The sequence below is a fragment of the uncultured Shewanella sp. genome (assembly GCF_947491715.1).
GTDB lineage: Bacteria > Pseudomonadota > Gammaproteobacteria > Enterobacterales > Shewanellaceae > Shewanella.
In genome coordinates this window covers 57,672-115,195 of the sequence record NZ_CANLKR010000013.1, presented here as the reverse complement: position 1 = coordinate 115,195, position 57,524 = coordinate 57,672, and the positions used below count along the sequence as shown (strand labels likewise).

Here is a 57,524-nt window from a genome sequence, read left to right as displayed (position 1 = left end):
GAGTTAGATCGAAAAGAGAGAAATTCAGATCAGCTTGGGCTCTTCTAAACTCGGTCGCTTGCGGCCGAGTTTTTAATCCTGAACTTGGAATGACGAGTGTCAGTCAATCGTTCATTAAATTTAATATTAAAATCATTTAGCCGTTACTTGACGATTTCGTTGATATGTTTGATGACTTTTGGATCGACATGCAGTTCAAAGGCATCGGATGCGGTTTTCACTGTAATGGCGACAAGAATGCCGGCAAGCATGATGCCTAAACCCGCAATGAAGACAGATAATATACGCGAGGTTTTTTTTCGTGGCCTTATGTCACCATATCCGACAGTGAGAGCGGTAATAAAAGCCCAGTATAGTGAATCGAATCGACTCCAAGATTCTATTCTGCCGACAATGAGGCCTAAAATAGTGATAGCAATAAACATCATCAGTAAAATGGGGGCTGTTAACACTAATCCCCATAAAAAAATCTGAATGAAACTGAAAGTAAATGCCATGTTTACGATCCTTATGTTGCAGACATCGGAAGTTTAGATATCACTAACTTTAGAATTAAATATAAGCATGTCAAAGTGTAAAAAAGGTCAATTATCAAGAAAAATGAGGGCGTTTAATATGTTGTGTCAAGGATATAATCTAAATATCCTGTATGTTATCTAAACGTCCTTCAAAATAATATTGGGCTATATTGAGCACTAAACTGTTTTTAGTGAGTATCTTTGATACATAGTTTTACATTTTTATTTTGGCTCAAAAAGAGACGGATATGTTTAATGTGGCTTTTTTATGTCATTATATTGAATTATTAGCACTATTCGATTCGATTTGACATTAAATAGTCGGCAAATGTCGCAAGTATTAGTGCTTTTATAATATCTATTTTGTGGTCGAGCGATAAATATTGTTAATACCTATTGTACAGCGGTTGATATGTGTACTAACTTTGATTTCCACCTTACTTTTTGTACGGTTAATTTTTATTGTTCTGGTTTACATTAAATGGAGATTATTATGACTAGAATTAAACTTGTTATATTGGCTTGTACCTCTTTTATGTTATCGACTTTTGCTTTTGCAGATACCGTTAATGTTACAACAAAAGTGGATTTTGTCACTCCTGCTCATTCAACATCGAGCACTGCATCTTACGCATTCACTCCTTCAGCGCCTATTGTGTTCAAAGTAGCAGGTAAAGAGTGTACTTGGGTGAGTTCTTCTTCTCCTTTTGGATCTGGTGGGGGTAAAGGGTGTAATTACAGTATAACTCTCGATTCATCAGGTAAATTGACAAATGCGACAAGTAACGGGAATGGTTGCACCGCTTCTGGTGATGCAATGATTAATGCTTGTAAATAAGACTCTTTTATTATGACTTACTTTTAAGGGCTATATGCCCTTTTTTATTTTAAAAATTAATTTATTTTTAGTTTTTTTGGTAGATAATATAAGGCAGAGTTTTATTATTTATCATTAATTTAGTGGTTGATAATTTACTTATCGCTAAATTTATGTCAATGCGAGTGGGATTATCCACTTTACTCTCTTAAAAATATCGATTAGGATTTTTTACGCCTCAAAGGGTTTACATTTGGTTGATGTTGTATTCACAAGTTGTTTTTAGGGCAAATAAAAACAAATTGCTTACTAACATAAAAAACTGAAGGAAATCCTATGAAATATGCCTCATTTAAACAGGTTACGCTTGGTGTTGCTACGCTGATTTTCTCGTTGACTGCCTACAGTGGTGGTGGAGGTGACGGAGGGAGTGGGGAGGAGCTGCCTTTACCTGATACCTGTCAGTCAAATTGTGGTTATGAAATGGGTCCAATACCCAGTTTAGACTTTTTACAAGCTGGAAGTGGGCCACTTTCTATCTCTTCTACGAGTGTACCGAGTTCCGTTGATGGCTTTGGGGGCGGGACCATCTATTACCCTGATAATGTATCGCGAGCATTGGCTGCTATTTCTATTGCGCCAGGGTTTACAAATACACAATCGGCTATTCAATGGTGGGGACCCCTTCTGGCCTCTCACGGCTTTGTTGTCATCACTATCAATACTAATTCCCGTTATGACCAGCCCGAGAGTCGCAGCCGCCAGCAAGACAGCGCCTTGTCCTATTTAATTTCGGAAGGAGAACGTTCGGGTAGTCCAATTTGGGGATTAATTGATGAAAATCGATTGGCAACCATGGGCTATTCTATGGGCGGAGGGGGGGCGCTTCATAGTGCTTCAAGAAACCGTTTAAGTGCCAGTATTCCTTTGTCACCTTGGAATACTGGTAGTAATGACTTTGCTCTTATTGGTGTTCCTGTGATGATTCTGGCTTGCGAAAATGATGCAACTGCACCAGTGAATAATCATGCGAGTCCTTTTTATAACACTATTCCAGCTAATACTGATAAAGCCTTCATGGAGATCACTGGTGGTTCTCATGACTGTGCTACAGGCGATAATAATAACCATGCCTTGTTATCCACTTATGGCGTGTCTTGGATGAAGCGTTTTTTAGATAAAGATCATCGTTACAGTCAATTTCTATGTGGACCAAACCATGAATTAAACAGCGATATTTCTGAGTATAGAGATACTTGCGATTATTTATAACTCGGCATTGCGTTAAACCTTAATGGAACGGTGGAAGAGTGATGCTCTATTTTAAACATAAAATCATGCTAGTCGCCGTTTCATTGTGTGTACTGATCACTTATTTGTTGTTTTCAATGTTTGTACCATTAGGGCAAACGGAGCGCGATGCAACGGCCTCTGTTAACAAGCCATCTACCGTGGAGGCTAATCAAAATGCGTTAATAAGTTTTGATACAGTGGCATCGAATTGGCATTGGCAAAAGGAAGCAGTGAACACAGAGCAAGTGTTACTCACTCAGCAATATGCTGCCAAATATCCTTTTACTCCTCAATCTGTATTTGATGCCCTGTATGCTGTTAAATTAGATGCCAATGGAAATGTCATTCTTGATCATGATGCGCTTGTTTCCTTAGATGAAACATTAGAGAGGATCCATAATCGGTTGGATGAGGAGAGTGTGGCAGTGCTGGTGGATCTGATATACCGGAGCCTTCCCGGTCAAGCGGGTATGCAACTGGGCGAATTAGTCGAAAATTATTATTACTATTTAGAATCCAAAGCAGTATTTAGTCGAATAAATGAAGATTTATTGGTTGAGCGAGAAATGGATCCATTGATGTCGATTGAGCAAGATCAAGGGCTTTATGCAGAGCTTCAGGCATTGCGGGAAGCACATTTAGGCAGTGATGTGACTGCTGAGCTGTTTAGAGTGAGTGACGCCAACGCCCAATATATGTTTGAGAGCATGAAACTAGAAGCGGATCTGAATTTAACGTCCCAAGAGCGTGAGCAAAAACGTAAAGATATTCAAGCGCAGCATATTGCTCAGTCAGTCAATGTGCTGAATTGGCCTGCTCGTTACCCCGTTTTTTTAAGCGCCAAGCAAGCTATCACCTCTTCTGCGATAGATAACCAAGAAAAGGTTAAGCAAGTGAATGCACTGCTGAGCCAGCATTTTACACCGGAAGAACTGACTCGAATTGATTATCTGAAGTTAAATGAAATTTAATGTTTCAATATTCATTCTTAAATCTCAGCAACAAGCGAGGGTTAAGTGATGCGATTTAATCTTTGTTTATTGCGGGTGACTTTTCTGGCGGCTGCTGTACTTTATTTTGCACTGGAGCTTGGGGACTTGCATCAAGAAGAATCGCTCTATACTGGGTTAAAGCTCAATGAAAGAGAGTCTGCAAATGTGTGGCGACAGCCTGAGAAGGCCAGTGAGTTTTTCCCCGTTCAAATTGGTGAGCAAGACTATCACTTCAATTTTGCTCGTTTTTCTCCCATGCTTGCTCGAGTAAAATGGGGCTCAAATCAATTACTCTTTCTTGATGCGCAAACAAAATATCAATTAGAAAGGATGGCACAAGCGTTACCGCCTGATTTATCGGCTATGGAACGAGCGCGGCTAGATTTTTTAATTCAAAAAAGTATTCCAGGTAAAGCTGGCATGAAATTAACTCAATTATTGCATGCTTATGTTCGATACACTCAGTTATTGAATACTCATTTTAAGCAAGTACAAAGCGGTAAAGGGCGAGGCAAAGAAGGCAGTCTAGCGGTGATAAAGCAACTTCAAGCGACGGTGTTTGGACAAGAGACGGCCAGCGTTTTTTTTAAGCGAGATAATATCAGAATGGGTTACCTCATTCAGCGTAGAATATTGACCTTGGACAATTCACTGAGTGACGCGGATAAGCAAATGAGCCATGAGCAATTACAGCAAGCGTATTTATTGGCTTTAGCACAGCTAAAGGAAAGTTGAGGATGGCTAAAGCCTTACATGTGAAGTGGGGAGTCATTCAGTCACGTTGGCAGCACTCTCTTTTACGGTGGCAGTGGCTGCAATCATTGCTGTTGGCTATCTTATCAGCAGCTATGTTGTCGTTAGCTTTATTGGATAATGAACGTTTCTATTTAGTTTGGTTTGCTTTTGTCCCTATTTTGTATGCGATTGACAAAGCATCATTGGCAATGAGCTATCTACTCGGCGTTATTGCGGGTTGGGTGATGTTTGCCAGTGCGACCTATTGGGTGGCGGATTTTTTAGTGATCGCAAAAGATCAGAGTTTGCTGCTCAGTTATTTGTGGGCCTCACTCTATTGGTTTTATTGTGCGCAGTTGTTGGGTTTATTATGTTGGTTGTTCACGCTGTTGAAACGTTTTACACGATTGCATGAGTTTATTCTTTTTCCATTAATCCTTTCATCTTTGACTGCGGCTTTTCCTCAGTTATTTTCATTTACTTTGGCACAGACCCAAGTGTCGTTTTTAACCGCCTTACAAGGGATCGCGTTTTTTGGCCTGTCAGCGCTGGATGCCATTATGGCGCTGGCTAATATTATGTTGTTTAGACTGCTCTATCAATTAACGACAAAGCCATTTTCCATTAAGAAAAGGGATAAAAGGGCCATGTTTGTTGCTGTCTTGGTGATTGCTTTTTGGTTCGGTTTTGGCCTTCAGCAGCGATATGAATGGACAAAAATAGTCACTCATTCTGACATGATGAAAGTGGGGCTGATCCAGGCCAATGAGTCACCGGATTTGGGGCATGTGCAAATGATGTCAGGCTACAGCCAAGTCTATCCACCCGAAATGGAGATGACGACACGGCTTGGTGCCATTGGCGCTGAGTTAGTCATATGGTCTGAAGCGCGGCCTAAAGGGTATCTAGATGATAGGCAAGTGCAGCGGGTGTATCAGCAGGAAGTCGCGAATATTGGTGCGAATGTGTTGTTTCAAGATTTTCACAGTGTGGTTAGTCCTATTACTGGGGGAGTTGGAAGGCGATACAATAGCGCCGTGATGCTTAATGATGAAGGGGAAGATGTGGGGCATTATCAAAAGATAAAACGTATTCCTTTTGGAGAGTATATTCCCTTTGCTGATAAAGAAACTTGGCTTTACGCTTGGCTTCAGTCCTATTTTGGTGGTTTTTCCAGCAAGCTGACTGCGGGCAGTCGTTTTAACGTGTTTTCTCATTCGAGAGCCGATATTGTGCCGCTGATCTGTTATGAAACCACCTTTTCAACTTTTGTTGCCAATGCGGTTGCTAATACCCTTAATCCTGATGTTGCCAATGATGTTGATAGTGATGTTGATAGTGATGTTGATAGTGATGTTGATAGTGATGTTGGGACTGAATCACCCATCAAAGAGAATGAAAAGCCTTTACTCCTTGTTGCCATGTCCAACGACGCTTGGTTTGGCTCAAAGCATCAATCCAATCAGCATGTTTTTACTTCAGCATTAAGGGCTGTTGAAAACAGAACGCCTCTGGTGCACGTCGTGAATAATGGCCCATCCATTGTGGTGTCACCAGTGGGACAAATACTCTTTACTTCTGACTTCAGGCAGGCTGGTGGCTATGTCGTCGAGGTGCCTTTACATCCTCATAGTCGTGGCAGTTTTTTTAGTCGTCATCCTTCGTTATTCCACACTATTTTACTGCTCTTGTGGGTCGGAGTGTTTTGGGTGTGGATTCGAAGTTTGAAGCAAAGATAGCGACATACTAACGGAGGTTATATCTGTTAGTATGTCGTCACATAAGCGACATGTCTTCAGTAGAGCGCTATTAATTTAATCGCTTTGTCTCTTCAATCACTCAGTCCTTTTAATCGCTATATCTCCTCAATATCTTCAAGAGCAAAGTCACCCTTTAATATACCAATGCAAGTATTTGCAACTTCTTTAAGGAGCTCAGCCTGTGGAGGGTTAGTTGCTGTTCCAATAATTTGTGCTTGTCGAATGATGGCCTCTTGTACTGCAAGGTCTTGAGCTGATTTATCATAACTTGATAAATCTATTGCATTGATTTCAAGTAATAAACTTTCGTGGTATTTTTCCAAAGCCTCTATTAGTAATGGGTTTCTCGCAAGTCCTTCTATTAGCTTTTCGCACAGAGAAGCAATCCCATTGGCTCTTGACTCTATGGTATGGTTTTGATTTGTTGTATCTATTTGCGCAAGAGCATTAGTAGCAATTTCGGTTAACATTACTTCAATTGCAGGGTTCCTTGATAAAGCATACAGTAGTCCACTTCCGATTATCCCTTTAGCAGCTAATGCATGACTAACAATGTCTTCATTGGGATCATGTTGAGGGGAAGATATGATTATTTCATCGATTGAGGTGATACAATTCGTTGCGATTTCATTGAGCAATTCGGACAGTGATGGATTATTAGAAGTGCTAATGAGTTGGGCTTGTTGAACGGTAGCTTTATGGTGAATTAAATCGGAAATCATTTCATTATTACTTGATGATGCTAATGAATTAATTTCTTGTAAGAAATGGTCATAATAGAGGCTCATTTCAGCTGTTAATGAAGGATTTCTTGACACCCCAACTATAAGCCCAGAGCATAGAGCAGAGATACCCGCCGCCTTATGCTCAATGTTATGGTGTTGGTTGGCTAACTCTATTTCCATTAGTGCTTTATTTAAGATGTCAACGAAAAAGGACTCGACTGAGGGGTTTCTGGAGTAAGCAATTAATAGATTTTCACCTAGTATACCAATAGCTTTTGCTCTGCGAGAATCGATGCTCTTTGCTGTATCTTGCATATAGGTTAAGTCGGTCGAAGGCGTGACATCATTGATAAAATCGATGCAGTCATTGGCGATGTCATCTAGATAGTCCCGTAGTGATGGATTACGGGCGGTGTGAATGATTTGAGCACCTCGAATGATGGCTATTTGATGTGTCAAGTCGAGCATAAATTCAACCTCACTGGTTAATGTTAGTGAAGTGATTTTTTGCACAAAATCGTCATAATAGCTTGTGAGTGAAGGTGTCATAGAGGGGTTTCTTGCTGTTCCTTCTAATAATCGAGCGCAAAGATGAGCGATACCACTGGCTTTGGTCTCTGCTGTGTGGCCGAACTCAGTGATGACTAATTGAGCAATTGCTTCGTTTGTAATGTCAAGAGATTGAAGCTCTAGCAAAGGGTTTCTTGATAGGGCATATAAAAAACTTCCTCCTATTCTTCCTATCGCTTCGGCAACGCCACTTTCGCTAACCAAAACCTTGACTGTTTTTTCCATATCATTTTGTGAAACGGTGATTGTCACTTCGCCATCAGATAGGCCAGTTACTAGGCCTGCTTCGCTGACCTTTGCAATGGCATCGTCACTGCTTGCCCAAAGGGCGCCTTCGGTGATATCAGCACTTGTATTATCACTGTAGTTTGCCGTTGCTGCCAATTGAATGGATTCACCAGCAGCAATGAGTAGCTCTTCGTGATTTAGTGTGATTGAATCGAGATTAATAGTGATGACAGTATCATCAGTGCTGGCAGTAGCAGTATCATCAGTGCTGCTAGTTGAGGAAGTAGAGTCACTACTAGTTGAAGTGGTGTCACTAGAAGTTGAGGTGTCGCTATCAGCACTTCCCCCGCACCCCATCAATAATAACATTAATAGGCTGACTGAAATGAAACGAAGTAACCTGAGTTTACATTCCATAGAATTAGACATATTCGACTCCTACTGCATTAATATATTTAGTTATTCCGTTCAACTATTACTACAAGAAGTACTACAAGAAGTATTACAAGAAGCCTGAAGAAAGGGCGAAGAATGCCATGGCGTTTACTTTGATTACCTCTGCATTTATCTTTTTACATTTCTCAAACTTTTAAGGTTATTAATACCTAGATTTATATAATAAGGGCTTTAATCACAAATTGAATGAGGCTTGGGTATGATATTAATCTGATCTTATGAATGTAATTACATCGTTTATTAATACTTTTTTACTACTTCACGTCATAATCTTGGTTATTTGTTGGTGGGGGCGAAAACCACAATAAAATCCGTGACCTTAAATATCGGTTCGGTGTCATTTAATACCGACTGGTTAAAAGCGCTCTAGGCGCTAGAGTATACTTTAAGCCTGTTTTACATTTGTGATAAATAAAAAAGCCAATTCATCGGAATTGACTTTTTTATTATGTGCTTATTTCTTACTTATATACGCCTTGAATTAAGCACTTTTACAGACTCTGAAAACATGCATCTTCAATATAGGTGGTAGCCTAAGGACTAATGGGTGTATATTTTTATTATTCATCTATGTTCAATCAAGTGAGCCGTTATGCCATCGATTCCACATGATTTTGTCAATTATAAATCAACGCCCATTTTCACTCCTGATAATGTCCCTAAAATGTTTCTGCATTTACATAACACTCGTGCAGGTGTGTACGGAAAAATCAAGGTGATGAGCGGTCAGCTAAAATTTTATGGTTTCACCGAAAGGCGTGGGGAAATAGAGCAAGAAATTGTGATTAAACAAGGTGAGATAGCGATTTCACCACCCCAGTATTGGCATAAAGTCGAATTTCTAACGGATGAAACCCGATTCAGAGTCGACTTTTATGCTCAGCAGGATTCAGATATTGTGGCTGAAAACCGCAGTGAGCGGAATGATTAAGGCTGTGGATCACTTTACTCATAGATTAGCGTTCAAATGAAAGCGGATGGCATTCTTTTGTGGGTCTTGGGTGGTGTGTCACAGAGGTATTTGCACATTAAGCTTATTCTCAGCAATAATCTTGTTTAAAACTAATACGGGAAGATTGAAGCCAAAAAAGGTGAACCATTATTGGTCCACCTTTAAGAAAGTCGTGCCTATTTATTTTCGACCCTTATTCGAAAATGTCTAAGCAGCCATAAACTATTCGTAGTCACTGATGGGAATACAAGCACAAAATAAATTTCTATCCCCAAATACATCATCGATGCGATTAACGCTTGGCCAGAATTTATTGGCTTTGACCGCCTCACAGGGGAACACGGCTTGCTCGCGGCTGTAAGGGCGGCTATCGAATGCGGGATCCATAATGTCATCGAGGGTGTGCGGTGCGTTGCACAGTGGGTTGTTGTCCACTGGCCACTCACCGGATTCGACTTTGGCGACCTCAGTACGAATGGCTATCATGGCATCGATAAAGCGGTCCAACTCGACTTTAGATTCTGACTCTGTGGGTTCAATCATTAAGGTACCCGCTACCGGAAAACTCATGGTCGGCGCGTGAAAGCCGTAGTCATTTAAGCGTTTGGCGATGTCCATTTCGGTGACGCCGGAGGCTTCTTTCAGCGGTCGTAAGTCCAAAATACACTCGTGAGCGATACGGTCATGACGACCTCGGTACAAAATGGGGTAATGGCTTGAGAGCTTCTGAGTGACATAGTTGGCATTTAGCATGGCCACTTGGGTGGACTGTGTCACGCCTTGGGTGCCGAGCAGCTTAATGTACATGTATGAAATAGGCAGAATACCTGCGCTGCCAAAAGGTGCGGCAGAGACGGCGCCATTGTTATCGCTCTCAAGGCCTGTTTTGATTTGAGTGTGACCCGCCACAAAGGGGGCCAGATGGGCTTTTACGCCAATGGGGCCCATACCTGGGCCACCACCGCCATGGGGAATAGCGAAGGTTTTGTGTAAGTTTAAATGAGACACATCGGCGCCGATAAAGCCTGGGGAGGTGATCCCCACTTGGGCATTCATGTTCGCGCCGTCTAAATACACTTGGCCGCCATGTTGGTGAATGACATCGCAAATATCTTTCACACTTTCTTCATACACACCGTGAGTGGAGGGGTAAGTGATCATGATGCAAGATAAGTTGTCGCTCATTTCGCTTGCTTTGGCGGTTAAATCGGCCATGTCGATGTTGCCGTCTTTGTCACATAAGGTGACCACGACTTTCATGCCCGCCAGTTGCGCCGAGGCAGGATTTGTCCCGTGGGCTGATTGGGGAATAAGGCAGATATTACGATGAGATTCGCCGCGGGACTCATGGTACTTTTTAATGGCTAACAGGCCGGCATATTCCCCTTGGGCTCCAGAATTGGGCTGCATACAGATGGCATCATATCCGGTGATTTTCACCAGCCAGTCAGAAAGCTCGCTTAATAACTGTGTATAGCCTTGGGCTTGCTCTAGTGGGCAAAAAGGGTGCATGTTGGCAAATTCGGGCCAGCTAATGGGCAGCATTTCGGTGGCCGCATTGAGCTTCATGGTACAAGAGCCCAAGGAGATCATCGAGTGATTGAGCGCTAAATCTTTATTCTCTAATCGCTTGATGTAACGCATCATCTCGGTTTCGCTTTGGTAACGATTAAAAGTAGGGTGCGTTAAAATGGCATCACATCGTTTCATGCTCTCAGGCATGCCCGTTTGCGGCGCGGTTTGATTGGATGTTTGAATGGATTGTTCTTGAACGAGCTGCTCATCAAGCTTGGCCACATCAAGGCCATGGCCACTGCCTAAGATCACATCAAATAAGGTTTGGATATCGGCGCGATCACAGGTTTCATCCAGACTCAGGCCAAGGCGGGTATCACTGTCGAGTCTCAAATTGATTTCGGCTTTTTGCGCGCGGGCATTAATGGCCGCCACATCAAGATTATCCAGTGTGAGGGTATCAAACCAAGTGTGATTGAGTGGCGTAACGCCTTGGCTTTTGAGGCCCAAGGCTAGAATATCGGTGAAGCGTAAAATGCGCTCGGCAATGGTTTTGAGACCATCAGGACCATGAAAGACGGCATAAAAGGAAGCCATATTGGCGAGCAGGACTTGGGCGGTACAGATGTTGGAGTTGGCTTTTTCGCGGCGAATATGTTGCTCGCGGGTTTGCATGGCCATACGCAAAGCACGTTTGCCACGGGTATCTTGTGACACGCCGATGATGCGGCCTGGCATGGAACGTTTATGGGCATCTCGTGCGGTAAAAAAGGCAGCGTGTGGGCCACCATAGCCCATAGGCACACCAAAACGTTGGCTGTTACCAAAGACCACATCTGCGCCCATGCTACCAGGAGATTTAAGCAGTACCAGAGACATGAAGTCCGCGGCCATGGCCACAATGGCTTTTTTGTCGTGTAAAGCTTGAATGAGCGTCGTGCGATCGTCTATTTGGCCGTAACGGTTGGTGTATTGCAATAAGACGCCAAAGAGCTCGTGATTGACGGCGTCTTCAGCGGGGCCGACAACAATGTCAAAACCAAAACATTCCGCGCGGGTTTGAATGACATCCAGTGTGTGAGGAAACACATCATCCGCGACAAAAAAGACATTGGCTTTTTTGGCTTTAGAGACGCGTTTTGCCAGCGCCATGGCTTCGGCGGCGGCGGTGGCTTCATCTAATAGAGAGGCTGAGGCTAAGTCTAGGCCTGTTAAGTCCATAGAGAGTTGTTGAAAATTCAAAATGGCTTCTAAGCGGCCTTGGGCAATTTCAGGTTGATAAGGCGTGTAAGCGGTATACCAACCAGGATTTTCTAATACATTGCGTAAAATGACGCTGGGCACTTGGGTGCCATAGTAACCCGCGCCAATATAACTTTTGAATAGTTTGTTTTTGTTGGCAACTTGACGTAAATAACTTAACCCTTCGGCTTCACTGCAAGGCTCACCTGTGTTCAAAGCTTGGGGCAAGCGAATGGCTTCTGGCACAATTTGCGTGGTTAAATCTTCAAGTGAGGCGGCGCCAATGGCATCTAACATGGCCGCTTGTTGGGCATTATCGGGGCCAATATGACGGCGAATAAACCGATCGTGTTGCTCTAATTGTGTCAAGGTAGCAGTCATGGGTTACCAAAATATCCTGTTGTTATGAATGCATGCAGGTTAACGTCAGCAGGGCTTTACCTTTGTTAGCAAACAAGAATGCATTTTTGGGGGCAAGGTGATGTCAATGAAGCAAGTGATTGCGCTAAGGCTAACCCTCACTCACCTTAGGGTGAATGAGGATCGCGCCATAAGCATCACATTATTCATCATCGATGACGGCTTGATAATCGTCAGCATCGAGAAGATTATCTAGCTCAGTTTCATCCGATGGCATGATGCGGAAAAACCAGCCATCACCAAAGGCATCGCTGTTTACTAATTCTGGCGAGTCTTCTAATGTATCATTAACCGCTAAGACTTCACCGGATAAAGGCGCGTAGATATCAGAGGCGGCTTTGACCGATTCTGCCACGGCACAATCATCGCCAGCGCTGAGGATATCACCGACCTCAGGGAGTTCAACAAAGACCATATCACCTAATAACTCTTGTGCATGCTCACTGATCCCGACGGTATAGCTGCCATCTTCTTCTCTACGGATCCATTCGTGTGACGCGGTATAGCGAAGTTCAGTTGGGATGTTACTCATTGCGTTTGTTCCTTGTTCGATTAATTTAAAATGCTTGTTTACCATTACGGACAAAGCTTGGAGAGACGACGCTAACAGGGATGCGCTTTTTACGCATTTCGACTTGCGCCGTTTTTCCTATATGGCTTGGGACTCTTGCCATGGCAATAGAATAGCCTAAGGTGGGGGAAAATGTCCCACTGGTTATCAGACCTTCTTCTTCTATGCCTTGATCATTGGTAAAAAAGACTTTCATACCGTGGCGAATAACGCCTTTATCTGTCATCACCAAACCCACTAATTTCTCGTGGCCGTTTGCTTTGATGGTTTCCAGTGCTGAGCGGCCATTAAATTGTCTGTCCTTTGGCTCCCACGCGATGGTCCAGCCCATGTTGGCAGCAAGCGGATTAATGCTTTCATCCATGTCTAAACCATAGAGGTTCATGCCAGCTTCTAGACGTAATGTATCGCGAGCGCCTAAACCACAAGGCCTCACGCCCACATCGATTAAGGCTTGCCAAAGGGCTGGGGCTTGCTCTTGGGGTAAAATAATTTCAAAACCGGCTTCGCCTGTATAGCCTGTAGTAGCGATAAACAAAGGCCCTGTTTGCGCGGCGAAAAACATTTTCATGTCTGCAATGTCGCTATTTTGCTCATCAGTCAGCACTTGTGCGGTTTTGGCTTTAGCATTGGGACCTTGTACGGCGATCATGGCAAGCTCTGGACGTTCTTGAATGCTTACATCAAAGGGTTCTGCTTGGGCATTGATCCAATTGAGATCGTTTTCGCGGGTGGCTGAGTTGACGACAATACGATAATGGGTGTCAGATAAAAAATAAGTAATGAGGTCATCAATAACACCCCCTTCGTGATTGAGCATCCCGCCATAAAGGGCTTTACCGGGCTGGGTAAGTTTGGCGACATCATTTGCCAGTAATTGTCTTAAAAAGGGCTTGGCTTGCGTACCTGTGATGTCTACGACTGTCATATGTGACACATCAAACATACCCGCATTTTGACGGACTGCGTGATGTTCTTCTATTTGAGAGCCATAATTGAGCGGCATATCCCAGCCATGAAAATCCACCATTTTAGCTTTTGCCTCAAGGTGTTTTTGAAATAATACCGTTTTATTCGCCATGTTGACTCCCTTGTTGGGGTGGTGCTGTGGTCGTTGATACAATCCGCTCTTGAGCATCAAGGTTTTGATAAACCTTTGATCACCCAATGAGTGAGCCTGATATGACTGGGGCCTTGTTATTGATTGTTTTACTCGGCTTCAGTTATGCATCGATTTAAAAGAACAATATTTGAAAATAAAATTGAATTTCACAATAGTCAGTCAAAAATTGTTACTCAAACAGCGTGAATATTGAAATACGACAAAAGTATACCTTGAGGTTGGAAGGGAGATCACAAGGGTTTTTCTAATCTATGGTGAGTTCAGATTACTTTTTCTCATGTCAAAGGGAAAAATATTTGAGCATGAGAAAAAATAAAAGAGAGTGACTTTTTTATAACTAATTAATATTAAACTATTTAGTTTCTTTGTCGCTATGGGGTTGGCAATATCGAGGGAGATCGGGTTTATTTCCTAAGGCTTGTTGAATAAACAGTGTTTTTAATGGCGAAAAATGATCAACAAGGTTTAATCCAAAGGCACTAATGGCTTTTTTAATGGGGTTTTGTCCATTAAACAATCGCTTGAAGCCTTCCATTGCGGCGATCATCTCCATGGCATCGGCCTTACGCCAACGCTCTAAAGCGCGTAAGTTTTTATATTGACCAATATCTTTATGGTTTCGATGCAGCTTGCCAATTTCTTGGGCAATACTGGCGGCATCGAGAAACCCTAAATTAACGCCTTGTCCTGCTAGGGGGTGAATGGTGTGAGCGGCATCACCGGCAAGAATAAGGCGGTGACGAGCAAAATGACGGGCATAGCGCATACGAAGTGGAAAGGCTTGGCGTTCGCTTTCGAGCTGACACAAACCCAGTTTGGCATTAAATTGGGCCGTTAATGTGTGTTCAAACTCTTCTTTGTCACAACTCAGCAAATGGGAAGATTGTTCAGGGGGCAATGACCAGACAATCGAGCACAGATGTGGATCGCTTAAGGGTAAGAAGGCAAGTGGCCCTTTTGCGGTAAAAATTTGTCTGGCAGTTTTATCATTTGGCAGCTCGGTACGTATGGTCGCCACCAGACCATGGTGGCCATAATCCCAAAAACTCATGGGAATTTGGCAATGAGTCCGAACCCAAGAGTTAGCGCCATCGGCTGCAACCACGAGAGCCGCGCTTAAGTTCTCTCCATTATTCAAGCTTAACCAAGCTTCTCTTTCGCCAAACGCAATATTGTTCACTTGGGTGTTTTCCAAGTGATTCAGTGTGCTTAATTCTGCTGCGCTTTGACTCAGGGCATAGCTGATAGCATCGTTTTCGATAATGCTGCCCAAGTGGGGGATCCCTAAACTATGGGCATCGAAGTCGATTTTGCCTAAGCTGTTTTCACACCAGACATGCATTTTTTGATAATCACTCACACGAGAGAGCTGCGGCCAGGCGCCTAAATGCGTGAGTAAACGTTCACTGGCTTGGTTGATGGCGCTGACTCTTAGTTTAGGTGCACCTGTTACAGCCTGCACTTCACTGTTATCGATGAGCACGACTTTGAGTGATTCTTTGGCTAAACCAATGGCGGTGGCGAGTCCCACCATTCCTCCGCCAACAACAGCGACATCAAAGGTTTGGGTGCTTAACATGTAAAATCCTTAACAAAGTGACGACGAGATATTGGTACTGGCATACTAGTGCTTCCATCCCATGGCCGCTTTAGCGATGGGAAATTTGAGTGGAGGACACCAAGAAAGGAGTCTCAAGCCGAGATCTCGTCCCAGTACCAATGGCCAGTGTTGATTAGAAAAACTGCGCACCAATAATTCGATATAGCCTAATGTACTGTTTCTGTCTTGAATTCGACTGGCTAAATAGTCATGGGTGACTTGACTGATCCCTAAATCTTGTGTGGTCTGACAGGCCTTTTTAATAACCTTAACCACGGAGGCTACATCTCTTAGGCCTAAGTTAAATCCTTGTCCTGCGATAGGATGTAAGGTTTGTGCCGCATTGCCAATAAACAGGGTGCGATGAAAGATGGGCCGGGCCATACTCGATAGCATTAAGGGGTAGCTGCTGCGCTGGCCTACATCGATTAACTCTCCTGCGCGAAAGCCAAATGCGTTTTGTAATTCGGCAATAAAAACGGATTTCGGTGCCGTTAATAATCGGCTTGCTTCCTTATCGGATAAGGCCCAGACCAAGGATAATCTGTGTTGTCCCTGATGGGGGCTAAGGGGAAGCAAAGCTAAGGGGCCATGCTCGGTAAAGCGTTCATAAGCCCAATGTTGGTGAGGCTTGCGTGTATGAATGTTTGCCACAATGGCGGTTTGTTTAAAATCCACCTGTTTAAGGGGCAAGTTCATACTTTGACGCACTTTAGAATGAATGCCATCTGCGGCGATCACCAGTTGTGCCGTGATTCGACGACCATCATTTAAATGCAGCAATTGTTTGTCAGTATCAGTATCAATATGTTCAAGTGTAGCCGGACAAAAGAGGTTTACTTGGCTATTATCCAGTAATTCAAATAGTTTATGACCCACAAGATCCAATTCGACAACTTGCCCAAGATAGGGAACATGAAATTGGTTGCGATTAAGCTCAGTCATACCAAAATGGCCACGATCAGAGACATGGATATGATGAATGTCAGTCCCCAGGTGAGCAAGTTTTGGCCAAATACCCAGTTGGGTTAATTCAAAAATGGAGTGATGCGCAACGGCGATAGAACGGGCATCGAAACCGGGATGATCATTATTGGGACGTTGGGCTTCAATGAGGGCGATGTTAAGTGATTGCCCACTTTTAAATGATAATTGTGACAGCGCTAAGGCTAAAATGGCACCTGTCATGGCGCCACCCACAATGGCAATATCGACCTTGATGTTTTCAGGTAACGAAGGGTTTGTTTGGGTCATAGCATGCAAATTTAGTGTAAGGCTGGCTTTTCTTGTTCCGGATCGACTAAATCTGGCCCAAATTCGGAATAACACAGTAATGCGGCAATACGGGTAAATTCGAGTAATTCCACATAGGCAGCTTCAGATTCATCATCGTCAATGACATCTATCTCAACTTGTGCGATGTTAGCTAAATCTTGAATGACTTCTTGTACATCTTTAGAGGCTTTATTGAGCTTAGGCTGTATGATAGCCAAACCTGTTAAAAAGCTTTGTACCCATAACGATAAGGCTTCGACTCGCTCTGAAAGCGGCTCTTCTTCTTCAGGAAGAATGGGGCTAAAACCAAAGTCGGGATCTGACAGTCGTGTGACACTGTCTTGATACAGCTCGCTAATTAATTGCTGTAGATCTTGCGGTAAAGGTTGGCCGTCATTGATGAGTTCAAGGAGAGGCTGAACCCAGGCATCATTTTTTTGATTGATGCCACCACAAATGAGCCCAACTAAGGCACCGTGTACCTCAACGGCTTGCTGACCGATTTCGGCCGCTTGAAGTGCAGCATGTAAATTATCTATCTGAAAGAAAGGGGAGGTTGCCATATGGGGGGTCCTGTCGCTATATTTACTTAATATACCTAGTTTATGCTAGCAGAAGTGGGTGATTCGACCAAGGGGTGGTATCACAAACTTAAGCAAAACCATGACAAAATGCGTTTATTTATTCCATTGTTCAGGGGCTGTTGTTCTTTCGTGGTTAAATTATGTTCGAACTAAACGTGCTTTACTCGAGGCGTAGTGAGTGCAGCTTAGTCTTCTAAGCCCCTTTCTTTAATCAAGGAGGGCTACAACAAAGGGCTAAACACGTTTAGTGAATCCTATGGACAGCGTTTATGGTGCCTTTATACTGCGTTATCGCTTATTTATGTAGAATAACTACACAGCATAAGCTTAGCCTTGTCTAAAGACACCATAAATAGCTGCAGAAATAATCACCAAAGATCCACAGCCCCTAGACACAAGTGGTTATGTAAACAACAATTAATACAATACATGTGCTTTTAGTGTCGGTCTCGTGTTGCACTTTATGGATGAGACCGATATAGTCCGCACAAGTGATGATAAAAGGATCCTTCGCGACATGAGTAGCAAGGCTATCGACATTACCCTAATGGGGCGCACCTACTCTATTGCTTGTCCAGTTGGTCAAGAGGCAGCACTTAGACAGGTTTCGCAACATTTAGAAGCACAATTATCGACATTAAAAGCGAAAACCAATAGCCTTAGTCGTGAAGAAATTGCTATTATGGCAGCCTTAAATATCGGTTATGAATTGCTGGAAGAGCAGCAAAAAAGCCAAGATTACAATCAGCAAATTGATGAGAAAATCGGTTTGTTGCAATCAACAATAGAAGATGCGCTTGTTGAACGCTCTGCTAAACTTGATTAACCCTGCCTCGCAGGATGAAAGATAAGTTTATTTGCTGGTGCGATGCCGACAAATAAACGTAAAAATTTGCTCCCTGGGATACGCGCTAGCTGGTTATGTCCCTGTGCCGATACTTTTAAACCCAGGGTGAATGTTATACTGACATTGAGCAAGCTCGGCTCGTATCGAGAAGCCTTAGGAGGTATTCATTTACCCGCCTTGAACCTACGGTTCAAGGGCTACGCCGGTAACGGTATTCTGGGGAGCATCTTAATTTCTGCCAAGAACATTTTTAACTGACTATCTTCATTATTTTTCTCTGATTTTACCTTGGATTGGAGGTCAAATGGCTAAGTCTTTCCCTCCTGCTGAATGTGCCAGTGAGCTGCCTCATTTACTGCAAAAGCCTTATTCTTCCAGCGACATCAGAAAAGCCGTTCGATATAAACGCCGAGCAATACCTTCTGATCTTCAACACGCAATGAGTCTTAAGGCGAGTCAACTTATCTTATCGCAAGCTCCCATGCTAAAGGCGAAACATGTTGCACTTTATTTAAGTCAAGATGGTGAGTTGGACACGCAGCCCTTGATTGAAGCCTTGTGGAAAAAAGGCATTCAAACGTATTTACCGCGGCTACATCCTTTTTGTTCGGGGCATTTATTATTTTTGCATTTTCATGCTAACACCTCACTCGTGCCAAATCATTTTGGTATTTTAGAGCCACAGTTGCACGTCTTTGATGTGATGCCGATAGAAGCGATCGATGTGATGGTGACGCCATTGGTGGCCTTTGATGTTAACGGTCAACGGATAGGAATGGGGGGAGGCTATTATGATCGCACCTTAGCCAATTGGCGTGATGTTGGTAGCCCAGTGCCTATGGGCTACGCTCATGACTGTCAACAAGTTCATCCCATAGAAAGTCAACCTTGGGATATTCCTCTGCCTTATATCATCACGCCGACACAAGTGATGCTGAATCGTTAACTTAACTTCCACTCAATAGTGTGAAAGATTGGGTCGCGAGCACACCAATTGTCCAATCAACGCCTGTGCCGTTAATGACGACAACGGGATCAAAGGTTTGATAAGCATCGCTTAAATAGTAACTATCTTCCAATAATGCGCCCTGATAGGCAGCGCCCATACAATAATAGGGTAAATAACTGGTACTGACATCAGGGTAGTCGGCTTGGGCTTGGGTCCAAGTTAATTCGCAAAATATTTCAGCAGCATTTTGTAATGCTGCTAATGAATAGTCATTGGTTATTCCAAAAAATGCAGCCGAATTATAATAATTCGACAGTAAATCATAATCGGCAATATTCACTGCATTAGGTGTATTGACTGTGACTGTATCATCAATCATGGTTTTGGCTGCAATACGGCAATTGGCGTAGTTCCCTGTCGCGGTGTCAGTATAGCCGACGAGATTACATGCATCGATTGGAGAGAGGTCAGCGATAATGACATTTTGGCCTAAAGGGTAACTGTATCCTGTGACTGAATATTGGGTATTAGCGATGTTAATATTAACGTTAGGTGCGGTATTATCGATATAAGCGATTTGTGTTGAGGCACCACCGATTTCAGCTGAGCCTATTAAGGTACCTTGAAAAGTGTTTTCAAGATAATTAACGGCAGCCCAACCATAACTGGCTTCTTCTTCACCGGGAATGGTACGTACGTCTAATGTTGATTCATTTAATGGGATAGCGTTTGTGGCTAACCAATTTTTGATCCATGAGTCAATATAGGCATTTTTGATGGCTTGCTCACTTGTTGGTAAGGCGCGCATGCCTGCCGTGGAGTAAAATTGAATCCCGTTAAGTAAAGGATTGCTAGCATTGCGACCGTTAGCAATGGACAGTTGTGTAATGGTGTTCGCTAGCTCATCGTTAAAAATAGTACTTAAATAACTGTTAAGATCCGTATTATTGACATCGGCTACCCCAGGTTCCACTCTATTTTCTGTATTGGTGATGATGTCATATGGAAGGGCATTGAGTTCATCATATTGATACAAATAGAGTTTAGTTTTAGTGCTGCCTGCATCCAGTACTATTCGGTACTGGGTTTGGTTGTTGTTATCGTTACAAGCTGAAATTAAGAAGATGAATAATAGGTATTTTATTGTACGAAATGATTGCATTTTTCCCCCTGCTATTTTGTTTAAGATTGAACTAAGATTAGTTCAATCTTAGTTCAAGCAGGCGAGCAATGTGGTTCGATAGAATAAAAAGCCAATCGCGACTCAGAGAGTGATTTATGCCTATCAGTGGGGGGCGTTAATAGACTTCTTGATATTGTTTGGTGAGGATAACCCCCATGGGCCAAGTAATTTCTTGATGATTAAATTCATTCACCGGATTTAATTGTTGTGGTTCACTGATGTGATAATTGTAATGTAATAGTGTCGATTGGTAGGCGGCGCCCAAGCAATAATTGGCTAAGTACTTTTGGTTGACATTATGGTATTTGGCTTTAGCCGTTTCCCAGTCCAAGTTGCAAAATTTTTCTGCTTGGTTTTCTAGGGCATTTAATGAATAGTCATTTTCTATTCCAAAGAAGCGCGCCGTATAATAAAAATTAGACAACAAGTTATAGTGGGAGATATCGGTAGCATTTGGCACGGGAATATTTACTTGTTGACGAAGCAGTCTTTTGAGCTGTGCCTTACAACTAAAATAATCTCCATTAGAGGTCTTGGTATAGCCCGTTAAGAAGCAGGCATCAATTTTTGCTAACTTTTTAGCGACGACTTCCTGTCCTAGTGGGAACCCTTTACTGGTTAATGGGTATTGGTTGTTGCCGACAGTGACAGTGACATTGGTTAAATTGGGATCTAAATAAGTAATTTGGGAAGATATTGGGCCGAGTTTTGCCACGCCAGATAATGTGCCCTTAAAGTGATTTTCAGCGTAGTTGGTTGCAACCCAAGTATAGGCCCCTTCTTCAGTGCCTGACAGTGTCCTGCTTTCAATTTGTTGGGGGGTGACTTTGAGATCATAAGTGCGCACCCAGTTAGTGAGCCAGAGCGTAATGAAGGTATTTTTAGACTGACGTTCTTGGGGGGACAGTAAGCGCATGCCTTCGGTTGAATAAAATTGAATACGGGTCAATGGGGGAGAATGATTATTTGACTCAATCATTAACTGTTGTAATTTATGGGCAAGTGTCGGAGTGAACAGGGTATCAAGGTAATCACTAAGCTCGAGAATGGGGATATCCGCGATACCAGGATAATGGACTTGTTCATTGAGGGCTTGAATGCCCGTTGGTGTTTCGCTGTATTGAGAGTATTGATATAAAAAAAACTTTGTTTTGTCTTTCCCTGCATCAATCACAATCTGATATTGTGTTGTATCGTCATTTTTTTCTTTTAGCTGGGCTGAACCGACTGCCCGAACATTTGAGTACGCTCCAATAAAGAGTAAGCTTAATGCGATGGCGATAAATTTTATATATTGCATTCACTCTTGTTCCGTTGGATTGATTATTATTCCTGAAAGACTAACATCCACTGTGTGGTTATTGCTTAATCTCACCTGATAATGTGTGTAAAGTTAACGCGTTAAGTATTTTTTTGTGTCTGTTTGTCTGTTTGATGTCTCATGTGCGTATCGTCATTGCTCATATTCATTGGCTTTCCTTATTAATAATGCGTTAGATTTTATAGCGCTCAATAAGTGTTCTAGCTGCATAATATTCGAAAATATTTATTCTAAATATGGGGTTAACACCTGACTTAATTATAATTAGATTAGCAATAAGTCGTATGAGTTGATGAAAAAGAGAGGAAGGGAATGGTGTCGAATGAGGAAAAAGAGTAAAGACAGGTGTATTGACCTGTCTTTAAAAATGGTTTTTTATTCTTGATATTTTTGAGTGAGCAGTAGCCCCATAGGCCAAGAAATCTTGGTGTTATTCACCTTTTGTATTGGGTGAAACCTATGTTTATCATTTAAATGGTAATTATCTTCTAGTAAGGCACCTTGAAATGCCGCCATCATACAGTAAGTTTCCATTTCTTCAGGATCGTAATGACTATAGTTTTCTTTGGCTGTGTCCCACTCCGTACTGCAAAAAGTATCGGCTTTTTCTTGTAAATTCTTAAAGGAGTAGTTGGTTTTTACATCAAAGAAGTGGGCATGATAGTAAAAACCTGCAAATAAACCAAATTCATTAACATATTGATTGCCTTGGTAGGTTTCGCCTATTTTGTGACTAATAAAGGTTTTGGCGGCTTCACGACATAAAGTGTAGTCACCTCTGGCTGTATCGCTATAACCCAGTAAATGACATTCATTGGTATTTTTCAGCGCCGCTTGCACCACATTACGCCCTAAAGGGTAGCTTTGGCTATAAATGGGGTAGTCTTTACCGCCAATAGTCATGTTGGCATTATTGAGGTTTTTATCTTGGTAAGCAATTTGTGTTGAGGCGCCACCGAATTCTAATATGCCATCGAGATCGCTTTTAAATTGGTGATTAATATAATTATAAGCTGCCCAAGAATAAGCGCCTTCTTCTTTACCAGAAATGGTTTTGACATCAATTTTATCAGTTAAGTGAACACTTTTATCCTTTGCCCATTTTGTTAGCCAAGTAGTGATAGCCGTATTTTTCTCGGCACGCTCACTGTAACTTAAATTGCGCATGCCAGCAGTCGAATAAAACTGGATCCCTTGGATGAGTTTGGGCATGGCATTATTGTTTTTTTTAGAGGCCTGTTTGATTTTTTCAAGCAGATCATCATTAAACATTTTGCTTAAATAAGTCGGTATTTGGGTGGTTGCTATGTCAGCTATTCCTGGGCTTTGAGTCACAAAGTTGATAATATCAATATTGGTCGCCAGCTCCTTGTTTTCGCTCTTGTACTCATAAAAGTAAAGTGACGTTTTAGAGCTGCCCGCATCGACAATAATGTGGTGATGTAGGTTTTCTGCTTGTTCGTTTTTATTGCCTTTTGACCCTTTTCCATGAGCATCGTTTAATGCCCCATCACAACCGAGTAATAAAAAAGGCAATAACAATAAACTGTAAACTTGTAAACGCATTTGCTGCTAAATTCCATTAAGTGGATAAAAATGAAGCGGGAGCCTAGCACAGGCCATTCATAAATGATGTTTGCCATGTTTAAAGTGTGTTTAAACGAATGTTTTGACTAAAGAATGGTGTATTTCTTTGCGACATTCGTCGCATTTGATATTGTTAATCGATTGGTTAAGTGGTATTGGGGTTATGAGGCTGAAAGTGCACATTAAATGAATGCATGCATGTTCAAGTCTCATTTCCTGAACATGCATCTTTGGTTGTATTATACCCGTGATACTTGAAGATGCAGGATTCAGCTGGAATAAAAAGCCTTTTAGACAAGGCTTTGAACAGCGTGCCTAGTGATTCTAAGCTGGTGTTCAGTAACGCAGCATAAAAGGCTTTTAAACCAGCCCCTTGGGAGTCTGTAAAATCACCTACTTCTGCGTTGCATCACCTTAAAAGGCAATAAGCATTCCTGCAATAATACGCCTTGAATTAGGCACTTTTACAGGCTCTGAAAACATGCATCTTCAAGTATCACGGGTATAAGTGATTATTGTTGTGTGTTTGGCTGGTTTATACGGGCGACGTAGTCACTTCTTTGTTGGTAATCTTGTGTGAGCAATACACCCACTGGCCATGATACTTCTAATGTGCTTGACTCATTGATAGGGGTAAATTTTTGCTTATCGGTTAGGTGGTAACCTTCATCCAATATGGCAGTTTGATAAGCCGCTGCCATACAATAATTGGCTAAATAAGCTTTATTGACTTCACTGTATTGGGTTTGAGCACTTTGCCAGCTAAGGCTGCAAAATTGAGAAGCTTTAGAGGCTAATTGACTTAAAGAGTATTGGCTTTCAAGATCAAAAAATTGTGCCGTGTAGTAAAAGTTTGACAGCAGTCCATAGTTATGGATATTGGCGGCATGCCTTAAGGTTAATTTTGGTTCTTTCTCAATGAGTTTTACGGCTTGATGATGGCACATGGCAAAATTGCCTTTGGCTGTGTCATTGCTACCGCTAAGTTGGCAGACATCCAGTTTTGACAGTTTTTTGGCGATCAGATCTTGGCCTAGCATATGGCTCTCACTGCTAAGGGCATAGCTTTTTCCTCCAACACTAATGGTAATATTATTGTGTTGTTGATCGAGAAAGGTGATTTGCATGGATGCGCCGCCAAGCTCTACAATCCCGCTGGTTTGGCGAGTAAAATTATCTTCTACATAGTTAAAGGCTGCCCAAGCGTAAGCCCCTTCTTCTGCACCGGAAATGGTACGAACATCTAAATTTTCATCATCAAATTCAATGTGATTATTGACGAGCCATTGGGCTATCCATTCACTTACGGCTTGATTTTTGGCTTGACGGTCGGCATTTGAAATTAAACGCATACCCGCTGTGGAGTAAACCTGAATTTGTTCGAGCAAACTGTTGGCGGCATCTCCTTGCTCTGTGTGGGATAATTGCTGTAATTGTGATGCCAGTTCTTTTGTAAAAAGCCCGCTTAAGTAATCATTTATTTCATTTAATGGAATGGCCGCTAATCCTGGGGTTTGTTTTTTTTCTAGCAAGGTTTCAATATGTTGAGGGGCTTGTTTACCTTGAGTGTCATATTGATAGAAATAGAGCTTCGTTTTACTGCTACCCGCATCCAATACGATTCGGTGGTGGTTTAAGGGCTCATCCGTTTTTGGGCTGGGATAAAAACTACAGGCTTGTAATGTAAGCAGACTCGCGATGAGCACAGAGAATGTTGTCTTGGTCATGAAAAACAGAATCTTTTGATAATGAAAATAAATGCGCACCCTAGCATAGGGCTTTGATTACGCAAACATTGAGTATTGAATATTAAATTAATGCATTTTTTCAGTGGGTTATTTGTAGTTAAAGCGTTTTATATGTTTTTATTTTTTATCTTTAATGTTGGTAATTATTGAGGTTTTGTTGTTTTTTTTGAGGGGTTTATCAAAGGATTTGATGACTGGAATGAGTTGGATAAGCATTACTTTTCATCGTAAGGGATTTTGGAATGTGTAACAGGCTCGCAGGAAGCGAGCCTGTTCAATGGTGTGAGTTTTTACTAATCTGCTTCTTTGAGGCTTTGGGTCAATTCGACAATGGCTTTTTTACCGTCTCCAAATAACATTAAGGCATTATCCATCGCAAATAAGGGGTTAGGTAAGCCTGCAAATCCTGGGCTGAGAGAACGTTTTACTATTACAACGCTACGGGCCTTATCCACATTGAGGATCGGCATGCCGTAAATGGGACTGCCTTTATCTTCCCGAGCCATGGGGTTAGTGACATCATTAGCGCCAATAACGATGGCGACATCCGTTTGTTCAAATTGAGGGTTAATTTCATCCATTTCAATAAGTTGTTCATAAGGGACTTCAGCCTCAGCCAATAAGACATTCATGTGCCCGGGCATGCGTCCTGCAACAGGGTGAATGGCATAGAGGACTTGTGTACCGCGTTCTTCTAGAATGTTGGCTAAATCACGTACTGCATGCTGCGCTTGTGCCATGGCAAGGCCGTAGCCAGGTACCACAATGACTCGCTCGGCAGTTTCTAACATCATGGCAATTTCTTCTGGTGACGAGGACTTGACTTTTCCGGCATAGATTTCATCAGCATCTATGGTTTCGCCGCCTTCTGCCATCACGCCAAAAAGCACATTAAATAAAGAACGGTTCATGGCCCTGCACATGATTTGTGTCAAAATTATTCCAGATGCACCCACCAAAGCCCCAGATACGATCAATACCGTGTTACCTGTAATAAAACCTGTTGTTGCGGCTGCAATACCCGAATAAGAATTGAGTAAAGCGATGACCACAGGCATGTCGGCGCCGCCGATGGGTAAGACTAATAAGAGTCCAAGCACTAAGGTAATGGCGATCAGCAGATAAATGAGCGTTGAATCGTTAGGGTTATTGACAATCATGATGGATAAAATGATCGCTGCTAAGAGTAAGATACCGTTGAGTAATTTATTGGCTGGTATGGCAATGGGGTTACTCGAAATCAGCTCTTGTAGTTTGGCAAAGGCGACAAAGGAACCCGATAAGGTCACGCTACCAATAATGATAGTCGCAGCGATAGAAATTAAGGCTATCGTGTGGGTGGCTGATTGTGGATCTAAAAAATTGGCCAGCGCAATTAATAAGGATGCACCTCCGCCAAATCCGTTTAACATGGCAACTAATTGGGGCATTGCCGTGACTTGGATCTTAGTGGCTAAGGTTGCGCCAATGGCACCGCCAATAATAATTCCAGCAATGATCCATTGATAACTTAAAATACTTTGATCAAATAAGGTGACAATAACGGCAATAAACATGCCCAACGAAGAGAGCTGATTGCCTTTTACAGCGGTGCGGGGTTTAGTGAGGCCTTTAATGCCTAAAATAAATAATACTGCCGCGACTAAGTAAGCGAGGTAGATAATGCTGGTACTCATCATAATGAAAGCTTTCCTTATTTACGTTTAAACATGGCAAGCATGCGATTGGTGACCATGTAACCGCCGACAACATTAATCGTGGCCAGTACGACAGCGATGAAACCAAAAATGTTGACCCATATTCCTGCACCTGAGCCTGCCGAGAGTAAGGCGCCTACTAAGGTGATCCCTGAAATGGCATTTGACCCTGACATTAACGGTGTATGTAAGGTGGGGGGCACTTTAGTGATAAGCTCAACACCGAGAAAAATGGCGACAACGAATACGGTTAATAACAATAAAATATCCATTAGAATGCACCTTGATTATTGATGATGATTTCGAATTTAAGAAAAGTGGCGACAACGACGAATACAGTGACGAGTAACAATAAAATATCCATTAGTGTCTCTCCTTAATTAGACGTGGTGTCATTAGGTGTAGTGTTGTTTTCAAGATGATTGGCTTTATCATTACTGGGTGTGGTGCGAGGCGGAAGTTTAAGGACATCCCGTAGCCTTGGACTAATAATGTCACCTTGATGCGCTACTAAGGTGTCTCTGATAATCTCATCTTCAAGATCAAGCGTCAGTACACCTTCTTTGTCTATCATCAGATTGAGTAAATGCTCAATGTTAGTACCGAACATTTGGCTGGCATGGGTGGCAGCGAGACTGGCAATATTACTGGGGCCTAGAATGGTGACGCCTTTATGTTTGACTTCTTTATTGAGTTTTGTGAGTTCACAATTGCCACCGGTTTCTGCAGCCAAGTCGACAATAATGCTGCCATTTTTCATGCTGTTGACCATGTCCTTAGTGATCAATATGGGAGCGGTACGTCCAGGAATAGCGGCTGTTGTGATAATGATATCTTGCTGAGCCAGTACATTGGCCATGGCTTGTTGCTGACGTTTTAAAAAGTCATCACTTTGCTCCGCCGCATAGCCGCCCTTGGTTTCGGTATTGTCGGTTTCAAGATCGAGCTCAACGGGTTTCGCACCCACAGAAATGATCTGTTCTCGAGCGGCTGGGCGAATGTCATAAGCTTCCACCACGGCACCTAAACGTTTAGCGGTGGCACAAGCTTGTAGTCCGGCAACACCTACTCCCATGATGAGTGCGCGGCTGGGTTTGAGTGTACCGGCTGCTGTCATCATCATAGGGAATAAACGTGGCGCTTTATAAGCGGCTAAGAGCACGGCCTTGTAACCGGCAATGGTGGCCATGGATGATAAGACGTCCATGCTTTGTGCGCGAGTGATCCTAGGCACCAGTTCCAGCGCAATGGCACTGGCTCCAATACTGGTAAGGGTTTGTGCGTGTTCCGGGTGAGCGAGGGGATCCATCATACCAATTAATAGTTGTTGGTTATTGAGTTGGTTTTTTAGCTCGTCCAGCGGTGCCCCTTTTGCATTCACCACGATAATAATATCTGCTTGAGTGAGTATCGTGTGTTTATCGTGAATACTGGCACCCGCATTTTCATAGTCTTCATCAACAAAACCTGCCTGGTTTCCCGCGTTCGATTCAATCATTATTTCGAGGTTTTTCTTTATTAGACGTGCCACGTTTGCAGGAATGAGTGCGACGCGTTTTTCGTCAAAATGATGTTCTTTCAATAGGCCTATTTTCAAAAGGATCACCTGTGCGTGAAAAGTTAAGAGTTAGAAATTAAGGAATATAAGATGCTCCTTAATCCATTTTTTATTCTTTATCAGCGGCTTGGCACTGAGCCGATTAACGAAAACCACAACAATGAGCACGAGGTTGAGTGCGTTCACTTCGACTGAGTGTTGTGAATAGAAATTCACTTTATAATAAATTCAATGTGATACACCTTCCTTGTTATCTTTCCAGTCAATCGTAATGTCTATCATTTAGGTATGATTATTGTTCGCTATAGTGGCAAGAGTATCTGGTCCTTGATAAAGGCCCAGATTGTGTCGCACTTTTATGTTCGCCTTTTCGAAGGGGTGGCTTCAGGTGGCGTTGGTATTATTTCGAATAGACAAGAGTGATATTTTTATCAGTATTCTTGTATAAAGCACAAACAAAAAAGAGCAAAAACTTGACTCATATCACCTTGCAATGGCGAGGTGTTTTTTTATTCGTTGTTATGTTGTAGCTTAATTTTTGCGCTTTGTATATTCCAAAAAGGAATTAAAAATCAACTTTTATTCTTTTTTACTTTGGAGCGCAACGGCTAAGCTATTCGACATTAAACTGATCTAGGGCCGTTTTCATGTTGTTAAAAGAGCTTTCATCACTGACTTCTCCGTTGTCGGAAGCACAAACCGAGAAATTAAAGCAACTCACGTCTGAATTGAATGCCGTTCAGCTCGCGTGGGTGAGTGGGTATCTATCTGCTACGGCAGAGCAAGGAGCACAAGGGCAATCTGGAGTGGCACTCAGCGCTGAAAGTCAGCCAGCTCAAACCGTTACTGTTCTTTATGGTAGTCAAACGGGTAATGGTCGTGGTGTGGCGTCTGAATTAGCCGCTAAAGCGCAAGCATTAGGCTACGGAGTTAATTTAGTGTCGATGGGCGATTACAAAGTCCGTCAGCTCAAGCAAGAAACCTTATTATTGGCTGTTGTGAGTACCCATGGTGAAGGTGATGCACCGGATGATGCCATTGAACTGCATAAATTTTTGTCGTCTAAACGCGCCCCTAAATTAGATAATTTACATTTTTCTGTGTTGGCGCTGGGGGATTCAAGTTATGAATTTTTCTGCCAAACTGGTAAAGATTTTGATGAGAAGTTTACCTCGCTTGGCGCCAAAGCATTATTGCCTATTGTAGAATGCGATGTGGATTATGAAGCGGCCGCTGAGCAATGGCAAACAGAAGTGTTAGAAGCGGTTAAACCCTTTATTCAAAATGATAGCTCTGCCAGTGTCGTGCCTTTTGTTGGTGGCAGTGCCATCAGTGTGGCTGAAAGTGGTTTTACTAAGCAAAAGCCCTTTACCGCAGAAGTGTTAGTCAGTCAAAAGCTGACAGGACGTGATTCCGACCGTGATGTGCGTCATGTTGAAATTGAACTGGGTGAGTCAGGTATTCAATACCAAGCGGGCGATGCCTTAGGTGTCTGGTTTACTAATAACGAGAACTTAGTCGATGACATCTTAGCAAAACTATCGCTGGATGCTGATGAAAACGTGACGTTAGCTGACAAGGCGTTAACCCTAAAGCAAGCCTTGATAGACAATAAAGAGCTCACGCAGCTGAACCCCAATACTGTCAAAGCATGGGCAGCGTTAAGCCAGAATGCGACCTTATTGACTTTGTGTGAAGATAAAGCGCAGCTTCGTCAATATGTGATTAATCATCAAGTGATTGATCTGATCAGTCAGTATCCTGCTACTGTGACGGCTGCTCAGTTTGTTGACTTACTCCGTGGGATCACGCCGCGCTTATATTCAATTGCTTCCAGTCAAAGTGAAGTAGAAAGCGAAGTGCATTTAACGGTGGCGCTGGTGGAAGAAGAGCATGACGGTGAAGCCCGTTTTGGTGGCGCTTCTCAGTTTTTAGCCTCAGCAACAGAAGGCACTCAAGTGAAGGTCTATGTTGAGCCGAATAATCATTTCCGTTTACCGAGTAACCCAGACACACCTGTGATTATGATAGGTCCAGGTACTGGGGTCGCGCCGTTTAGAGCCTTCATGCAAGAGCGAGCGGCTCAAGGGGTGTCGAGTAATAGCTGGCTCTTTTTTGGTAACCCTCATTTCGAGCAAGATTTTTTATATCAAGTGGAATGGCAGCAATACCTGAAAGCGGGTGAATTAACGCGCTTAGATTTAGCCTTTTCTCGTGATCAGGCCCATAAAGTCTATGTACAAGATAAAATTGCTGAGCAAGGTGCCGATTTATGGCAATGGCTTAATGAAGGTGCGCACTTGTACATTTGTGGTGATGCAGAGCGAATGGCTAAAGATGTTCATCAAGCCCTCATAGAAGTGGCGATGACTCACGGCGAGCTCAATCTTGAGCAAGCGAATGCTTATTTTGAGACCTTGCGCACTGACAAGCGTTACCAAAAAGATGTTTACTGATCCGCTTTTATACAATGTGAGTGCCTAGTCGATATGCATGTTAGGCAGCGCTAAATTGTAACGTAACGCATAAGAACGCATATAAAGATGGCTGTGACATTGAGCGCAGCCCGAATAAATTCAAGAGTGAGGCGATAGCCATGAGCGATGAGAAGAGCATGAGTGATAAAAAGAGCTTGCAAAAGACGGCAACAAAGGATCAAAAGTTAGCGGTTAATGAGTATTTAAAAACAGACAGTGATTATTTACGCGGTACCATTAAACAAGGATTAGGGACAGCAGTTACAGGCTCTTTTAGTGACGGCGATCAGCAGCTCATTAAATTTCATGGCTTCTATCAGCAAGATGATCGTGATTTACGTAATGAACGTAAAGAACAAAAACTCGAACCATTATACAGCTTCATGCTACGTGCTCGTGTACCAGGCGGTGTGTGTACGACACGTCAATGGTTAGGTGTGGATAAAATTGCATCAGAGTTGACCAGCTCAAACAGTATTCGTTTAACCACAAGACAAACGTTTCAGTATCACGGTATTCCAAAGCGTAATTTGAAAACCATTATTCGTGATTTAGACCGTGAAGCCCTCGATTCTATCGCCGCTTGTGGTGACGTGAACCGTAACGTGATGTGTAATCCAAACCCAGTAGAGTCGAAGTTACACGCTCAGGCTTATGAATGGGCTAAAAAGCTATCGGATAACATGCTGCCACACACCAAAGCTTATGCTGAGATTTGGTTAGATGATGAAAAGCTTGTTACCACTAAAGATGATGCTGAGCCTGTATACGGTGAAACCTACTTGCCGCGTAAGTTTAAGATGGCCGTGGCCGTACCGCCTGACAATGACGTGGATGTGTACACCAATGATTTAGGTTTTGTGGCTGTTGCCGAAGAGGGCGAGCTTGTGGGCTTTAACTTAGTGGCAGGTGGCGGCATGGGATCGACCCATGGTGAGGTGGAAACCTTCCCACGTCTTGCCGACGACTTTGGTTTTATTAAGCTTGAGAATACCTTGAAATTTGCCGAAGCGGTCATGACAGTCCAACGTGACTGGGGTAATCGAGTTAACCGTAAGCGTGCCCGTTTGAAATACACCATTGTCGATCATGGCTATGAAGCGTTTAAAGCCGAGCTTGAGAAACGTGTGGGTGTGGCTTTTGAGCCAAAGCGTGATGTGGTCATTGGCGATCGCGGCGATCGTTATGGTTGGATAAAAGGCGTGGAAAATGACTGGCACTTAACCTTATTCATTGAAGGTGGCCGCATTAAAGACATGCCCGGTGAGCCATTGCAAACTGGTATGCGAGAAATCGCTAAAGTCCATAAAGGCGACTTTAGAATGACCTCTAACCAGAATGTCATTATTGCGGGTGTGCATGAAGACGATAAAGCCCAAATTGAAGATTTGGCCCGTCAGCATGGCTTAATGGGAAGGCTCATCAGTGAAACCCGTGGCCATTCTATTGCCTGTGTGGCATTGCCGACTTGCGCCTTAGCCATGGCCGAAGCTGAGCGTTATTTCCCCGACTTTTTAAGCAAAGTGGAAAGCTTACAAGATAAACATGGCTTTTTAGATCAAGCCATCGTTATTCGTATGACAGGTTGCCCCAATGGCTGTGCCCGTCCGTTTGCCGCTGAAATTGGGTTAGTGGGTAAGGCGCCTGGGCGCTATAACTTGTATTTAGGGGCCAGTTTTGAAGGGACCCGATTGAACAAATTACACAAAGAGAATATTCAAGAAGCTGAAATCATGGCGGAATTGGATAGCTTGTTTGGCCGTTACGCGGCTGAGAAAGAAGCAGGCGAAACCTTTGGTAATTTCACTGTTCGAGTCGGGGTGGTTAAAGCCGTTCATGATGCAGCAAAGGAATTCCATGGCTGAGAGTATTAGCAACGAGACTATTAGCAACGAGACTATTAGCAATAGTATTAGCAATAGCATTGAGCAGAGTCTAGATCAGAGTCTTGATCAGAGCCTAGACAATAGCCCTGTGACTAAAAATGAGCTAACGGCATTACTTGACTCACCTAAAGTTGAGCAAACAGCGGTGCTTGAGCGGGTTAATGCCTATTTAGCTCAGTTAAGCGCAGAGCAGCGCGTCGCATGGGCGTTGGCCTTTTTGCCTAGCACTCATGCATTATCGTCCAGCTTTGGTATTCAGTCGGCGGTGATGCTGCATTTGGTGAGCCGTCAACAAGCCGATATTCCGGTTATTTTGACGGACACTCAGCATTTATTTACTGAAACCTATCGTTTTATCGATGAAATGACTGAACGCCTGAAGCTGAATTTGAAAACCTATACCGCGCCTTATAGCGCGGCATGGCAACAGGCTCGCTATGGTAATTTATGGGAGCAAGGACTCGATGGTCTTGATCGTTATAACAAGATCAATAAAGTGGAGCCCATGCAGCAAGCCATGAAAGACTTACAAGTGGGCACTTGGTTTGCCGGACTTCGCCACAGTCAGTCCAGCACACGTGAAGCTTTGCCCATTTTAGCTATCACAGGAGGCCGTTATAAAATATTGCCCATCATAGAATGGAGTAATAAGGACGTGCATGAGTATTTAACTCAGCACGAACTCCCTTATCATCCGCTTTGGGAGCAAGGTTATGTGTCGGTGGGCGATACCCATTCGAGCAAGCCGCTTGAGTTAGGTATGAGCGAGGAAGAGACTCGTTTTAATGGGCTTAAGCGTGAATGTGGTTTGCACTACGACATTTAGTTTTTGTGCTAGAGGGTTAGCGCAAAAGTTAAAATGACTAACTTGCCATAACAACTCGTTACCAGAGAGTATGCTTTAAATTATCACTTCATTGTTGTTAATTGCCTGCCGCAGGCTTCTGTGCAGGCACTTTTATGACACGCTATGAACCCATCCCTGGGAGCTCTACGAAAAAATCCTTTTTTTCGAAGGTCATAACTGCGCCTACACTGGATTTTAAAAGCAAAGCCGTGGAGTAAACTCCGCGGCGACTCTTATCAACAAAGAATTAATGGCTTTCTTGTCTAAGTACTGTATATAAGTCGACGTCAGCGACGCTATAAATAATTGTATGATTATAAATAGAAGTTAGTGAGAACCAGCCCGAACGGCGATTGAATGCATACCAGCCCCAACGGCGACTGAGTGTGTTACTCCTCTGTATTCCAGCATTCATTAGTTAAGCATCTAATTTGATAATCAATTAATAAATTATTGTTGAGTTTATAGCTAGCTGTTAGTCCCGCAATATCGTCATCAGTAATGGTTTTTTTATTCAGTGTTGATGTTGTTTCTTGAATAAGATTCAGATAATAATTCACTTCATCGACCTCATTTATCTTATTATATTTCTGATTGTTATAGACCGATAAGATAATGGCAGCTTCGTTTGTGCTGATGTCATTTCCCATGATTGAAGAGGTTAAGTGTATTTCACCAGTTGCATAATAGTTCCAGTATCCATACATTTGAGTCATAAGTTCAAAACGTAATGCTTCCGCATCTCCCTCACTGGATGCAGTGATTGAGACTGACTGTGCCTTGTTAGATAATTGTCTTAACGTGTTATTTGCATCTTTAATATTATTCAGTACGACTTCAGGATCGACTAGTTTAGTTGAAATCATTGAGGGGGTAATAAGATCTGAGTTTGCTGTATTGTCTGTTGCGGCATAAGCTGCACTGCTAATAATGAATAAACAATAGGTAATATGTTTAAAAATAGTCATGAATAACCCTTATATTAAGAAAGAAGAGGCAAGAAGCCATTAACTTTTGATGTAAAGATTTTATTGATACAAAGTGCGTATTTGGCCAATTAGGAGTGTTTATTTTCCAAAGAAACTGACGTTTATACCCTGCTTGTTATCTTTATGTATTGAAAATCCATCTATTTACTTTATTTTTTGATTTGTATTCCTCTAAAGTGTTTAAGTTTTGTCAGTTTAGATTAAATAAAGTTAATCTAAATAAGGTCTTTACCTGAGATGTTCACTGCCGCAGGCTTATGTGCAGATACCTCTGTGAGACACTGTAAAGTATCTGATCTGCATGAATAGTAGGGAATGTCTTAAATTGTTGGGAACAATTTTGGCCATGAGCGGCTTTGCGGTTTCAAATGGCATCCTTGCCTAAGTGCCAGCCAAATAAAATACATCCGTATATAAAAGCCAGCTTAACATCCCTGTTTCCCGTTCATTGACTCATGGCGTGGCCATATTCACCCTGTTTGTCGCTCATAGCAGCCATTTTATGGCTTTTGCCTTGAAGTCGAAGGTATACAGTTACATTTATACCCGTGATACTTGAAGATGCATGTTTTCAGAGCCTGTAAAAGTGCCTAATTCAAGGCGTGTTATTGCAAGAATGCTTATGCCTTTTAAGGTGATACAACGCAGAAGTAGGTGCTTTTACAGACTCCCAACGGGCTGGTTTAAAAGTCTTTTATACTGCGTTATTGAATATCAGCTTAGAATGACTAGGCACGCTATTCAAAGCCTTGCCTAAAAGGCTTTTAATTCCAGCTGAATCCTGCATCTTCAAGTATCATGGGTATACACGGGGTGTTAAAAGCTAACATCAAGATCTAAAGGTTGTGGGGGCTTTGAATTAACAGTTTTTATATAGCTACCTACATTCTTTGTGCTTAACGCAAGTAAAGATAGAGTTACCAGCACCTATCGTTTGGCAGCTTGGGTTTATCATGCTGTCGACAATTCTTAGATCATTCATTACATGCGACTCTTATTAACCGCTGCGGCATTGGGTTCACCTTTTTTGATCGTCCTCAAAAAAACATCTTATTCAAATGCTTATTGATTGCATTCTCAAATTAAAGCTGTGTATAGTCAGTTGTTAAATAATTCATGAATATATTAACAAAAATGCATTAACGTTTATGGTTTTATATTGATCTAGCTTTACCTAAGCGCAGGTCACTAAGCGGATTGGGATGAGCAAGAAAGAAAACGCCACAAGCGAAAGCGGTAAAGACGTAAAGGAGCTGTCACACAGGGAGCACAAGATGGATGATTTTTCACCTACAGATTTAAAGGCAATATTACATTCTAAGCGTGCGAATATGTATTACCTCGAATATTGCCGAGTGATGCAAAAAGATGGCCGTGTGCTGTGGTATATAGGGGAGTGTAACAGTGAATAGCACCGAAAAAGATTTAGTTATCAAAGAGCAGTTCTCGTTAAATACAGACGTGATAGCCAATCTTGCGGCAATTGCAGGCTTTTTTCATGATGTAGGCAAGGCAAACAGACTTTTTCAAATTAAGTTAGGTGTAATACAGGATGAAGAGGCAAAGGCGTTAAATTCAAGTGTGAATTCAGATAAAAAAAACCATGAGCCCCTGCGGCATGAGTGGGTGTCCTTAAGGATATTCCAAGCATTTGTTGGTTTACAAAGCGATCAACAATGGTTGCAAGCGTTAGTCTCTATCGATATTGATACAGCAAAAAAACTAGAGCAAGCGCTACCCGCTTTTCAAGACTCATTGAAAAAAAACGTTGCTAATCCATTTGAAACGTTACCACCAGTAGCCAAAATGGTGGCTTGGTTAATCGTTTCTCATCATCGATTACCCCAGTTTCCCAAGTTTCTAGATAATCAGCCGTCAATTGAGAGTGTTGAGCAATGGCAACATATTTTTGAACCTTGTTGGAACTCACCACAAGCGTTAGGTAAAGACTGGTCTCAAGAGCAAATTGCTGCCAATTGGCAATTTCCGTTGGGCACGCCTTTAAATAGTTCAGATTGGCAAAAAGCTGTTTCTGATGGGGCTAAACGGTCATTACAATGTCAAAGGTTGTTTTCCAATGAATGGCACAATAATTTATTCACTCAGCATTTAGCACGCCTTTCACTTATGTTGGCCGATCACGGTGAATCGTCACGTAAAGATATTACTAATAAAGACTCGGATCGAAACTATCTTGCATTTGCAAATACAGATAAGGATGAAGATGGTAAGCGCTATTTAAAGCAAAAGCTTGATGAGCATAATATTAATGTTGGTAAACGGGCATATAATATTGCTTGTGAGTTAGCTGGATTTAAGCTGAAACTCAATACGCTGGGTAAGGTTAAAGCCCTCGAAACACCAGTACCTAAACAGCCAAGACACATTTATGATGAATTTTCTTGGCAAGATAAAGCGGTAAAATTGGCAACGTCTCTCAAAGAAACAGTAGAAGATTATGGCTTTTTTGGTATTTCAATGGCTTCTACGGGAAAAGGAAAAACCCGTGCCAATGCCAAAATAATGTATGCGTTATCTGAGCCAGAGGAATGTCGCTTTAATGTTGCGTTAGGGCTCAGAACTTTATCGATTCAAACCGCAAAGGCATTAAGAAAGGATTTGTTTGCCGAAGATTTAAAAAGCCAGCAGCAAGCGCTTAAGCAAGTAGCATTACTTGTTGGTTCACAAGCTGTTAGGGATTTACAGCAAATTGATTTATCGCAAGATGATAGTACTGAGGTCAAAAAAGGTAGTGAATCAGCAGAATCTTTGCTTAAAGATGAAGTCGATTTATTAAGTGAAATTGATCTCGATAACTTAGCCTCATTCTCCTGGTTAAAACATGATCCTAAGATTTTAAAGTTATTACATGCACCTATTTTAGTGAGCACGATAGATTATCTGATCCCTGCAACAGAGGGGATCCGTGGTGGTAGGCAGATTGCGCCTATGCTTAGGTTATTAACATCAGATTTAGTGCTCGATGAACCAGATGATTTTGGCTCGCCAGATTTTCATGCGCTATGTCGCCTTGTTAATTGGGCGGGGATGTTGGGTAGCAAGGTGCTTATTTCCACAGCAACGATTATGCCCTGTGAAGCTGAAGCCTTGTTTGAAGCTTATCAGCAGGGCAGGCTCGAATATACTAAAGCGAATGGTGATAAAAATACTCAAGGTAAGGTTTGCTGTGCTTGGTTTGATGAGTGTAATAAACCTAGGGGTAAACTCATCGAAACCGTCAATACATTTGCAAGTGAGCATCAGTCGTTTGTTTTTGAGCGGGATAAGGCATTGGTCAAAAATGACTTACGTTTGAGGCAAGCTAAGTTGGTTGATATAGATCCAGTAGGGGTAGGCTACTTTAGTCAGGCAATGGCTACACGTATTCATCAGTCGGTTCAAGAGTTGCATTTAGCGCACGCAATTACATTGGCAGATAAAAAAGTATCAATTGGCTTGGTTCGCATGGCTAACATTAATCCTTTAGTACAAGTTGCCAAGTATTTATTTGCAACAGCTGCACCAGCCAATACACGTATTCATTATTGTGTTTACCACGGTCAATATCCGTTATTACAACGTACAGCAATCGAGCAGATGTTAGACAAAGCGTTAAAACGACATGATGTTAAGCAATGGTCACAGGATTCAGGGTTAGCTGAACGTGTTGAGAAAAGGGCAGAGTTAAACCATATATTCATTGTGCTTGCGACTTCTGTAGCAGAGGTCGGGCGCGATCACGATTATGATTGGGCGGTGGTTGAGCCAAGTTCAATGCGCTCGATAATACAATTGGCTGGCAGGGTACAACGCCATCGAAAACAAACGCCGACAACCTATAATATTCATGTGCTATCGCAAAATTATAAAGGGCTAAAAAAAGGCCCGTTATGCTTTGAAAAACCAGGCTTTGAAACAAAGATAGTGCAATGCGCCTCAACAAACCTAACGCAATTGAATGTTGACAATGATCTTAAATCAATTAGTGCTTCACCTCGTATTTTGTATAACAAAATTAAACCTAATTTAAGCCCAGAAGGGAAGTTTAATTGCTTTTCTGAGGTAGAGCATTTCACCCAAAAGATAACTTTATATGGTATGAAGCCTGTTGCTTTGAGCTATGCCGCCCGCTGGTGGCAACATGATGTTAGTTGGTGTGGTGAAATGCAGCGTTTACAACCCTTTAGGAGATCACATCTCAGTAAAGATTTTTCGATAACGTTTTCTGAAAGAACACAGCGATATTTATGGCAAGAAAAAGTAGAGGGTATATACCCTACAGAATATAAACCAACTAAAGATATTGAGATCCCTAACGAGCCGTTTGCTATGGCTTATGGTAATAATCTATGGCATCAATTTGATTTAGATAAACAAGTCAAGGTATTAGCTGAAAAGTTAGGAAAGAGTGAACAACAAACATTAGCTGTTTATACCCATGTTTCATTACAAGAGTACGATAAAGAAACTATTGAGCAGTGGATTTACCAAGCCGAATTTGGAATTTATAAGTTATTAACTAAGGATGAGTGCAACAATGATAAGTAAGCATACCTCTAAGGCGCTTGCTAAAGGCATAGAAGTCTATTTAGCAATGCGCAGAGATAAAAAGCATGAGGAATATTTAAAGTCTAAACCGCAGAAAAAAAAGGGTGTGGTTAGTAAAGGCATTAATATTCGCTTATTGAGTATTGTCAAACGCCTGACCGATAAAAATGAAGCTGTTAAATTAGTTGAAAAAGCCAAGAAAACTAAAGAGCAAAACGCACTTGCGTTTCAGCTGCATAAATATCACCACTTATTAGCCTTGCTCGATTCGGACGCCGTTGATTTAGAGTTGAGTGAATTAAAGGCTGAGTATTTACAGTTCGTTAGTGAATTAGAGATGCTACATAAGCCTGCTAATTGGCTCGATGAATGGGCTATAAAAGCCAAAGACATTAGTTTTGCAACCCATGTAGCCAAATTAACGCATTCGAGTTCAAAAGGGTCGAGTATTTTAGAGAGCTCGTTAAGCTCTAATAAACGTTATTTAACAACCAATTTATTACATGCTCCCGAAATAGATACAGCTTCTTCAAATGCCGCGTCACTACCAGTGGCTGATGTTTTAAAAATTGAGCATGACGGTTTATCTGTTTTAGATTGTTTAAAAGAGGAAGATGTTTCATTGTTTGAGTCATTTACTGACGATGAAAATCAAATTGCTAAATGGGTGCAAGGGCTAAAGCAGGCATACGACAGCGATGTAAAACAAAGTTACTTTTTAGCTAAGCAAGTGTTTTTTCCGATCAGTGACCAAGACTACCATTTACTCTTACCACTCACTTCTTCTTCACTGGCGCAGGCGTTACATAACGAACACAAGCGGTTCTTTGAAGATGAGCAAGTTAAAGCCAGAGAGCAGCGAAAAAACAACAAGTTTAGTGCGACCTTAGTGGTGAACTATCCAAATAAAGCAAAGCTCAATATTACAGGATCTAATCATTCTAATGCTTCATCATTGAATGGCAAACGCGGTGGCAAGATCACCTTATTTTCTTCGCAGCCACCAAGTTGGCAATCAAAAGGAAAAAGCTATCGCGAATTAGACAGCAAAGCACTTTATAAAGCGCTCAGTTTTTTAGCTAAGAATGAAGTAAGAGATTTAAATAATTATTTAAAGTTACTAAAGAACAAAGCGCTAAGTGATAGTCAGCCCATACGCGCCGCAGCAATCACCAGAAAAGTGCAGGCGATCAGTCATGCCTTTTTTGACGAAGTGATGTTGGCAAATACTGTTGAACAAACAAATTGGACAAAAGCAAGTCAATTGACTTTGCCCTATCAGCTTTTGTTTGAACCTTATCGTGATGATGAACAAGCTACAGCTGAAAAACTCGCTGGTAAATGGCAAGCAGTGATCAGTAAAGATTTTGCCCGTTGGTTAAATAAGCAGTTGGATAAGAAGCAACTTAAGCTTGGTACAATTCATGAGGAGTTATGGGCAAAGCTTTTTTCGCATGAGTTATGTCGCTTTATTGCAATACAGGAGGTTTCTGGATGAGCCAATATTTAGTGCTTAGCCATATCGATATACAAAATGCAAACTCTATAGCGGGGTTCACTTGGGGTTTTCCCGCTATTACTCAGTTTTTGGGCTTTACCCATGCCTTAAGCCGCAAAATATCAGTTAACTATGAAGGTACTTTTAATACAGAGTTTAATGCTTGCATGCTTGTTGCAAATAAAGTGAGCAATAAAGTTTATCAACCTAAACCTTATGCAGATTTTGAATTTTTGCAGAGTAAAAATCCGCCTGTGCTCGCCAAACACAAAGCCGCCTCGCCGCCCATTATTGAAGAAGGTAAGTTAAACGCCACAGTAAGCCTAGTACTTGAGCTAAGTCATTCTCTATTATTAACTACAGATCAAGTTACTGAGTTTGAAAGTAAAGTAAAAGCCATGTGTTGCAACATGCGAATTGCAGGCGGCAGTGTGCTGTCCATCGGCAAAGTCAAATTGTTTTTAGCCAATACAAAACAAGATGAAAGTAAGCAACTATCGCATATTAAACGCTTATGCATGCCAGGCTTTGTATTAAAAGATAGAAGCGGTTACCTAGAAAAGCATACCGAAGTGTTAGCTGTTGAAAACAACGAGTCTGCACCTTTGGCTGCTTGGTTAGATTTTTCAGCTTTAAAAGTTGCCGCGACTCCAGAGTTAGCAAAAGAGAAAACGCTACCTAACGACCAAACCGACGCTAAATGGCAGTATCTTAAAAAACCATTTGATGGTTATTTAGTGCCGATAATGGCAGGTTACAAAGCGATTGCACAACCACTTAACAAAGAGGAAGTGCTTGGTTTGCGTGTTAAGCCAGATCCTGAAGATCAAGATGTAAAGGCGGTGACTTTTGTCGAAGCTGTCCATAGCGTTGCGGAATGGATAAGCATGCATAAAGTCGCACAACTTTCTGATTATCTTTGGCGTTATCACCATGACGGTGAGTGGTATTTATGTCAACAAGAAACTAAGACCAGTAATGACAATAACCAAGCTTTAACGAATACAGATTTATTGAATAATTTATTTTAAGGAAGAATGATGAGCACAATTAAATTACCTAGCGTTTTAGCATTTGATCGCAAATTAGAACCTTCAGATGGCGTCATGTTTTCAGGGAGCTGGCAAGATATTGGTCATGATAAAAACTGGCAACCTATCGAGCTATTTGAAAGAAGAAACCGAGCAGTAAAGAGTAACTTCACACAGGAAGTATTAGAGAATGAAGAAGCGCTGCAAAAACAGATAGCAGAGGCAAATTTATCATGGGGCGATGATGGTTCCTTAAAGCATGGTCAAGATACCTTGCGTTTGAGTTTTAGTTTACGCGTGGTTGCAGGTATACAAAATCCAACAGCTTGTAATAATGTTGAATTTGAAAGTCGTTTCAATGAAGTGATAGCGGGTTATGTTCAAGATGATTTGCAAGAGCTGGCGACGCGATATGCTTATAATATCGCCAATGGACGCTTTTTATGGCGAAACCGTGTAGGTGCTCAACAGCTAAAGATCTTTGTCGCTTCAAGTGAGCTGGATGACAAATTAGAATTTAATGCATATGACTTTTATCTGTCAAAAACGACGACAGATGATAAATATGTCGCTCAATTAGCGAAGTTGATTTTGGCTGGCTTTAAAGGTGAAAAAAATACGGTGTTACAAGTCGAAGCGTTTGCACAATTGGGTGATGCGCAAAGGGTTTGGCCTTCTCAAGAAATGGTGCTTAATGCGGCAAAAGGTGAAAAAAGCCGTCATCTTTTTTCATTAAATGGTGTGCAGGGCAAAGATAGAGTTGCTGCAATGCACTGTGAAAAAATAGGTAATGCATTGCGTACAATAGATGATTGGTATTCGAACGTTGAACAAACGAATAAACCGATAGCAATAGAAGCTTATGGATCAGTAACGCAGCGCGGTGTTGCATATCGTTCAACCCGTAATGATTTTAAAACACTGTTATTGAAATGGTTAAGTAGTGAAACATCTTCGCAGTTAACGGCACAAGATAAACATTTTGTGGTGGCAATGCTGATCCGTGGTGGCGTATTTGGTGAAGGTGAAAGTTAAGGGTGCTTAAATGAACTACTACTTAGAACTAAGGCTTTTACCTGATGAGGGAGCCAATTTAGGTTTCCTCTGGTCGAAAGTGTTTCAACAAATTCACCTTGCGCTGGTGGAACATGGCGTTGATGGTGAGGTGACAGACGAACAAGGTAAGGTTAACACTGTGCGCCAATCTAAGGTCGCCATGTCGATTCCAGAGTATGGCTTTAGTGGTGGTAGCAAACAGTCATTCCCATTAGGGGATAAAATTCGCTTGTTTGCCCACACGCAAGAAGCTTTGGAACAGCTGAATATCGCCCAGTGGTTAAGTCGTTTAGAAGACTATGTACAAGTCAAAACCATCAAGGCCGTGCCTGCGGATGCTGAGCATGTTCGTTTTGTTCGTGAGCATTACATCAGAAGTCAAGCAGACATTGCGGCGAAAACCCTTGAAATGGCGACGTTTAAAGCGAAGGAGACGGGTGAACCTGTTGATAATTGGCTGAATACATTCACTCAGCAAGCACCTAAGCCCAGCGATAAGTTGCCTTTTATTCACACGAGAAGCCTTTCAAGTAGTGACAAAATGGATGAAAAAAGATTTCGTCTTTATATCGAAATGGAAAAGTCTTCAATGCCCAAACAAGGTCGCTACACTTGTTATGGTTTAAGCTTTGCGCAAGCAGATAAACAAGCCACCGTACCTTGGTTTTAGCCTTTGGTTTTAGCCTTTGGTTTTAGCCTTTGGTTTTAGCCTTTGGTTTTAGCCTTTGGTTTTAGTCCTTGGTTCTAGCCTTTAATTTTAGCGCTGGACTGTAAAAGCTTGTGAATAGCCTCAATGCTCAATGTTCGCTGAAGGCTAAGTAAGAGATGAAGCAGGATCGATATTATCGTATGGATCCTGACTTTACCCTTGTTTAACCTTATTTTTTCGCTCTTTAATAATTTAATTTAAAAACAACAAGTTACAACATTGTGTTTTTGACAAGGGTAAAAAGGGTTTTTTACCTTAAGTACTTGTTGTCACTTTTTTTTGTGTTAACATTTCATTGTTCACTGCCGCACAGGCAGCTTAGAAATTTTATGTATCTTATACTCATCCTTATTATGCGTTCACTGCCGCACAGGCAGCTTAGAAAAATCGCCGCCCAGATGTTTGCACACCGTTTTTGTTCACTGCCGCACAGGCAGCTTAGAAAAGTCGCTATTAATCGTGTGCCTCAATTATTTCGTTCACTGCCGCACAGGCAGCTTAGAAATTAATGCCAGCTCCTGTGTTCCCATCTCTTCCGTTCACTGCCGCACAGGCAGCTTAGAAATTAGCACTTCATTCTGATAGTATTGCCATTTTGTTCACTGCCGCACAGGCAGCTTAGAAATACTTTATAACCGCCTTTCGTTGGAGACTCCCGTTCACTGCCGCACAGGCAGCTTAGAAACCAATAAGGATTCAACCAAACCAAAAAAGTACGTTCACTGCCGCACAGGCAGCTTAGAAAGTCATTAATGAACCACTCAATCACGCCCACAAGTTTACTGCCGCACAGGCAGCTTAGAAAATTCAGGCAGGGAATCAATTAACTGGTCAGGTGTTCACTGCCGCACAGGCAGCTTAGAAAGATAAAGGAGAGGTGCCTGTTGTTGCTTCCACGTTCACTGCCGCACAGGCAGCTTAGAAATTAGTTGCATTAGCATTGCTACTCGCTGATTGGTTCACTGCCGCACAGGCAGCTTAGAAATACTCGTTACGTTCGCAGTTCTCGTCATTGCGGTTCACTGCCGCACAGGCAGCTTAGAAAAATAATATTTAAAAATGCGTTATTGAGTTATTGTTCACTGCCGCACAGGCAGCTTAGAAAACGTCCAAAAGAAGTCTAAAAACACTAGCGCAGTTCACTGCCGCACAGGCAGCTTAGAAAAAATGGCATTAGTGAGCTAAATGAACAAGGCCGTTCACTGCCGCACAGGCAGCTATTTGCTTTTAATTTAGGTGTAAATGCGTCTGTATGCCTTCGAAAATAGGGATATTTTCGTAGAGCGCCCATGGATGGGTTCACAGCGTGCTACAGACGAATTTGCACAAAAGCCCGCAGCAAGCGAACCTCACTGTAAGTTCATATTATAATGAACTTATGACTGTACCACTGCCGCACAGGCAGCTTAGAAATGTTTACTATTGTAATGTTTGGGGGCCTGCGGGTTCACTGCCGCACAGGCAGCTTAGAAATTAGAGAATACAAGGATAGCTAATAAGTCATTGTTCACTGCCGCACAGGCAGCTTAGAAAGTTCGGCCTTCCTTTTAATTCTTTGACGATCAGTTCACTGCCGCACAGGCAGCTTAGAAAGGTCGAAATATGCTGGGCGCTTTAAACGACCAGTTCACTGCCGCACAGGCAGCTTAGAAAACACGTCGAGAAAAAGAAGCGGCTTATTTAGCGTTCACTGCCGCACAGGCAGCTTAGAAATCTTAAAATGGCTCTGTGGAACTGTAAAACACGTTCACTGCCGCACAGGCAGCTTAGAAAGTTCCCCTGCTGCTGCCAGATAAAATCAGCAAGTTCACTGCCGCACAGGCAGCTTAGAAATAAGTTTGGTACCACGCCCGGTGAAGAAGAGCGTTCACTGCCGCACAGGCAGCTTAGAAATTCGATACTAATACCACACCTTATATGCTACCGTTCACTGCCGCACAGGCAGCTTAGAAATGTATCAAGTGGCGAGCATGGGAAGTGTATCGGTTCACTGCCGCACAGGCAGCTTAGAAAGCTAACAATGAATTTAAGATTTTCATATCAATGTTCACTGCCGCACAGGCAGCTTAGAAAAGTTTGAAGGATATCGAGTTGCCTCGACTATCCGTTCACTGCCGCACAGGCAGCTTAGAAATCACACTGTAATGTTGTATTTTCCCATTATCCGTTCACTGCCGCACAGGCAGCTTAGAAATTTTAGCACATGAGGTTCGCCGTTATCATCGTGTTCACTGCCCCACAGGCAGCTTAGAAACTTTATCGCAACAATATCGTGATCTTGGGCTAGTTCACTGCCGCACAGGCAGCTTAGAAAACAAGTACTAACAGATTTTAATACCCATATCGGTTCACTGCCGCACAGGCAGCTTAGAAAATAAGAGAAGCGACTTTCACTTTATAAATATAGTTCACTGCCGCACAGGCAGCTTAGAAAGTTATCGTCGTTTGTAGGCTCTTCGACTTGCTGTTCACTGCCGCACAGGCAGCTTAGAAAAAGTGGGGCGGCAATTGGCAATGTCGTATTCAGTTCACTGCCGCACAGGCAGCTTAGAAATAGAACAGTGAAACAGCTGGTTGCTTTCATGGTTTTGTTTTTTATTTCAGATCCCCATTGGAGTAACTTTAACGTTTCGATAAAAAATATTGTGATTGAGACAGGATGTTGAAAATAGCCTTAGGTGAGTCATGGACGACGAATATGAGGCGATAGATATTTTTGTTCATCGAAAATTGAAGTGCTTTACTCCGTTGGGGCTGCAAGGTGTTCCAAGAGGGGATTGCTGTGGATCCCCTTTTGGCCGAGTGTGAGTAGGTACTCACGATCTTATCACTGCCCCACAGGCAGCTTAGAAAAGGTAAACACCCTTGTGAAAAGCCGTTGAAATGTTCACTGCCGCACAGGCTGTTTCTTTATTCCCATTGAAGTTACCGAAATAGCGCGTTGAAAATATCGTGAGTGTAAACATGGATGTTTACCTAGTTTTCGCGGGGCAGGACGCCCCATCGGAAACGTTAGAATATTTTTGAGGTGGTCTGAGGATAATAACTTCGTAGGGTGTCATGGTGGATGCAAGGAGGATAGGACGAGCAGTCCTTCTTGCCCCAGTGTGGATGGGAATCCACGATCTTACCACTGCCCCACAGGCAGCTTAGAAAATTAACGCTGGTCAAGCATTGGGATCCATTCGATAATGTAGGCATTACATTATGCTCGCTGAATACAGCGGCATAGGATGAAAGGTCTAGGCAGAAGTTGAAAGGTCTACACTGTTAAGACCGATGATTTTAAGCTGGTTATGACGATAAAAGGTTGAGTATGTCAGATTATTACGAAGTGCGATGGGCGCAGCGGTTTCAGAACTTTGAGCGAGCATTTTTATTATTACAGCAAACCGTGAATATGCCGAGTTTATCTGTGATTGAACGCGCGGGCATGATCCAGTTTTTTGAGATGAGTTTTGAGCTTGCTTGGAAAGTCCTTAAAGATTATCAAGAACTTGAAGGTTTCATCATTAAAAGTCCAAGGGATGCCATTAAACAGGCGTTTCAATATGAGCTGATTGAAGAGGGTGGGCTTTGGCTTGAAGCGTTAAAAGATCGAAATTTAACGGTGCATACCTATCAAGAGCAGACTGCAAAAGAAGTCGAGGAGAAGATTAAGCAATTGTATTACCCACTATTACGGGATTTACACGCAAGCTTTAGCAGCAAATTGGTCGGTCTAAAATGAGTTTATTCAATGCAGCGCAATTGGGGCTGAAGGAAAATGAACTTAACATGCTACTGCATGAGATAGAGCGGTTTCCTGTTTTTACACAAGTGGTGTTATTTGGTTCTCGCGCTAAGGGAACCTATAAACCCGGTTCAGATATTGATTTGGCTGTGATGGGGGACAAGGTCTCAAGCCGCGATGTGAGTGCGTTCAATTATGCGTTGAACGAAGAGACATGTTTACCTTATTATTTTGATATTGTGCACATTACTCAGGTAAGTCCTGCTCCGCTTTGTCGTCATATCAAAGAGCACGGAATTGTATTAGCGAGCCGATTTCAGAACTAAAGCGGCAAGTTAGATAAGCGCGCTGCCACAGCCGCCAGCGCTATCATTTGTTAAGCGGCTTTGTTTCTGTGTTCGTCATCCTTGTTTGAACTTTGTTTATGTTAATATCCCATTGATCACTGCCGCACAGGCAGTTTAGAAAGGCTCTTTGTCTTTAACCTCCCGTGTGAATATAAAAATAACCATCGGAAACAAGGATGTTTCCGTTGAGCCTATAGGGATATATTTACGGCGAGTTATTTTTGTATTTGCACACAAGCCTGCGGCAAGGCGAAGGTCATAACAATGATCGTTATGAGCGACAAATAGGGTGAATATGGTCACACCATGAGTCAATGAACGGGAAACAGGGATGTTGAGCTGGCTTTTATATGCGGATATATTTTATTTGGCTGGCCGTTGTATAGGGATATACTTTATTCTTTCAAATGAGTTCTAATGCGACATTGAACTCAGCCTTCTCACACTGCTCCACAGGCAGCTTAGAAATCCTATTTCATTCTTCATTCATCTTCTTAGCCCATGTTCCAGTCAAAGTTTGACTCTTAGGACAGGCATATCTTTTAGTTATTCTTTCTTTTCCCTTATTCAAAGTAGAAGTGCACCACCTATACTTTTTTAAAAGTCACTTGTTTTAATGTCAATGAAAGATCACTTATTGCTTGGATTAGTATAAAATCGGCACTGTGTGCTGTTTACCACTAAAGTATAGTTAAATGCGCTTTCGCTAATATTAATGTGGTAAATACAATGAAGAATAACAATGAGAATGACCTGTGAAATCCACCCTTAAACCGCTTTTGCTGCTGTTCATCAGCGGCTTTTTATTAATGCTCGGCTATGGACTGAGTAATATTTTATTGCCTGTACGCATGCAAAGTGATGGTATTAGCCTTGATAATATGGGGTTGGTATTATCCATGCTCTATGTGGGTTTTGTATTGGGGGCTTATTATAGCCGTAGCTTATTACAAAGTGTGGGGCATATTCGAATTTTTGCCATGGGTGGCAGTTTAACCTCGGTGGCGATTTTACTGTCAGGCCTTTACCCGGATCCGATTATATTGGCACTGATGAGAGTGTTAACGGGATTTTGCATAGCTTGTATCAATGCCACGTTGGATAGTTGGCTCAGTGACAGTGCAACTGAAAAAAATAGAGGCCGAATACTGTCGATTAATCAAATGATGGTCATGACGGCGCTTTTTGCGGGACAATTTCTGTTAAATGTCGCACCCATTGAAGATATTACTCTTTTTGTGATCTGTGGCATTTTATTCAGTTTGTCCATTACGCCAATTGTGATCAGTAGACTGAAAGGTCCTGTTGTTGAAGACAGCCAGTCGATGTCTTTAATGACAGTGCTTAAGTTGTCTCCTTTGGGCGTAGTGTGTAGCTTTTATAGTGGCTTCTTGTATGCCGGGCTTATCAATATGTTGCCTATTTTTGCCAGTCAAAATGGCATTACGGGGATCGATTTATCCATTTTTATGGGAGCGGCCATTTTTGGCGCCATTATTTTACAGTTTCCTATTGCTTATTTAGCGGATAATTTTGATCGCCGAAAAGTCATGTTACTCATGGTAGCAACACTCATAGGGCTGTGTTTCACGGTATCGTTATTACTGTCTAATGAATTGTTTACGTTATCTTTGGTTGTGATTGCATTGATCACAGGCTTAGTGGCCTGCTTTTATCCCATGAGCATGGCTGAAACCTTTGAGACGGTCGTCAAAGAGCAAATTTTGTCGGCGATGAGTTCAGTGTTATTCATTTATGCCCTAGGCAGTATTGTGGGGCCTTATCTTGCCTCTGTCACCATGGAGATCTTTGGTAGCCGTGCCTTGTTCAGCTTTGTGAGTATTGTTGCCATCAGCTTGTTATTTTTTATAATCGTATTAATGAAGTTACGTCAAGCTTTGCCCCTTGATTCCCAAGAAAGCTTTATTATGCAAACACCCAGTGGCGTGGTATCTGAGCTCGATCCGCGGACAGAGTATGCGCAGGCACAATTTGAATCGACTGCTGAAGTTGAAGTGGCGATTAATTTGGCCACCAAAAACCCTTCTGCTGCGGTGAATATGGTTAAAGCTCTGGTATTAAGGGATCCCGCCAATGCGTCAAATTTAGCCGCGGCGTTAAGTACTATCGATGCGATTGATATCAGTAAATTATATGCAGCTATTACCGCTGCCGCACCGGAAATGAGCCTGCATATTGCCCAAGCATTAACCAATGCGTCACCTGAGCAAGCGGATCAATTGGTTGATTGGATCACCACTGAGTATCCGGATCAATTTACCAATATTGTGGTCGCGATTGCCAATGCCATGCCTAATGACGGTATTGAATTAATGGCCTTAGCAGCTGAAAATATGGGAGAAGAATATGCCAGCGAGCTATTGGAAATGACAGAAGAATACGTGACTCAGCTGTCTGACTCTTTAGATGATATGAGACCGGTCGATAGGGTTGCTGCTGCGCCAGAAAATACCGCAACCGAGCTTTATAACCGTTTAACGGATGTGTCTCCTGAGCAGTCGGAAGAGCTGGCCTTTACGGTATCAGAATCCCTTCCCGAAGCGTCAAATGATGTGGCAGAAGCGTATGTTCAGAACCTCATTGAAAGTGAAAGCGACAATGAAAGTGACAATGACAATCAAAATAACAATGAGCAAACGTTCTCAGCGGATGCGTTAGATAATATTGAACATGCAGCCACTAGCTATGTTAATCATATGGTTGAGAATGTGCCTGAGCATGCGGTGGACATTGCGAGTACCTTCGTGGAGTCTTTTCCTGAAGTGGCATCGGACATGCTTGAAATATTGCAAGACTCAGATGACATTGAAGACAGTGAGCTGAGTGCCGATATTGATGATAAGCCTTTAGAGGATGTGGTCGAACAGCAATTACAAGATGCGGTACAGACGCAATCCGAGCAAATGGAATCGTAGCCTTAAGCACTTATGCTTCTATTATGACTACATTTTTCAAGTGAAGTCATTCAGGTTATGTGTTGTTCGTAGCGATAATATCGAATTAAATAAATCACATATTGAATTTTGGTAACAAAAACCAAGGGCATAGCCTAAGACAATGGGAGCAACTGAGCACTGAAGCAGTGATAATGAAATAAATTCAATAAAGGCCAGTAAGCATAACTTACTGGCCACCCTAATTTTATTAATCAATTATCGTATATTGTTTATGACCAATGGATATGAATGATTTTCCAAGTGTTATCACTTTGACGTTTTAACACTAAGGTTTCCAAATTCCTAGAGTCTACTTTTTCCCCCTTGTACTCCCCTACAGAATGACTCAAAGAAGTCGCGATGGCGATATCTCCAGTAACCTTCACTTGCCTTTCTTTGAGCTTAACCGTCAAGCCTGCTAAATAAGCCATATCAGCTTTCATATGACCGCTGACATAAAGGGCTAATGAAGACTCAACATTGCCCCCCTCATAAATCAACACATCCTCAGCGAGTACTTGTTTTACTACCGCTTCATCACTGGTTTTCAATGCTCGGTGAAATTGCTTAACCACTTGAGCTGCGGGTAAGTCATTACCAATAAATGCAGCGGCACTCTTTTCATGTTGCTCATCACCGTGAGCCCAAACAAGCGAACTAATACTTGTACATGCAGCAAGCAATAACCCTACCCCTAAACTGATAATGGTTCTATTTTTCATTATTATTCCTTTTGTTGTATGTCTAAATAACCCGACTCTCGGTTGAATATTGTTCACATTAAAAATAACACTATTGCAAGCTAACGGGTCCAAGGACACTCGATAACGTACTTGTGGTCATTAAAATAAGTAACACGACGCCAATTTCAATGCCTATGGAGCGCTGTAACTTAGCGCAGACCGAGGCATCTTGACTCAACTGAGGTGATAAACGCCACTTATGACTCGCTGCAATCAATAACAACGTCAACACTAAACTGAGTTTAATACTCATCGCGATACCATATGGATTAGTAACAAACGCCATAAGGTGGTCAAATAACAACCATGTCAAACACATACCAGAAAACAACACGAGTACCACTATACCCACTCCAAGTTGTCCAAACCTGTGCATGACGTTCATTAATAATGCCACCTCACTCTTATCACACATACGCCACAGTGGATAAAGCGCTCCCACCCAACAGGCAATAGCAAACAAATGAAGAACAATCAAAGCCTGAGCCCAAAATACCAGCTCAGTACTGTGTCCGATAACACTAAAACTGAACGCCAACAGACTCCCGCTGACTCCTAACAGTCCATAAGCCAAATATCGATGTGCTTTCATCTGGTTGATACACAATAAGCTGGCTATCAAAGTTAAAATAAAACCGGTAGCACGCCAATAAGCAGCGTCACCCACGGGGCTATCCCAGAGAAAACCTTGCATCTGTGAGTCAAACATACCGAAAAAACCTTGCTCAGCAAACGATCCCACTAATGCCAAGTAATTAAGGCTCACCGCCATCAGTCCCAAAACAGCTCCAAATCCAATATAGACTCGAATAAACCGAGCTTCAACTTGATGGGCGCTTATCAGACATAAGATCAAGCTGCCTCCAATGACCATAGCCACACTCAAATACATCAACACTTTAAATACAATGGCGAGGATTTCGAACTCATTTAACATCATCAATCTAATCACATATTGTGATGAGTATGGGCGTCAGCTGACAGTGTACTGCCGTGAAGCATGAACTGATATTGCCCCTTCATTTTGTGGCCATCTTTTCCCATAATCATCCATGTCACCTGATAACGTCCCGGGACTAAAGCAGGTAAAGAAACAGAAAAGTCAGACTGACGTTTAGCATAACGGGGTAAAGTTAATGCGATATCCTTATTCCCATTATTCAAACGTAACTTGATTAACTGTACGGGAGCCGAAAAATTAAGCTGCAATTGACTGGGCGATGCCTTAAGCATGGCCCCCTTAGCAGGTGTGGAAGCAACTAAGCCCACATGGGCCAATACTGAAGTACTAAATAAATAGACAATAGCGAATAAAACAACATTAATGGATTTCATATATGTGACCTTCTACAACTAATTAATCAAAATAAAATTCGAACATCAATCAAATAAGACTCATCATTCAAGAGATGTTGTTAGGCTATTGACCCTGCCATATATTTCAGTGCTGCCATCTTGCATTAACAACAAGATGTCATAGGGGCGAAACATGTTTTGGTATTCCATTCCAGGACTACCCACTGGCATAGCGGGAACACTTAAGCCTAACGCCCCTTGTGGTGGCTCAGCTAAAAATGCTTTGACAAACTTAGCCGGAATATGGCCTTCAAACACATACCCATCGGCAGAAACCCCTGTATGGCAAGACTGATAAGCATATCCAATTCCCTTGGATTGTTTGAGTGCATCTAATTCATTGCTATTATGGGTTTGGATAGTGAAACCTCGTGCGTGCATATAAGTAATCCACTTTTTACAACAACCACAATTTGGGCTTTTATAAACATCCAGTGTTAAGGCATCACGCTTAGGGGGGATTTCAGCATATGCCTGAGACATGGTAGACAAAACACACACAACAAAAAAATAACGAAATAAATGAGTAAACAACATAGTACAACCTCCAAGTCAGGTTTAGCGACATGAGTTAATTACACTCGGTAGCAAAACCACTCGAATAAAAAATAAATAATTAAAAAATCAATTTATCAACTGAGTGTTGTTATCGGGGGCCGATATAAAGAAGCTAAATATTGGATCTTAACGTGTAAGGATAAAATGGAGGAGGGTTGAACACCTTGAGGCAGTGAAATAAGTATAGGGACCGCCATATTAAGGGCAATAGACACACAAGAGCCTTGTTCACAATAACATTGAACATGACAACACTCATCATGCTCATTGATATTAGGTATATCAACTGAAGATAAATGCTTTACAAACAATAGACTTGAAGGTGAATGTGCAGAAGTGGTCAATTCATGCATCTTCATGGAAGTACCTATAACAGACTCATTTACTGGCATGCATGATGTTATTTGCACAGTACAAGGTAAAATCGCAGCCGCAAATGTCTGACTCACAAAAGTGAGTAACATTAATGTGACTATGATTGACTGCCGTAGGTACAAATCAAGCTTTCCTATTGTTATATATAACAACTTACTATACAAGTTACTCTCTTCGTGAAACCTGAAGATGCATATTTTCATGAAGTTTGAGTACATTACCACTTACTATTAAAGTGAGATAAAGTGGATTGGCAATAATAAGACTTTAACCCATGCAGATCAAATCCTATAAAACTATTTACATTAAGTTAACGATAAAGCCGTCTAATATCTTCAATGGCAACACTATCTTGCATCTTCACATTGCTAACATAATCTGAACTCGGAACAATGAGTGTCAAGAATCAACTAATTTAAAATCAACATCTTAATGCGATTGTTTGTTTTTGGTCGATATCAAGGCGGGGGCTTTCTGCTAATAGCCGGCTATTAGTAGAAAGCCCAACACAGATAGGGGCTAAATCTTAAATACTTAAGGCTAGCTATTTTGCTTTAAGGCATGTTTTTTTTCGTTGGCGGGCCTAAATACTCCAAAGGTGTATTGTTTAGATATTGATCTGTGATTTGCAGCTCAGGCACAGAGCGGTAAGGCGATACCATGTTATACATGACCATGATGTCATTGATGGGCCGTCCATAAATTTGGTTATTTTTATTTTTACCAGGAAGTGGATAGTTTTCAATGGGAATATTTAATATAGCGGCAATGGTTGGTGTAATGTCACGTTGGCGAATAATGCTGCGTTGCCTCATAGGTTGATTTAATTGTGCTAGTCTTTGCGGAGTGATTTTATTCCCCCAAAACATCAATTGAATGGCGCTGTCATACCATTGAGGTGTGCCATGCATTGCAGCGTCTTTTTCGCCTTGATAGAAATAAGTATGGGATGTCGGGACGATTGTGATATCGCCGGAACGTCCAGTGGTAATGGAAAATTGACTGCCATCATTTGCCGAGACAAGTGCGCCATTGACCTTGTTTCTGTCTGTGGTGAGAATGGCTTTTCTCAGTAAGGCATCTTTTTTGTAATCAAGATCATTTAATGGCGTGCGGCGTAAAACGAATGATGAAAAGTAACTGTCAACTTGTTGAGGTTGCTGTTTTTTAGCTTGTAAAGTGAGTTTAGTCACGAGGTCATCAATAAAGGTTTCATAGCCTATCAAGGTTTGTGGGTAGCCACCATTAGGTAAGAGTGACACAATTTGTTGACGGTTTAGAAAAAGCCCAGGATTGGTGATTTCGGCAATATAATTTCCGGTTTGATTGAGTAATTGACCGATGATTTGATTAATGGTGTCGAATAAAAAATCTTGCTTGGGGTTATGGCTTTGCTGACACGTTCCAAGTCCCGCATTTTTATGAATGCATAATCGATTTGCTTGTTGATTGAGTTTTGCGACCGCTTTAAGATTGAGTGTATCGTCAGCTTGTGTGTAAAATTGAGCTAATTGCTTAAAACGTTTTTTGTGTTGATAATTGACTCCTGCGCCGTTTTTTAGCAATTCAGGAATGGAGTCCATACCATGATCGGCACTTAGAACAACGAGGGTATTATCTTTGCCGACTTTCTCATCAATAAAATCGAGGAACTCTCCAAAGCGACGATTAATAAAACCAAGAGTTTGTTCATGTTCAATGCTGTCTGGGCCATACATATGACCGACCATATCCAGTGCACTAATATTGATGATTAATAAGTCTGGAGCCGCATCTTGGCCTAATTCTTCTTGTGTGATGAGTGCCTTGGCAAGCTCAAAGTTACGTCCTTCTGAAAAAGGAGAAAAATAGGCTTGTTGGGTGAGCATTTGTACAGACTGATCCGAAAAGTGATGCGGATAGTTTGCATTTTGACGGATTGCTTGTCCTTGCGCGTTGATAGCGACGGGTGGCTCTATCCAAGTGGTATTTCGTGCATCTTGTTGAAACTCAGCATTCTTATACTGATTAACGTTATCGGGAAGGATCCAGTCAAAGCCTAAATCCTTGGGTGATCTGACGAGCATAGGCTCATTAGGATCTTGTGCTATCTTTTTATAATAATCGATTAAGTTGTTTTCTTGATTAAATGTCTTTAACCAAGTTGGTAGTCCCTTAGGGTAAAAGTAATTACTGCTGGTGTATTGTCCGTTTAAGACATTCACGGATAAGAATCGACCGCTACGTCCCATCATAGTGACGCCGGGTTCATCCCAGCTGCCAATACCAAATACTTTTACTTTTTCTTTGTTTTTACAGTAATTATTACCGGCATGGCTTTTGTTGTAGGTTTTATATATCGCATCACCTAAGGTTATAGGGGCTTGAGAGAGAGCTGCTGCTCCTCCGTTTAAATATGAAAAGTAATAGTTTTTATCGACAATTTGACCTTGTTCATCTACAACCTTTGTAGGAAAACTGCAAGGTTGTGCTTTAATCACTTGGCCTTGACGGTTGAGCGTATTTTCTTGGGTAAAGGGGCATACCATGGTATAGCTTGATTGGCAGCCCATGTATGTGTTGACGATATCGTTGGTTTTTTCAGGCACACCAAAAGTCATGTAACGATTATCGGCACATTCATATTGCTTTGCTTGTTGTTTAGTGCTGTTGGTATCGTAGCGGGTATAATTAATACTGGGAAAGCCATGACTCCATGGGTTTCCACCAGTGTTAATCGTATGATGGCCCTGAGGTGTCAAGGTTGAGCTGTGTTCAATCAACGCAAAATCGGCGACAAAACCTTGTTTTTTAAATTTGGCGTAGGCTGAGTTGGGGTCTTTTTCTGCTAATCCATATCCAGTATAGCCGGATTGATTGTTGACGTTTTCTATATTGTCTTTTGCTGCTAAAGGATAGTCAAATCGCCCCTGATCTAATGTTACCAATACTATCAATTTAGGCTTTTTTTCAGCCTCAGGCGAATCATTACAGCCATAGGTTAGACTCAGCAATAACAGTATCAATATTCGTTTGTAAATATGAGATGGCATCAGGGTTACCTTGTATTTAACATGATGAGTATTATTGAGTCATTCATTGTGAGATCAGAGGGCAGGCTGTATGACTCATTGCTTGGTTTGATGCCTTACCACTGATGTTTATCTTAAGCATCGATAAATATTAATTAAAGTTAATTATGTATCAATAAAGAGGGCTTTATTTTTGTTAAAAAAAGCCGATTTAATAATCATTTTTCAGTGTGGCAACATAAATTAACTTAAATTAATGTTTGTTGTTACTTTTAGTTTCAATGATGCTATACCCGTGATACTTGAAGATGCAGGATTCAGCTGGAATTAAAAGCCTTTTAGGCAAGGCTTTGAACAGCGTGCCTAGTCATTCTAAGCTGGTGTTCAGTAACGCAGTATAAAAGGCTTTTAAACCAGCCCTTTGGGAGTCTGTAAAATCACCTACTTCTGCGTTGTATCACCTTAAAAGGCAATAAGCATTCTTGCAATAATACGCCTTGAATTAGGCACTTTTACAGGCTCTGAAAACATGCATCTTCAAGTGTCACGGGTATATACAGCGACACATATAAAAAAGCATGCGATGGATACTCGAGTCAGTCTTTTACCTTTATTTCTACATCAACTTCGTTACTTATGTGTGTTCAATACGTTATTGAATTTCGTTATGATATTGAACATGGATCGGGCTCGATTGACTAAAGGGAAAATACAATGGAATGCATAGGTGATGTGACTGAAAAGCGGATAACAAAGAACGCAACGGTATTGATAAGGGTAGGGGTTATCGGTCTTGGCACTATGGGGATGTTTATGCTTGATGGGGCCTTGGCCCATGCCGATTTTACCGTAGTGAGTGTTTTTGAACCGTCTTTGATGAAAATTAAAGGAGAACAATATGCATCTATAAGCTGTGAAACATCAGCTGAAGCCCTTATGACACGTGATGATGTGGATCTGGTGTATATTGCGAGTCCACCTAATACTCATATTCAATATTGCCGTTTGGCACTTAAAGCGGGTAAAAGCATTTTGTGTGAAAAACCTTTAGCGGTAGATAGGCATGAAGCGGCCGCTTTTGTCGAGGAATGGGAGCATCAGTCTTTGGAGAAGCCCATAAAGGCGGCGGTGAACTTA

Annotated in this window: 43 protein-coding genes, 1 other RNA gene, 1 pseudogene and 2 CRISPR repeat arrays (1 of these 47 only partly in view); of the genes and pseudogenes, 23 read left to right on the top strand and 22 right to left on the bottom strand. The window is 42.0% G+C overall.

What is annotated here, in order from left to right; translation table 11 throughout:
- Positions 1 to 143 precede the first annotated feature (143 nt).
- Positions 144 to 497 (bottom strand): potassium channel family protein, encoded by a 354-nt coding sequence (locus Q0779_RS11180; protein WP_298772620.1) that lies wholly within the window; start codon positions 495 to 497, stop codon positions 144 to 146.
- A gap of 514 nt (positions 498 to 1,011) precedes the next feature.
- Between Q0779_RS11180 and Q0779_RS11175 the strand changes: the two genes are divergently transcribed.
- The 5 genes from Q0779_RS11175 (at position 1,012) to Q0779_RS11155 (ending at position 6,094) form a co-directional block, all read left to right on the top strand.
- A complete protein-coding gene (locus tag Q0779_RS11175) occupies positions 1,012 to 1,356 on the top strand; it encodes a hypothetical protein (protein WP_298772619.1) in 345 nt (114 codons plus the stop codon).
- Positions 1,357 to 1,671: 315 nt separating this feature from the next.
- Positions 1,672 to 2,607: a hypothetical protein gene (locus tag Q0779_RS11170; RefSeq protein ID WP_298772618.1), complete on the top strand. Its 936-nt coding sequence runs from the start codon at positions 1,672 to 1,674 to the stop codon at positions 2,605 to 2,607.
- A 41-nt stretch (positions 2,608 to 2,648) separates the two neighbouring features.
- On the top strand, positions 2,649 to 3,599 hold the full coding sequence (locus Q0779_RS11165; RefSeq protein WP_298772617.1) for a hypothetical protein: 951 nt from the start codon (positions 2,649 to 2,651) through the stop codon (positions 3,597 to 3,599).
- A gap of 48 nt (positions 3,600 to 3,647) precedes the next feature.
- The gene (locus tag Q0779_RS11160) at positions 3,648 to 4,355 is read left to right on the top strand and encodes a lipase secretion chaperone (RefSeq protein WP_298772616.1); all 708 of its coding nucleotides are present in this window, start codon (positions 3,648 to 3,650) and stop codon (positions 4,353 to 4,355) included.
- Positions 4,356 to 4,357: 2 nt separating this feature from the next.
- Positions 4,358 to 6,094 (top strand): nitrilase-related carbon-nitrogen hydrolase, encoded by a 1,737-nt coding sequence (locus Q0779_RS11155; protein WP_298772615.1) that lies wholly within the window; start codon positions 4,358 to 4,360, stop codon positions 6,092 to 6,094.
- Positions 6,095 to 6,210: 116 nt separating this feature from the next.
- Here the strand turns inward: Q0779_RS11155 and Q0779_RS11150 are convergent, their stop codons facing one another.
- A complete protein-coding gene (locus Q0779_RS11150) occupies positions 6,211 to 8,067 on the bottom strand; it encodes an Ig-like domain-containing protein (RefSeq protein WP_298772614.1) in 1,857 nt (618 codons plus the stop codon).
- A 619-nt stretch (positions 8,068 to 8,686) separates the two neighbouring features.
- Between Q0779_RS11150 and Q0779_RS11145 the strand changes: the two genes are divergently transcribed.
- Positions 8,687 to 9,025 (top strand): DUF1971 domain-containing protein, encoded by a 339-nt coding sequence (locus Q0779_RS11145; protein ID WP_298772613.1) that lies wholly within the window; start codon positions 8,687 to 8,689, stop codon positions 9,023 to 9,025.
- 243 nt (positions 9,026 to 9,268) lie between these two features.
- Here Q0779_RS11145 and gcvP read toward each other — a convergent pair whose 3' ends face one another.
- The 6 genes from gcvP to Q0779_RS11115 form a co-directional block, all read right to left on the bottom strand.
- Positions 9,269 to 12,184 (bottom strand): aminomethyl-transferring glycine dehydrogenase, encoded by a 2,916-nt coding sequence (gene gcvP / locus Q0779_RS11140; RefSeq protein WP_298772612.1) that lies wholly within the window; start codon positions 12,182 to 12,184, stop codon positions 9,269 to 9,271.
- A gap of 181 nt (positions 12,185 to 12,365) precedes the next feature.
- Complete coding sequence (gene gcvH / locus Q0779_RS11135; RefSeq protein WP_298772611.1) at positions 12,366 to 12,755, bottom strand: glycine cleavage system protein GcvH; 390 nt, start codon at positions 12,753 to 12,755, stop codon at positions 12,366 to 12,368.
- Between the two features lie 25 nt (positions 12,756 to 12,780).
- A complete protein-coding gene (gene gcvT, locus Q0779_RS11130) occupies positions 12,781 to 13,875 on the bottom strand; it encodes a glycine cleavage system aminomethyltransferase GcvT (RefSeq protein ID WP_298772610.1) in 1,095 nt (364 codons plus the stop codon).
- Between the two features lie 394 nt (positions 13,876 to 14,269).
- The gene (locus tag Q0779_RS11125) at positions 14,270 to 15,496 is read right to left on the bottom strand and encodes an FAD-dependent oxidoreductase (protein WP_298772609.1); all 1,227 of its coding nucleotides are present in this window, start codon (positions 15,494 to 15,496) and stop codon (positions 14,270 to 14,272) included.
- A 45-nt stretch (positions 15,497 to 15,541) separates the two neighbouring features.
- Positions 15,542 to 16,771, bottom strand: coding sequence for a 2-octaprenyl-6-methoxyphenyl hydroxylase (gene ubiH, locus Q0779_RS11120; protein ID WP_298772607.1), 1,230 nt, complete (start codon positions 16,769 to 16,771; stop codon positions 15,542 to 15,544).
- An 11-nt stretch (positions 16,772 to 16,782) separates the two neighbouring features.
- A complete protein-coding gene (locus tag Q0779_RS11115) occupies positions 16,783 to 17,355 on the bottom strand; it encodes a UPF0149 family protein (RefSeq protein ID WP_298772606.1) in 573 nt (190 codons plus the stop codon).
- A 538-nt stretch (positions 17,356 to 17,893) separates the two neighbouring features.
- On the opposite strand from Q0779_RS11115, the gene Q0779_RS11110 reads away from it, so the two are divergent.
- The 3 genes from Q0779_RS11110 to Q0779_RS11100 all read left to right on the top strand — a co-directional run bounded on the left by Q0779_RS11110 (position 17,894) and on the right by Q0779_RS11100 (position 19,169).
- A complete protein-coding gene (locus Q0779_RS11110; protein ID WP_298772604.1) occupies positions 17,894 to 18,202 on the top strand; it encodes a cell division protein ZapA in 309 nt (102 codons plus the stop codon).
- A 67-nt stretch (positions 18,203 to 18,269) separates the two neighbouring features.
- Positions 18,270 to 18,450, top strand: a non-coding RNA gene (ssrS, locus tag Q0779_RS11105) — 6S RNA.
- 77 nt (positions 18,451 to 18,527) lie between these two features.
- Positions 18,528 to 19,169 (top strand): 5-formyltetrahydrofolate cyclo-ligase, encoded by a 642-nt coding sequence (locus Q0779_RS11100; RefSeq protein ID WP_298772601.1) that lies wholly within the window; start codon positions 18,528 to 18,530, stop codon positions 19,167 to 19,169.
- 1 nt (position 19,170) lies between these two features.
- Here the strand turns inward: Q0779_RS11100 and Q0779_RS11095 are convergent, their stop codons facing one another.
- From Q0779_RS11095 to Q0779_RS11065, 7 genes are all read right to left on the bottom strand, one after another.
- On the bottom strand, positions 19,171 to 20,334 hold the full coding sequence (locus Q0779_RS11095; RefSeq protein ID WP_298772599.1) for a hypothetical protein: 1,164 nt from the start codon (positions 20,332 to 20,334) through the stop codon (positions 19,171 to 19,173).
- A 136-nt stretch (positions 20,335 to 20,470) separates the two neighbouring features.
- Positions 20,471 to 21,655 (bottom strand): hypothetical protein, encoded by a 1,185-nt coding sequence (locus Q0779_RS11090; RefSeq protein WP_298772593.1) that lies wholly within the window; start codon positions 21,653 to 21,655, stop codon positions 20,471 to 20,473.
- Positions 21,656 to 22,051: 396 nt separating this feature from the next.
- The gene (locus Q0779_RS11085) at positions 22,052 to 23,242 is read right to left on the bottom strand and encodes a hypothetical protein (RefSeq protein ID WP_298772591.1); all 1,191 of its coding nucleotides are present in this window, start codon (positions 23,240 to 23,242) and stop codon (positions 22,052 to 22,054) included.
- A 533-nt stretch (positions 23,243 to 23,775) separates the two neighbouring features.
- The gene (locus Q0779_RS11080) at positions 23,776 to 24,990 is read right to left on the bottom strand and encodes a hypothetical protein (RefSeq protein ID WP_298772590.1); all 1,215 of its coding nucleotides are present in this window, start codon (positions 24,988 to 24,990) and stop codon (positions 23,776 to 23,778) included.
- 314 nt (positions 24,991 to 25,304) lie between these two features.
- Positions 25,305 to 26,687: an NAD(P)(+) transhydrogenase (Re/Si-specific) subunit beta gene (locus Q0779_RS11075; RefSeq protein ID WP_298772623.1), complete on the bottom strand. Its 1,383-nt coding sequence runs from the start codon at positions 26,685 to 26,687 to the stop codon at positions 25,305 to 25,307.
- Positions 26,688 to 26,704: 17 nt separating this feature from the next.
- The gene (locus tag Q0779_RS11070) at positions 26,705 to 26,980 is read right to left on the bottom strand and encodes an NAD(P) transhydrogenase subunit alpha (RefSeq protein WP_298772587.1); all 276 of its coding nucleotides are present in this window, start codon (positions 26,978 to 26,980) and stop codon (positions 26,705 to 26,707) included.
- A 104-nt stretch (positions 26,981 to 27,084) separates the two neighbouring features.
- Positions 27,085 to 28,305, bottom strand: a complete 1,221-nt coding sequence (locus tag Q0779_RS11065) for a Re/Si-specific NAD(P)(+) transhydrogenase subunit alpha (protein ID WP_298772584.1) — start codon at positions 28,303 to 28,305, stop codon at positions 27,085 to 27,087.
- Positions 28,306 to 28,913: 608 nt separating this feature from the next.
- On the opposite strand from Q0779_RS11065, the gene Q0779_RS11060 reads away from it, so the two are divergent.
- The 3 genes from Q0779_RS11060 to Q0779_RS11050 all read left to right on the top strand — a co-directional run bounded on the left by Q0779_RS11060 (position 28,914) and on the right by Q0779_RS11050 (position 33,455).
- A complete protein-coding gene (locus Q0779_RS11060) occupies positions 28,914 to 30,722 on the top strand; it encodes an assimilatory sulfite reductase (NADPH) flavoprotein subunit (protein ID WP_298772580.1) in 1,809 nt (602 codons plus the stop codon).
- Positions 30,723 to 30,880: 158 nt separating this feature from the next.
- A complete protein-coding gene (gene cysI / locus Q0779_RS11055) occupies positions 30,881 to 32,608 on the top strand; it encodes an assimilatory sulfite reductase (NADPH) hemoprotein subunit (protein WP_298772622.1) in 1,728 nt (575 codons plus the stop codon).
- A complete protein-coding gene (locus Q0779_RS11050; RefSeq protein ID WP_298772578.1) occupies positions 32,601 to 33,455 on the top strand; it encodes a phosphoadenylyl-sulfate reductase in 855 nt (284 codons plus the stop codon). Before cysI ends, Q0779_RS11050 begins: the two co-directional genes overlap by 8 nt.
- A 410-nt stretch (positions 33,456 to 33,865) precedes the next feature.
- Here Q0779_RS11050 and Q0779_RS11045 read toward each other — a convergent pair whose 3' ends face one another.
- Positions 33,866 to 34,444 (bottom strand): hypothetical protein, encoded by a 579-nt coding sequence (locus Q0779_RS11045; RefSeq protein ID WP_298772576.1) that lies wholly within the window; start codon positions 34,442 to 34,444, stop codon positions 33,866 to 33,868.
- Positions 34,445 to 35,739: 1,295 nt separating this feature from the next.
- On the opposite strand from Q0779_RS11045, the pseudogene Q0779_RS11040 reads away from it, so the two are divergent.
- The 10 genes and pseudogenes from Q0779_RS11040 to Q0779_RS10995 all read left to right on the top strand — a co-directional run.
- A pseudogene (locus Q0779_RS11040) lies at positions 35,740 to 35,874 on the top strand (subtype I-F CRISPR-associated endonuclease Cas1); the annotation flags it as partial.
- Complete coding sequence (gene cas3f, locus Q0779_RS11035) at positions 35,870 to 39,013, top strand: type I-F CRISPR-associated helicase Cas3f (protein WP_298772574.1); 3,144 nt, start codon at positions 35,870 to 35,872, stop codon at positions 39,011 to 39,013. The pseudogene Q0779_RS11040 and the gene cas3f, both read left to right, overlap by 5 nt.
- Positions 39,003 to 40,511: a type I-F CRISPR-associated protein Csy1 gene (csy1, locus tag Q0779_RS11030; protein ID WP_298772572.1), complete on the top strand. Its 1,509-nt coding sequence runs from the start codon at positions 39,003 to 39,005 to the stop codon at positions 40,509 to 40,511. The genes cas3f and csy1 overlap by 11 nt, the downstream gene beginning before the upstream one ends.
- Entirely contained in the window at positions 40,508 to 41,542 is a 1,035-nt protein-coding gene (gene csy2, locus Q0779_RS11025; protein WP_298772570.1) for a type I-F CRISPR-associated protein Csy2, read from the top strand. Before csy1 ends, csy2 begins: the two co-directional genes overlap by 4 nt.
- Positions 41,543 to 41,551: 9 nt before the next feature.
- Positions 41,552 to 42,577 (top strand): type I-F CRISPR-associated protein Csy3, encoded by a 1,026-nt coding sequence (gene csy3, locus Q0779_RS11020; RefSeq protein ID WP_298772569.1) that lies wholly within the window; start codon positions 41,552 to 41,554, stop codon positions 42,575 to 42,577.
- Positions 42,578 to 42,587: 10 nt separating this feature from the next.
- Positions 42,588 to 43,268, top strand: a complete 681-nt coding sequence (gene cas6f / locus Q0779_RS11015) for a type I-F CRISPR-associated endoribonuclease Cas6/Csy4 (RefSeq protein WP_298772567.1) — start codon at positions 42,588 to 42,590, stop codon at positions 43,266 to 43,268.
- 336 nt (positions 43,269 to 43,604) lie between these two features.
- A CRISPR array of direct repeats spans positions 43,605 to 44,532; the repeat unit is 28 nt; unit sequence GTTCACTGCCGCACAGGCAGCTTAGAAA.
- Between the two features lie 160 nt (positions 44,533 to 44,692).
- Positions 44,693 to 45,861: direct repeats of the CRISPR family, unit length 28 nt; unit sequence GTTCACTGCCGCACAGGCAGCTTAGAAA.
- 131 nt (positions 45,862 to 45,992) lie between these two features.
- Positions 45,993 to 46,115 (top strand): hypothetical protein, encoded by a 123-nt coding sequence (locus Q0779_RS11010; RefSeq protein ID WP_298772565.1) that lies wholly within the window; start codon positions 45,993 to 45,995, stop codon positions 46,113 to 46,115.
- A 508-nt stretch (positions 46,116 to 46,623) separates the two neighbouring features.
- Positions 46,624 to 47,037 (top strand): nucleotidyltransferase substrate binding protein, encoded by a 414-nt coding sequence (locus Q0779_RS11005; RefSeq protein ID WP_298772563.1) that lies wholly within the window; start codon positions 46,624 to 46,626, stop codon positions 47,035 to 47,037.
- The gene (locus tag Q0779_RS11000; RefSeq protein ID WP_298772561.1) at positions 47,034 to 47,366 is read left to right on the top strand and encodes a nucleotidyltransferase family protein; all 333 of its coding nucleotides are present in this window, start codon (positions 47,034 to 47,036) and stop codon (positions 47,364 to 47,366) included. The genes Q0779_RS11005 and Q0779_RS11000 overlap by 4 nt, the downstream gene beginning before the upstream one ends.
- Positions 47,367 to 48,142: 776 nt before the next feature.
- Positions 48,143 to 50,323: an MFS transporter gene (locus Q0779_RS10995; RefSeq protein ID WP_298772559.1), complete on the top strand. Its 2,181-nt coding sequence runs from the start codon at positions 48,143 to 48,145 to the stop codon at positions 50,321 to 50,323.
- Between the two features lie 251 nt (positions 50,324 to 50,574).
- Here Q0779_RS10995 and Q0779_RS10990 read toward each other — a convergent pair whose 3' ends face one another.
- The 6 genes from Q0779_RS10990 to Q0779_RS10965 form a co-directional block, all read right to left on the bottom strand.
- The gene (locus Q0779_RS10990; protein ID WP_298772557.1) at positions 50,575 to 51,066 is read right to left on the bottom strand and encodes a nuclear transport factor 2 family protein; all 492 of its coding nucleotides are present in this window, start codon (positions 51,064 to 51,066) and stop codon (positions 50,575 to 50,577) included.
- Positions 51,067 to 51,136: 70 nt separating this feature from the next.
- On the bottom strand, positions 51,137 to 52,027 hold the full coding sequence (locus Q0779_RS10985; RefSeq protein WP_298772555.1) for a CopD family protein: 891 nt from the start codon (positions 52,025 to 52,027) through the stop codon (positions 51,137 to 51,139).
- Positions 52,028 to 52,035: 8 nt separating this feature from the next.
- Entirely contained in the window at positions 52,036 to 52,422 is a 387-nt protein-coding gene (locus Q0779_RS10980) for a copper resistance CopC family protein (RefSeq protein ID WP_298772554.1), read from the bottom strand.
- 63 nt (positions 52,423 to 52,485) lie between these two features.
- The gene (locus Q0779_RS10975; RefSeq protein ID WP_298772553.1) at positions 52,486 to 52,980 is read right to left on the bottom strand and encodes a DUF411 domain-containing protein; all 495 of its coding nucleotides are present in this window, start codon (positions 52,978 to 52,980) and stop codon (positions 52,486 to 52,488) included.
- A 95-nt stretch (positions 52,981 to 53,075) separates the two neighbouring features.
- Positions 53,076 to 53,498 carry a hypothetical protein gene (locus Q0779_RS10970; RefSeq protein WP_298772551.1) on the bottom strand — a complete coding sequence of 141 codons (423 nt, stop codon included), beginning with the start codon at positions 53,496 to 53,498 and terminating at the stop codon, positions 53,076 to 53,078.
- Between the two features lie 432 nt (positions 53,499 to 53,930).
- Complete coding sequence (locus Q0779_RS10965) at positions 53,931 to 56,408, bottom strand: alkaline phosphatase family protein (protein ID WP_298772549.1); 2,478 nt, start codon at positions 56,406 to 56,408, stop codon at positions 53,931 to 53,933.
- Positions 56,409 to 57,101: 693 nt separating this feature from the next.
- Between Q0779_RS10965 and Q0779_RS10960 the strand changes: the two genes are divergently transcribed.
- Positions 57,102 to 57,524, top strand: partial view of a Gfo/Idh/MocA family oxidoreductase gene (locus tag Q0779_RS10960; protein WP_298772547.1) — the 5' portion only. It continues 591 nt past the right edge of the window; 423 of the gene's 1,014 nt are visible here — the first part of the coding sequence; the start codon lies at positions 57,102 to 57,104; its stop codon lies off the right edge, out of view.

What these genes read in the sequence shown, in the direction of transcription:
- Q0779_RS11180 (WP_298772620.1), bottom strand. Translation starts at nt 497, where the DNA reads ATGGCATTTACTTTCAGTTTCATTCAGATTTTTTTATGGGGATTAGTG.
- Q0779_RS11175 (WP_298772619.1), top strand. Translation starts at nt 1,012, where the DNA reads ATGACTAGAATTAAACTTGTTATATTGGCTTGTACCTCTTTTATGTTA.
- Q0779_RS11170 (WP_298772618.1), top strand. Translation starts at nt 1,672, where the DNA reads ATGAAATATGCCTCATTTAAACAGGTTACGCTTGGTGTTGCTACGCTG.
- Q0779_RS11165 (WP_298772617.1), top strand. Translation starts at nt 2,649, where the DNA reads ATGCTCTATTTTAAACATAAAATCATGCTAGTCGCCGTTTCATTGTGT.
- Q0779_RS11160 (WP_298772616.1), top strand. Translation starts at nt 3,648, where the DNA reads ATGCGATTTAATCTTTGTTTATTGCGGGTGACTTTTCTGGCGGCTGCT.
- Q0779_RS11155 (WP_298772615.1), top strand. Translation starts at nt 4,358, where the DNA reads ATGGCTAAAGCCTTACATGTGAAGTGGGGAGTCATTCAGTCACGTTGG.
- Q0779_RS11150 (WP_298772614.1), bottom strand. Translation starts at nt 8,067, where the DNA reads ATGTCTAATTCTATGGAATGTAAACTCAGGTTACTTCGTTTCATTTCA.
- Q0779_RS11145 (WP_298772613.1), top strand. Translation starts at nt 8,687, where the DNA reads ATGCCATCGATTCCACATGATTTTGTCAATTATAAATCAACGCCCATT.
- gcvP (WP_298772612.1), bottom strand. Translation starts at nt 12,184, where the DNA reads ATGACTGCTACCTTGACACAATTAGAGCAACACGATCGGTTTATTCGC.
- gcvH (WP_298772611.1), bottom strand. Translation starts at nt 12,755, where the DNA reads ATGAGTAACATCCCAACTGAACTTCGCTATACCGCGTCACACGAATGG.
- gcvT (WP_298772610.1), bottom strand. Translation starts at nt 13,875, where the DNA reads ATGGCGAATAAAACGGTATTATTTCAAAAACACCTTGAGGCAAAAGCT.
- Q0779_RS11125 (WP_298772609.1), bottom strand. Translation starts at nt 15,496, where the DNA reads ATGTTAAGCACCCAAACCTTTGATGTCGCTGTTGTTGGCGGAGGAATG.
- ubiH (WP_298772607.1), bottom strand. Translation starts at nt 16,771, where the DNA reads ATGACCCAAACAAACCCTTCGTTACCTGAAAACATCAAGGTCGATATT.
- Q0779_RS11115 (WP_298772606.1), bottom strand. Translation starts at nt 17,355, where the DNA reads ATGGCAACCTCCCCTTTCTTTCAGATAGATAATTTACATGCTGCACTT.
- Q0779_RS11110 (WP_298772604.1), top strand. Translation starts at nt 17,894, where the DNA reads ATGAGTAGCAAGGCTATCGACATTACCCTAATGGGGCGCACCTACTCT.
- Q0779_RS11100 (WP_298772601.1), top strand. Translation starts at nt 18,528, where the DNA reads ATGGCTAAGTCTTTCCCTCCTGCTGAATGTGCCAGTGAGCTGCCTCAT.
- Q0779_RS11095 (WP_298772599.1), bottom strand. Translation starts at nt 20,334, where the DNA reads ATGCAATCATTTCGTACAATAAAATACCTATTATTCATCTTCTTAATT.
- Q0779_RS11090 (WP_298772593.1), bottom strand. Translation starts at nt 21,655, where the DNA reads ATGCAATATATAAAATTTATCGCCATCGCATTAAGCTTACTCTTTATT.
- Q0779_RS11085 (WP_298772591.1), bottom strand. Translation starts at nt 23,242, where the DNA reads ATGCGTTTACAAGTTTACAGTTTATTGTTATTGCCTTTTTTATTACTC.
- Q0779_RS11080 (WP_298772590.1), bottom strand. Translation starts at nt 24,990, where the DNA reads ATGACCAAGACAACATTCTCTGTGCTCATCGCGAGTCTGCTTACATTA.
- Q0779_RS11075 (WP_298772623.1), bottom strand. Translation starts at nt 26,687, where the DNA reads ATGAGTACCAGCATTATCTACCTCGCTTACTTAGTCGCGGCAGTATTA.
- Q0779_RS11070 (WP_298772587.1), bottom strand. Translation starts at nt 26,980, where the DNA reads ATGGATATTTTATTGTTATTAACCGTATTCGTTGTCGCCATTTTTCTC.
- Q0779_RS11060 (WP_298772580.1), top strand. Translation starts at nt 28,914, where the DNA reads ATGTTGTTAAAAGAGCTTTCATCACTGACTTCTCCGTTGTCGGAAGCA.
- cysI (WP_298772622.1), top strand. Translation starts at nt 30,881, where the DNA reads ATGAGTGATAAAAAGAGCTTGCAAAAGACGGCAACAAAGGATCAAAAG.
- Q0779_RS11050 (WP_298772578.1), top strand. Translation starts at nt 32,601, where the DNA reads ATGGCTGAGAGTATTAGCAACGAGACTATTAGCAACGAGACTATTAGC.
- Q0779_RS11045 (WP_298772576.1), bottom strand. Translation starts at nt 34,444, where the DNA reads ATGACTATTTTTAAACATATTACCTATTGTTTATTCATTATTAGCAGT.
- csy1 (WP_298772572.1), top strand. Translation starts at nt 39,003, where the DNA reads ATGATAAGTAAGCATACCTCTAAGGCGCTTGCTAAAGGCATAGAAGTC.
- csy2 (WP_298772570.1), top strand. Translation starts at nt 40,508, where the DNA reads ATGAGCCAATATTTAGTGCTTAGCCATATCGATATACAAAATGCAAAC.
- csy3 (WP_298772569.1), top strand. Translation starts at nt 41,552, where the DNA reads ATGAGCACAATTAAATTACCTAGCGTTTTAGCATTTGATCGCAAATTA.
- cas6f (WP_298772567.1), top strand. Translation starts at nt 42,588, where the DNA reads ATGAACTACTACTTAGAACTAAGGCTTTTACCTGATGAGGGAGCCAAT.
- Q0779_RS11010 (WP_298772565.1), top strand. Translation starts at nt 45,993, where the DNA reads ATGGACGACGAATATGAGGCGATAGATATTTTTGTTCATCGAAAATTG.
- Q0779_RS11005 (WP_298772563.1), top strand. Translation starts at nt 46,624, where the DNA reads ATGTCAGATTATTACGAAGTGCGATGGGCGCAGCGGTTTCAGAACTTT.
- Q0779_RS11000 (WP_298772561.1), top strand. Translation starts at nt 47,034, where the DNA reads ATGAGTTTATTCAATGCAGCGCAATTGGGGCTGAAGGAAAATGAACTT.
- Q0779_RS10990 (WP_298772557.1), bottom strand. Translation starts at nt 51,066, where the DNA reads ATGAAAAATAGAACCATTATCAGTTTAGGGGTAGGGTTATTGCTTGCT.
- Q0779_RS10985 (WP_298772555.1), bottom strand. Translation starts at nt 52,027, where the DNA reads ATGATGTTAAATGAGTTCGAAATCCTCGCCATTGTATTTAAAGTGTTG.
- Q0779_RS10980 (WP_298772554.1), bottom strand. Translation starts at nt 52,422, where the DNA reads ATGAAATCCATTAATGTTGTTTTATTCGCTATTGTCTATTTATTTAGT.
- Q0779_RS10975 (WP_298772553.1), bottom strand. Translation starts at nt 52,980, where the DNA reads ATGTTGTTTACTCATTTATTTCGTTATTTTTTTGTTGTGTGTGTTTTG.
- Q0779_RS10965 (WP_298772549.1), bottom strand. Translation starts at nt 56,408, where the DNA reads ATGCCATCTCATATTTACAAACGAATATTGATACTGTTATTGCTGAGT.